The 57,671-nt window shown below is 37.0% G+C and carries 52 protein-coding genes (2 of these 52 cut by a window edge); 32 read left to right on the top strand and 20 right to left on the bottom strand.

Features of this window, described 5'->3' with window-relative positions:
• Positions 1-1,091 carry the 5' portion of an aminotransferase class V-fold PLP-dependent enzyme gene (locus BM141_RS04155; RefSeq protein WP_091540525.1) on the bottom strand. 67 nt of this gene lie to the left of the window's left edge, so only the first 1,091 of its 1,158 coding nucleotides appear in the window; the start codon lies at positions 1,089-1,091; its stop codon lies off the left edge, out of view.
• Between the two features lie 204 nt (positions 1,092-1,295).
• On the opposite strand from BM141_RS04155, the gene BM141_RS04150 reads away from it, so the two are divergent.
• The 6 genes from BM141_RS04150 to BM141_RS04125 all read left to right on the top strand — a co-directional run bounded on the left by BM141_RS04150 (position 1,296) and on the right by BM141_RS04125 (position 5,944).
• Complete coding sequence (locus BM141_RS04150) at positions 1,296-2,672, top strand: sigma-54-dependent transcriptional regulator (protein WP_091540522.1); 1,377 nt, start codon at positions 1,296-1,298, stop codon at positions 2,670-2,672.
• 132 nt (positions 2,673-2,804) lie between these two features.
• The gene (locus BM141_RS04145) at positions 2,805-3,242 is read left to right on the top strand and encodes an energy transducer TonB (RefSeq protein WP_091540519.1); all 438 of its coding nucleotides are present in this window, start codon (positions 2,805-2,807) and stop codon (positions 3,240-3,242) included.
• A 5-nt stretch (positions 3,243-3,247) separates the two neighbouring features.
• Positions 3,248-3,457 carry a hypothetical protein gene (locus BM141_RS04140; protein ID WP_143090794.1) on the top strand — a complete coding sequence of 70 codons (210 nt, stop codon included), beginning with the start codon at positions 3,248-3,250 and terminating at the stop codon, positions 3,455-3,457.
• A 38-nt stretch (positions 3,458-3,495) separates the two neighbouring features.
• The gene (locus BM141_RS04135; RefSeq protein ID WP_091540512.1) at positions 3,496-4,566 is read left to right on the top strand and encodes a hypothetical protein; all 1,071 of its coding nucleotides are present in this window, start codon (positions 3,496-3,498) and stop codon (positions 4,564-4,566) included.
• 160 nt (positions 4,567-4,726) lie between these two features.
• Complete coding sequence (locus tag BM141_RS04130) at positions 4,727-5,116, top strand: YbjN domain-containing protein (RefSeq protein ID WP_091540758.1); 390 nt, start codon at positions 4,727-4,729, stop codon at positions 5,114-5,116.
• A 78-nt stretch (positions 5,117-5,194) separates the two neighbouring features.
• Positions 5,195-5,944 (top strand): PspA/IM30 family protein, encoded by a 750-nt coding sequence (locus tag BM141_RS04125; RefSeq protein ID WP_091540509.1) that lies wholly within the window; start codon positions 5,195-5,197, stop codon positions 5,942-5,944.
• Between the two features lie 58 nt (positions 5,945-6,002).
• Here the strand turns inward: BM141_RS04125 and BM141_RS04120 are convergent, their stop codons facing one another.
• Positions 6,003-6,383, bottom strand: a complete 381-nt coding sequence (locus tag BM141_RS04120) for a co-chaperone GroES (RefSeq protein WP_091540755.1) — start codon at positions 6,381-6,383, stop codon at positions 6,003-6,005.
• A 147-nt stretch (positions 6,384-6,530) separates the two neighbouring features.
• Here BM141_RS04120 and BM141_RS04115 point away from each other — a divergent pair, with 147 nt between their 5' ends.
• Together BM141_RS04115 and BM141_RS04110 are read left to right on the top strand one after the other, a co-directional pair.
• Complete coding sequence (locus BM141_RS04115) at positions 6,531-7,280, top strand: hypothetical protein (protein WP_091540506.1); 750 nt, start codon at positions 6,531-6,533, stop codon at positions 7,278-7,280.
• Positions 7,281-7,354: 74 nt separating this feature from the next.
• Complete coding sequence (locus tag BM141_RS04110; protein ID WP_091540503.1) at positions 7,355-8,839, top strand: C1 family peptidase; 1,485 nt, start codon at positions 7,355-7,357, stop codon at positions 8,837-8,839.
• Between the two features lie 8 nt (positions 8,840-8,847).
• Here the strand turns inward: BM141_RS04110 and BM141_RS04105 are convergent, their stop codons facing one another.
• Positions 8,848-9,057 (bottom strand): hypothetical protein, encoded by a 210-nt coding sequence (locus BM141_RS04105; protein ID WP_091540501.1) that lies wholly within the window; start codon positions 9,055-9,057, stop codon positions 8,848-8,850.
• 84 nt (positions 9,058-9,141) lie between these two features.
• On the opposite strand from BM141_RS04105, the gene BM141_RS23630 reads away from it, so the two are divergent.
• On the top strand, positions 9,142-9,267 hold the full coding sequence (locus BM141_RS23630; protein ID WP_262509447.1) for a hypothetical protein: 126 nt from the start codon (positions 9,142-9,144) through the stop codon (positions 9,265-9,267).
• Here the strand turns inward: BM141_RS23630 and BM141_RS23755 are convergent.
• Positions 9,229-9,471 (bottom strand): IS66 family transposase, encoded by a 243-nt coding sequence (locus BM141_RS23755; protein WP_394331672.1) that lies wholly within the window; start codon positions 9,469-9,471, stop codon positions 9,229-9,231. The genes BM141_RS23630 and BM141_RS23755 overlap by 39 nt on opposite strands.
• Positions 9,472-9,768: 297 nt before the next feature.
• On the opposite strand from BM141_RS23755, the gene elbB reads away from it, so the two are divergent.
• Positions 9,769-10,476, top strand: a complete 708-nt coding sequence (gene elbB, locus BM141_RS04095) for an isoprenoid biosynthesis glyoxalase ElbB (protein WP_091540494.1) — start codon at positions 9,769-9,771, stop codon at positions 10,474-10,476.
• A 46-nt stretch (positions 10,477-10,522) separates the two neighbouring features.
• On the opposite strand, the gene BM141_RS04090 is transcribed toward elbB, so the two are convergent.
• Complete coding sequence (locus BM141_RS04090; protein WP_143090793.1) at positions 10,523-10,957, bottom strand: hypothetical protein; 435 nt, start codon at positions 10,955-10,957, stop codon at positions 10,523-10,525.
• 187 nt (positions 10,958-11,144) lie between these two features.
• Between BM141_RS04090 and mvaD the strand changes: the two genes are divergently transcribed.
• The 3 genes from mvaD to BM141_RS04075 all read left to right on the top strand — a co-directional run bounded on the left by mvaD (position 11,145) and on the right by BM141_RS04075 (position 15,564).
• On the top strand, positions 11,145-12,188 hold the full coding sequence (mvaD, locus tag BM141_RS04085) for a diphosphomevalonate decarboxylase (protein WP_091540488.1): 1,044 nt from the start codon (positions 11,145-11,147) through the stop codon (positions 12,186-12,188).
• Between the two features lie 25 nt (positions 12,189-12,213).
• Positions 12,214-13,173 carry a GHMP family kinase ATP-binding protein gene (locus tag BM141_RS04080; RefSeq protein ID WP_245763972.1) on the top strand — a complete coding sequence of 320 codons (960 nt, stop codon included), beginning with the start codon at positions 12,214-12,216 and terminating at the stop codon, positions 13,171-13,173.
• Positions 13,174-13,272: 99 nt separating this feature from the next.
• Positions 13,273-15,564, top strand: coding sequence for an ATP-dependent helicase (locus tag BM141_RS04075; RefSeq protein ID WP_091540484.1), 2,292 nt, complete (start codon positions 13,273-13,275; stop codon positions 15,562-15,564).
• Positions 15,565-15,582: 18 nt separating this feature from the next.
• Here the strand turns inward: BM141_RS04075 and BM141_RS04070 are convergent, their stop codons facing one another.
• From BM141_RS04070 to BM141_RS04060, 3 genes are all read right to left on the bottom strand, one after another.
• Positions 15,583-16,509 (bottom strand): hypothetical protein, encoded by a 927-nt coding sequence (locus tag BM141_RS04070; RefSeq protein WP_091540479.1) that lies wholly within the window; start codon positions 16,507-16,509, stop codon positions 15,583-15,585.
• Positions 16,510-16,638: 129 nt separating this feature from the next.
• Positions 16,639-17,466 carry a PP2C family serine/threonine-protein phosphatase gene (locus tag BM141_RS04065; protein ID WP_091540476.1) on the bottom strand — a complete coding sequence of 276 codons (828 nt, stop codon included), beginning with the start codon at positions 17,464-17,466 and terminating at the stop codon, positions 16,639-16,641.
• A complete protein-coding gene (locus tag BM141_RS04060; protein ID WP_091540473.1) occupies positions 17,467-18,135 on the bottom strand; it encodes a vWA domain-containing protein in 669 nt (222 codons plus the stop codon).
• Positions 18,136-18,520: 385 nt separating this feature from the next.
• Here BM141_RS04060 and BM141_RS04055 point away from each other — a divergent pair, with 385 nt between their 5' ends.
• A complete protein-coding gene (locus tag BM141_RS04055) occupies positions 18,521-20,791 on the top strand; it encodes an aconitate hydratase (RefSeq protein WP_091540470.1) in 2,271 nt (756 codons plus the stop codon).
• 69 nt (positions 20,792-20,860) lie between these two features.
• Here BM141_RS04055 and BM141_RS04050 read toward each other — a convergent pair whose 3' ends face one another.
• Positions 20,861-22,369 (bottom strand): tetratricopeptide repeat protein, encoded by a 1,509-nt coding sequence (locus BM141_RS04050; protein ID WP_091540468.1) that lies wholly within the window; start codon positions 22,367-22,369, stop codon positions 20,861-20,863.
• 100 nt (positions 22,370-22,469) lie between these two features.
• Entirely contained in the window at positions 22,470-23,288 is an 819-nt protein-coding gene (locus BM141_RS04045; RefSeq protein WP_091540465.1) for a hypothetical protein, read from the bottom strand.
• Between the two features lie 428 nt (positions 23,289-23,716).
• Here BM141_RS04045 and sufC point away from each other — a divergent pair, with 428 nt between their 5' ends.
• Complete coding sequence (sufC, locus tag BM141_RS04040) at positions 23,717-24,475, top strand: Fe-S cluster assembly ATPase SufC (protein WP_091540463.1); 759 nt, start codon at positions 23,717-23,719, stop codon at positions 24,473-24,475.
• 143 nt (positions 24,476-24,618) lie between these two features.
• On the opposite strand, the gene BM141_RS04035 is transcribed toward sufC, so the two are convergent.
• From BM141_RS04035 to BM141_RS04025, 3 genes are all read right to left on the bottom strand, one after another.
• On the bottom strand, positions 24,619-27,252 hold the full coding sequence (locus BM141_RS04035) for a carboxypeptidase-like regulatory domain-containing protein (protein WP_143090792.1): 2,634 nt from the start codon (positions 27,250-27,252) through the stop codon (positions 24,619-24,621).
• Positions 27,245-28,042 (bottom strand): GLPGLI family protein, encoded by a 798-nt coding sequence (locus BM141_RS04030; RefSeq protein WP_091540455.1) that lies wholly within the window; start codon positions 28,040-28,042, stop codon positions 27,245-27,247. Before BM141_RS04030 ends, BM141_RS04035 begins: the two co-directional genes overlap by 8 nt.
• A gap of 84 nt (positions 28,043-28,126) precedes the next feature.
• The gene (locus tag BM141_RS04025; protein WP_091540451.1) at positions 28,127-28,405 is read right to left on the bottom strand and encodes a hypothetical protein; all 279 of its coding nucleotides are present in this window, start codon (positions 28,403-28,405) and stop codon (positions 28,127-28,129) included.
• A gap of 214 nt (positions 28,406-28,619) precedes the next feature.
• Between BM141_RS04025 and BM141_RS22770 the strand changes: the two genes are divergently transcribed.
• From BM141_RS22770 to hisH, 3 genes are all read left to right on the top strand, one after another.
• Complete coding sequence (locus BM141_RS22770) at positions 28,620-28,772, top strand: hypothetical protein (protein ID WP_177217255.1); 153 nt, start codon at positions 28,620-28,622, stop codon at positions 28,770-28,772.
• 164 nt (positions 28,773-28,936) lie between these two features.
• Positions 28,937-30,256: a Fe-S cluster assembly protein SufD gene (gene sufD / locus BM141_RS04020; protein ID WP_091540448.1), complete on the top strand. Its 1,320-nt coding sequence runs from the start codon at positions 28,937-28,939 to the stop codon at positions 30,254-30,256.
• A 104-nt stretch (positions 30,257-30,360) separates the two neighbouring features.
• Positions 30,361-30,960, top strand: coding sequence for an imidazole glycerol phosphate synthase subunit HisH (gene hisH, locus BM141_RS04015; RefSeq protein ID WP_091540446.1), 600 nt, complete (start codon positions 30,361-30,363; stop codon positions 30,958-30,960).
• A gap of 3 nt (positions 30,961-30,963) precedes the next feature.
• On the opposite strand, the gene BM141_RS04010 is transcribed toward hisH, so the two are convergent.
• Entirely contained in the window at positions 30,964-31,875 is a 912-nt protein-coding gene (locus tag BM141_RS04010) for an Rpn family recombination-promoting nuclease/putative transposase (RefSeq protein ID WP_091540444.1), read from the bottom strand.
• Positions 31,876-32,019: 144 nt separating this feature from the next.
• On the opposite strand from BM141_RS04010, the gene BM141_RS04005 reads away from it, so the two are divergent.
• Both BM141_RS04005 and BM141_RS04000 read left to right on the top strand, forming a co-directional pair.
• Positions 32,020-32,385 (top strand): hypothetical protein, encoded by a 366-nt coding sequence (locus BM141_RS04005; protein ID WP_091540441.1) that lies wholly within the window; start codon positions 32,020-32,022, stop codon positions 32,383-32,385.
• Between the two features lie 67 nt (positions 32,386-32,452).
• Entirely contained in the window at positions 32,453-33,595 is a 1,143-nt protein-coding gene (locus tag BM141_RS04000; RefSeq protein WP_091540438.1) for a pyridoxal phosphate-dependent aminotransferase, read from the top strand.
• 477 nt (positions 33,596-34,072) lie between these two features.
• Here BM141_RS04000 and chrA read toward each other — a convergent pair whose 3' ends face one another.
• Positions 34,073-35,347, bottom strand: coding sequence for a chromate efflux transporter (gene chrA, locus BM141_RS03995; RefSeq protein ID WP_091540435.1), 1,275 nt, complete (start codon positions 35,345-35,347; stop codon positions 34,073-34,075).
• A 188-nt stretch (positions 35,348-35,535) separates the two neighbouring features.
• Here chrA and BM141_RS03990 point away from each other — a divergent pair, with 188 nt between their 5' ends.
• A complete protein-coding gene (locus BM141_RS03990; RefSeq protein ID WP_091540431.1) occupies positions 35,536-37,761 on the top strand; it encodes a peptidase domain-containing ABC transporter in 2,226 nt (741 codons plus the stop codon).
• Positions 37,762-37,808: 47 nt separating this feature from the next.
• Here BM141_RS03990 and BM141_RS03985 read toward each other — a convergent pair whose 3' ends face one another.
• The 3 genes from BM141_RS03985 to BM141_RS03975 all read right to left on the bottom strand — a co-directional run bounded on the left by BM141_RS03985 (position 37,809) and on the right by BM141_RS03975 (position 41,516).
• A complete protein-coding gene (locus BM141_RS03985) occupies positions 37,809-38,516 on the bottom strand; it encodes a cell division ATP-binding protein FtsE (RefSeq protein ID WP_091540427.1) in 708 nt (235 codons plus the stop codon).
• Positions 38,517-38,856: 340 nt separating this feature from the next.
• Positions 38,857-40,983 (bottom strand): putative porin, encoded by a 2,127-nt coding sequence (locus tag BM141_RS03980; protein ID WP_091540425.1) that lies wholly within the window; start codon positions 40,981-40,983, stop codon positions 38,857-38,859.
• Positions 40,984-41,105: 122 nt separating this feature from the next.
• Positions 41,106-41,516 (bottom strand): Dabb family protein, encoded by a 411-nt coding sequence (locus BM141_RS03975; RefSeq protein ID WP_091540422.1) that lies wholly within the window; start codon positions 41,514-41,516, stop codon positions 41,106-41,108.
• A gap of 192 nt (positions 41,517-41,708) precedes the next feature.
• Between BM141_RS03975 and BM141_RS03970 the strand changes: the two genes are divergently transcribed.
• The 3 genes from BM141_RS03970 to BM141_RS23720 all read left to right on the top strand — a co-directional run bounded on the left by BM141_RS03970 (position 41,709) and on the right by BM141_RS23720 (position 46,688).
• Positions 41,709-42,080: a hypothetical protein gene (locus BM141_RS03970; protein ID WP_091540418.1), complete on the top strand. Its 372-nt coding sequence runs from the start codon at positions 41,709-41,711 to the stop codon at positions 42,078-42,080.
• 135 nt (positions 42,081-42,215) lie between these two features.
• Positions 42,216-45,296, top strand: a complete 3,081-nt coding sequence (gene secDF, locus BM141_RS03965; protein WP_091540415.1) for a protein translocase subunit SecDF — start codon at positions 42,216-42,218, stop codon at positions 45,294-45,296.
• Positions 45,297-45,404: 108 nt separating this feature from the next.
• Complete coding sequence (locus tag BM141_RS23720) at positions 45,405-46,688, top strand: glycosyltransferase (RefSeq protein ID WP_091540412.1); 1,284 nt, start codon at positions 45,405-45,407, stop codon at positions 46,686-46,688.
• 118 nt (positions 46,689-46,806) lie between these two features.
• On the opposite strand, the gene BM141_RS03955 is transcribed toward BM141_RS23720, so the two are convergent.
• The gene (locus BM141_RS03955; protein ID WP_091540408.1) at positions 46,807-47,784 is read right to left on the bottom strand and encodes a deoxyhypusine synthase family protein; all 978 of its coding nucleotides are present in this window, start codon (positions 47,782-47,784) and stop codon (positions 46,807-46,809) included.
• Positions 47,785-48,198: 414 nt separating this feature from the next.
• Between BM141_RS03955 and infC the strand changes: the two genes are divergently transcribed.
• The 8 genes from infC to BM141_RS03915 all read left to right on the top strand — a co-directional run bounded on the left by infC (position 48,199) and on the right by BM141_RS03915 (position 57,502).
• Positions 48,199-48,825: a translation initiation factor IF-3 gene (gene infC, locus BM141_RS03950; protein WP_091540405.1), complete on the top strand. Its 627-nt coding sequence runs from the start codon at positions 48,199-48,201 to the stop codon at positions 48,823-48,825.
• Between the two features lie 131 nt (positions 48,826-48,956).
• Positions 48,957-49,151 carry a 50S ribosomal protein L35 gene (rpmI, locus tag BM141_RS03945; protein ID WP_091540402.1) on the top strand — a complete coding sequence of 65 codons (195 nt, stop codon included), beginning with the start codon at positions 48,957-48,959 and terminating at the stop codon, positions 49,149-49,151.
• Positions 49,152-49,239: 88 nt separating this feature from the next.
• Positions 49,240-49,584: a 50S ribosomal protein L20 gene (gene rplT / locus BM141_RS03940; protein ID WP_091540398.1), complete on the top strand. Its 345-nt coding sequence runs from the start codon at positions 49,240-49,242 to the stop codon at positions 49,582-49,584.
• Between the two features lie 224 nt (positions 49,585-49,808).
• A complete protein-coding gene (locus BM141_RS03935) occupies positions 49,809-52,937 on the top strand; it encodes a type ISP restriction/modification enzyme (RefSeq protein ID WP_091540395.1) in 3,129 nt (1,042 codons plus the stop codon).
• Between the two features lie 50 nt (positions 52,938-52,987).
• Positions 52,988-54,271 (top strand): DUF1015 domain-containing protein, encoded by a 1,284-nt coding sequence (locus BM141_RS03930; RefSeq protein WP_091540393.1) that lies wholly within the window; start codon positions 52,988-52,990, stop codon positions 54,269-54,271.
• A gap of 106 nt (positions 54,272-54,377) precedes the next feature.
• The gene (locus tag BM141_RS03925) at positions 54,378-55,853 is read left to right on the top strand and encodes a hypothetical protein (protein WP_091540389.1); all 1,476 of its coding nucleotides are present in this window, start codon (positions 54,378-54,380) and stop codon (positions 55,851-55,853) included.
• Positions 55,853-56,380, top strand: coding sequence for an inosine/xanthosine triphosphatase (gene yjjX / locus BM141_RS03920; RefSeq protein WP_091540385.1), 528 nt, complete (start codon positions 55,853-55,855; stop codon positions 56,378-56,380). The genes BM141_RS03925 and yjjX overlap by 1 nt, the downstream gene beginning before the upstream one ends.
• An 18-nt stretch (positions 56,381-56,398) precedes the next feature.
• Positions 56,399-57,502, top strand: coding sequence for a Nif3-like dinuclear metal center hexameric protein (locus tag BM141_RS03915; protein ID WP_091540382.1), 1,104 nt, complete (start codon positions 56,399-56,401; stop codon positions 57,500-57,502).
• Positions 57,503-57,545: 43 nt separating this feature from the next.
• Here the strand turns inward: BM141_RS03915 and BM141_RS03910 are convergent, their stop codons facing one another.
• On the bottom strand, positions 57,546-57,671 hold the final stretch of the coding sequence (locus BM141_RS03910) for a YceI family protein (protein WP_091540379.1). 399 nt of this gene lie beyond the right edge of the window; 126 of the gene's 525 nt are visible here — the last part of the coding sequence; the start codon falls outside the window, past its right edge; it ends in the stop codon at positions 57,546-57,548.

Raw genomic sequence — 57,671 nt, 5'->3', positions numbered from 1 at the left:
GGCGAAATCCTAATAGCTGAGCCTCTGAATGATACAGAAATGCGATGTTTGGAAAAAACTTCTTTTACTTTTTCCATTGCAATATTTTGAGGCAAGCGTATGCCAAACAAGTGTGCTACCCTATAATCCTCTTGCTCAAATATATAGCCTAACTTTTCTAATTCAGTAAAAAGAGGTAAAGTAAGATTTTTGCAATAGGCTTGTATTTCAGTGGGTCGCCAATCAATCACTTGACTTACTCCTGCTATCATCATAGGCACGAGGAAAGGGTTACTTCGTCCTCCCATATCATAGCGAGCTGCAAAACCCTCGTATTCATCTTCGTACTCTACCAATCTGCTGAAGTCTTCACTACCTTTGCGAGCTAACCAGACCTCTTCCAGAGGTTTTTTCCCGTCAAAATACTCTCCATAGTAAGACAAACAAGAGGTATAACCACTCATCAGCCACTTGTACCCAGCACATACCAAAGCATCTGCTTGGATAGCCTGAATATCAAAAGGATAAGCGCCCACGCTTTGTGTGCCGTCTATGACAAGAATTGCACCTACTTCTCTGCTTCTTTGGCGAATAGCTAAGAGGTCAAAACGCGTGCCGTCTGCCCAGTGAACGTTGGGCAAAGCTACCATAACTGTATCTTTATCAATCGCCTCGAGCAGATGCTGATTCCATTCTTTTCCTCTCGTTTTGGATTCATTATTGGGAGCGATAGTCTTGATTTTCAAGCCTTTTTCTTTAGCTAAGGCTCTCCAAGGATAAACATTGCTCGGGAACTGCTCTGCGGCTACCACAATATTTTGCCCTGCTTTACAGTCAAGATTTTTTGCGACGACAGCCATGCCATAGGACACTGCTGGCTGGATAGCGATGCGCTGCGAGTTATCTGCATGGATTAGTTGGGCAAATAACTTTTTTAGTTGATTGCTATGGACAAAAAAATCTTCGGGCTTAATCTCAGTAGGAGTTCTTCTTTTTTGAATCCCTTGAATACCTGCCTCTTCTACACTCTTCAGCAGGGGCGACATATAGGCACAGTTCAAATAGCAAATGTCAGGACTGAGCGTAAATAGATGTTTTTGACAAGAAAGCATGATGTAGATATGATTAGAAACTATAGATTATAAATCAAACCATTCAATTTTGATTCTGATGAAAGTGCAATTTGTGAAAATATCGGACTACAAGCAAGATTTTTTGCCTTTTATATTTTACCATTCCAAAAAATATGTAACTTTAAAATTTGATTCTGAAAAAGTATAAAATAAAAACTTACTGCCTGTAAAAGCCTTATAGATATGAATAAAGAACTTGGTAAAATACTAATCATTGATGATAATGAGGACATCTTGCTCGCTGCAAAACTTTTACTGAAAAAACATGCCCACTTTGTACAAATAGAAAAGAACCCTCAAAAAATTCCTTTTTTGCTTAATCAGGAAAAGTACGACGCTATTCTGTTAGACATGAATTTTACCAAAGATATTACCACAGGCAAAGAGGGTTTTTACTGGTTAGAGCAGATTTTGGAAAGAGACCCTACCGCCGCAGTGATTATGATTACGGCTTATGGCGATGTGGAAATGGCGGTGCGTGCTTTGAAGGAAGGAGCAACTGACTTTGTACTCAAACCATGGCAAAATGAAAAACTACTTGCCACCATAGAAAATGCCGTACAATCTAAGAAAGCAACCAAAAGTGGGCAAACACCTCCCAAAGAAAGTAAAAAAGATACTAAAAATGCAAGCAATCCTTTTGCAGGAATTATAGGGGAGAGTGAATCCATGAGAAATCTTTTTACTATCATTGGCAAGGTCGCCACTACTGACGCTAACATTCTCATTCTTGGGGAAAATGGGACAGGTAAAGAAGTGATAGCCAGAGCGATACACGCCGCTTCGCATCGCAAAGATAAAGTCTTTGTAAGCGTGGACATGGGAGCAGTTACAGAAACGCTTTTTGAAAGTGAACTTTTTGGTCATAAAAAAGGAGCATTTACAGACGCAAAAGAAGACCGTGCTGGTCGCTTTGAAGTAGCTAATGGAGGTACTTTGTTTTTAGATGAAATAGGGAACTTATCCATGTCTTTGCAATCCAAGTTGCTTACTGTACTCCAACGCAGAGAAATCACACGCGTAGGGGCTAATCAGGCTATTCCCATAGATATTCGCTTGATTTGTGCTACTAATATGCCACTTTACGATATGGTAGAGGACGGAGAGTTTCGCCAAGATTTGCTTTATCGTATTAATACTGTGGAACTTAGACTGCCTCCATTGCGAGAAAGAGAAGATGATATTCCTACGCTTGCCAACTACTATATTAATGTGTATTGTGAAAAGTACAAAGTCCCTCAAAAGACACTTTCACCAAGCACCATCAAAAAACTACAAAAGTATCATTGGCCCGGAAATATTCGCGAACTCCAACACGCCATAGAAAGAGCCATCATCATGAGCGATGACACCGTACTCCAACCCGGAGATTTTCTGTTCCTACTACAAAAAGAAGAAAGTGCCGAAATGGACATTCAAGACTTCAACTTGGAAAATGTAGAAAAATTAGTGATTCAAAAAGCTATTAGCAAACACGCAGGTAATATTTCCAAAGCCGCCAAAGAATTAGGACTTACTCGTGCTTCCTTGTACAGAAGATTAGAAAAGCACGGCTTGTAATGAGATGTTATACTCTTACATTTAAAACAGCATCAAGAGAAACTTGCTGGTTTCCCTTAATGTTTTTCTTATTTTTTAGAGAAAATCAAAAGAAAATCCTAATTTTATATTCTATCAAAATTATATATACTTATGATTGCTTATATTTTCTTTGGGGCATTCATTACTCTTATTTTTTTGTTCTTTTTTGCTCGTTATCGCAGAGAAAAGTGGCTTGATAGTCAAGAACAGGAATTAGAAAGAAATCCTGAGGCTATTTTTACTATCGTCAGTAAAAATGCCGAGCCAATAGGTGGTTTGAAAGAGATGTACCAATTTTTTAAAGCTAATCTGCATTATCCTGAGCAAGCCAAAGAGGAGGGCATAGCTGGCAGAGTTTACATCGAGTTTATTGTGGAAAAAGATGGAGTGCTATCTAACTTATACGCTATCAGAACAATAGGAGCGGGCTGTGAAGAAGAAGCTATCAGACTAATCCAAGCCTATGGAAGTTGGACACCTGCCGAAATCAGAGGGAAAATAGTAAGGCAAAGAATGATTATTCCAATTATTTTTAAGTTAAAAAATTGATAGAAATGGAAACTTTAGTAGAAATACCTCAAGCACTTATCTATGAAGTCATAAATGGGAAACCTATTTATGACAAAAACTACAAGAAAGTGCTACATGAAGGGGCTACTCAGGTAAAGCCTTGGCTTACTTACGGTTGGGAAAGTACTATTTCCCTTTTTGATAACTATGAGTTGAATCTTGCTAAATTAATCAAACAAAGTGAATTATTCTAAATACTATTCAAAAATAACCTAAACCATTTTTTAAAACCATGACAAACATAGATGACTTGGACGTAATATATAAGTTGGAGGACTCTCGCTCACCGATGAGCAAGGGCAAGGTGTACCTCATTGCGGCGGGTGTTTTTGCTGTATTGGGCTTTGTATTCTCAGGGCTAATTGCTATGGGCATGTGGGGCTTGGCGTTACTCTCTGTGGGGATTTTCGCTGCCAACTACTTCTCAAGTGATAGCCCTATTACTATTCTGACGAGAGATAAAATCATCAGCAAGACCAAAGCAGGGGAAAAATCGGTTTTCCTTTCTGAAATTATCAAAGCAGAACTGAACTACACCGAAAATGGTAGAATGAAAAAAGTCAATATTTTTGAGGCAGACACCTTCTCGGCAGATGAAAAAAGTATGCTATCTATTGTAGATACAGATAATAAACGCGTAGAAGTAAGGGCAGAGCATTATAATCTGAGTGATTTTATTTCCTTTTTAGATGTTTTTAAGGTGGAAGGTAAGCAAAGTAGATTAGTTACACATCACAGCTACGATTCCCTGATAAGTCAGAATGACAATTACCTCAAACAAGACTACAAACTCAAAGAAGAATTGGACAAAACTCTTATGGAAGCCTACAAAGCCCTTTACAACGAAAGAGGGGAAATGTATGTAAAAAGTAATCCTCAAGCCAAAGTGTTATATGAATACCGTAAAAATCAGAATGACATGGGCATTTATTTCTTGGACAATGATTATAAAGAAGGCTTACAAATAGCTGATATAGAGGGAGGTAAGATTTTAATTCAAAATGCACAAAAAAATATGGAAGTCGTAAATACACGTATTGCTTATTACAAGCAAATTTCTGGTAAACTTCAACAGATGAAATCCGCCTACGAAGCAAGGATGAAAATGAACAAAATTACAGCCAAGTTAGACAACCTTCAAGACCAAAATAACGTTCAAAAAGAGGCAAGTGATGAATATAACTTTCAAGTGGAAACGCTTAAACAATTAGAGGAACTTACTTTGGAAGTGCATAGCTTAGATATGTTGGAAAAAACCACTTTGTTACAGGAAAAAGCGGCGATTTTGGGGGAAAGTAGGTAAGAAAGCAAAAAACTATAAAACTTTTTTCCAAAGATTTGAATTAATTGTTTTTTTTCACTTATTTAAAGTCCTGAATTAATTGGGTAATTTTTCTACCCCTTAGTCAATAATTTATCTTTAAACCTATTTAAAATAGACACACTAAACAACAAGAATGAATATGAGCAATTTTCAAAAAGTAAAGTTTTACCTGCAAGAACTCGGCTACGATATAACTACAGAAGACCAAGCAGATGAAGTTTTTGTAATCAACGCACCAGAAGATGGAGTACAAAACTTAGTCATAGATTGCGAGCCTCCTATTCTTATTATCGAGCAGTTTTTATTTTCTTTGAATAAAGACAATCCAGAAATTTTTAAAAATCTCTTGCAAAAAAATAGAGAAATCGTACATGGTGCTTTTGCTCTTGACGACTCTGGAACGAAAGTGGTATTCAGAGATACGCTCCAACTGGAAAACTTAGACCTCAACGAGTTAGAAGGTTCGCTTAACTCTCTTAAATTACTGGTAGCAGAATATTCAGGTACACTCTTGGAATTTGCAAGATAAACTTTATGTAAAATAAAGTGTTTCCAGTGTTAAGACATAGTAAATCAAAATTATCATTCAACAACACCAAATATACTTATGGGAATCTTTAATCGAATATTCAATATAGGCAAATCAGAAGTACACAGTGCCTTAGATAAGTTGGAAGACCCTATCAAGATGACAGAACAAGGGATTCGCGACTTGAAAACTGACCTGAATAAGAGTTTGCAAGGATTAGCAGAAATCAAAGCCTTAGCGATTCGTGCAAAAAATGATAATGCTAAGTTTTCTAATGATGCCAAACAATACGAGCAGAAAGCTATTATGTTATTGCAAAAAGCACAAGCAGGGCAACTTTCACCTCAGGAGGCTGACCGTTTGGCAGGGGAGATGCTGAAGATGAAAGAGAACGCTGATGCAGAGGCACAACGTACTGCCAAAGAAATGGTGCAGCATGAAAATGCAGTAGCTACTATGGAGCAGAACATCAATAAGTTGAAATCCAAGATTACTACTTATGAAAATGAACTCCGTACACTGAAAGCAAGAGCTAAAGTAAGCGAAGCTACTAAGAAGATAAACAAGCAGTTAGCCCAAGTGGATTCAAGTAGTACTATCTCTATGTTAGAGCGTATGAAAGAAAAAGTAGCCCAAGACGAGGCTTTGGCAGAGTCTTACGGAGCAATTGCTTTGGAAAGTAAAAGTGTAAATGAGGAAGTAGAGGCTGTTCTTGGCTCTACCACTTCTTCAGATGCTTTGTTGGCACTCAAAGCTAAAATGGGATTGCTTGGCTCAGGGGAAACCACGACCACTAATGATGATGTACCACCACCACCTGCTTCTTAATTAATTTTATATCTAAATCCCTAAGAATTTTTGATAATTCTTAGGGATTTTCCATATTTTAATTAAATAAATCTGGGTCTCTTTCCAACATCAAAATTGCCTGCTGAGGAACGATATAGTATTTCTCATCTTTATAGATAACCTCATGTACTGCTTTTTGTAGAAAAATAGCTAAATCTCCTTCTCGGACTTGGAGGGGTATGTATTTTACTTTTTCTTCCTCTGACTTCCAAGGCTCATCAAGGCTATCAGACGGCAAAGCGTATCCCGGACCTACTTTCATGACATAACCGCTCTGTATTTTCTCTTGGTCTTGCACGCTTGGTGGCAAAAAAAGCCCACTCTTAGTAGTTTCTGAAGGTGACTTAGGTTTAATTAATACTCTATCGCCTATAATAATGAGGTTACGTAGCTTATTTTCTTTTGTTTGTTCTATCATGCGCATCAACTTAAAATTTCATACAAACATTATATTTTCTTTGGCAAAATGTTTGCAAATTTAACACCTTTATTTTCTATAAAAAGTGGAATAGCTTTTGAAACTTTTTTCTAAATTTGTTAAACTACTTTCTATCCGTGTATAGCTATGTCAAATAAAAAATTTCTTTTTGCTTTTCTGTGTTTCATTTTATTAACTTGCCATGCGTGCAAAGAAGGGCAACCTACCGCAGTATTAGAAGTGTATGTGCTTGATGTACTTGGTAATAGGGTAGAAAATGCTAAAGTAAATATTTATAAGTTCAAAGAAGATTGGGAAAAAGAACAAAATGCCCTCAAACCAGAAGAAGTTACCACTACCACGGGGCTGGTTCGCTTTGTAAATTTAGAAGAAGGGGCTTATTACATAGATGTACAAAGCAGGACACAAAATAACTGGGAAGGGAAAATAGAAACTACGGTGCAGTCTATTGGTGCCTTTTATGTCAATACAGAGTTTATCATTGTCAAAGAGAGCAGGTCTGGCGATGTAGCCCAAGCCAATGGCAGAAGGTGGAGAGCGATTTCCTTGTTCCAATTGGGTAAAACTACGCCTGTAGAGCAATTAGAACCTGTTTTTAGGTGTACCTACGATAACTTATTAATCTTTTATAAAGGAGGTACTTATGCAATAGAGGGTAGGGGAGTAAAATGTCGAGCAGATGAGCCAGCCATTGTAGAGCGTGGGACTTGGAGATTCAACGAGGCAGGGACAGTGCTGACTTTGAGAAGTAGTAATAGAGAAGTAAACTGGGCTGTATTGGAGTCTTCTCCTAATCGTGTGGTCTTCCAAGAATCCATACTTACTATACTTGGAGTAGTAAATATAGATGTTACTTATGTACTTGCTACAGATTAAAAAGTCTTATTTTTCTTTTTTTCGTAAAAATTATATATTTCTGAAAAATCAAAACAAAATATAATTAGCTTATTATGAAATCATTACAAAAATATTTACTTGTTATTTTTTGTATTTTTTCCTTATTTTCTTGTGGAGGAAATAGCTCTCAAAGCGAAAGTACAGATACCAATACAGAGGTTCAGAAAGCAAGTTTTGCACAAGGTTGCAATTTAGACAAGGCAGAGTTTGACAAAGCAGAAGTCTTTGAGCCTTTGGCATCAAGTCTGCCAGAAAATCAGCAATCAGGTAGAGTAAGCCTTTTGCAATATGCCCCTAAAAGAATGAGTCAGGGTAGGCAAGGCTCTTGTACTGCTTGGGCAAGTGCCTATGCTGCCGCTACTATCTTGCACGCTGCTGCCTCTGGCGAAGACCCCAATAAGATTGCCTTCAGTCCTTCTTTCGTCTATAACCAAATTACCAGAGGAAACTGTACGGGTACGCATATAGGGCAGACCTTAGACAAGTTAAGCAAAGAAGGTACTCTTACTTTGGCAGAGTTTCCTTATACAGATAGGTCTTGCAGTACTACGCCGGATAGACAACAAATGCAAAGAGCCGTAAACTACAAGCTACGGGGTTACAATCGTCTGACACTCAAACATGATGATTATAAGGTAGATATTAATGCCATCAAACAGAATATTGCCCAAGGCGCACCTGTAGTAGTGGGCATGGCAGTAGGGGGAACTTTTTATGATGTGGTAGGCACAGATACTTGGATTCCTACACAAAGAGACCGCGCCGCCTTGAAGCGTAGCTTAGACGGAAGCATAGTAGATGACGGCGGAAGCGATAGTTTTGGCGGTCATGCGATGTGTATAGTGGGTTATGATGACAATTACCAAGGGGGAGCTTTTCAAATTATGAACTCTTGGGGTGAGAACTGGGGAGATAAAGGTGTCTTTTGGATGAAATATGCAGATTTTGAGTATTTTACCAATGCTTTCTATGGAGAGGCTTACGGAATGTATCCACTGCCAAAGAAAAATAAAGAGTTTGATTTTGAGTGTGCGATTGGTTTATTAGAAAATCAAACCCAGACCTATTTCCCTTTCAAGTCTAAAGGTGGCAATGTTTTTGAAACTACCAAAGTTATTCCACAAAGCACCAAATTCAAGATTGCAGTCAAAAATGGGGTAGAGTGTTATACCTATGTATTTGGACAAGAAACCAATGGCACAAGTTATGTGCTTTTTCCCTATACAGAAAAACACTCTGCTTTCATGGGCATAGTAGGAGCGAGGCTATTTCCCAAAGACTATTCTTTGCAACTGGACAATGTAGGGACAAAAGATGTAATGGCAGTAATTTTTACAAAAGAAAAGATAGATTACCAAGCACTAAATCAGAAAATTAGCCAGAGTAAAGCTAGCACCTACCAAGCTAAAATAGCAGATGCTTTAGGTAATACAGCCGTACAAAACGTTAGGTTCAATGGTGGCGATAAAATCTATTTTAGTGCTAAAAGTGAAGGCAAAAATGCAGTAGCAGTTGTTTTTGAAATCAATAAAAAGTAAGCAACTATTTAGGTAGTACTTAATTGTACATTGATTTTGGCATTGATATTAAGCAAAGCTTGAAATAGGTTTAGCCTTTGTTTTCTGAGCGTAGTCATCACCCCTTGCAAGCCAGCAGATACTTCTGCCCCGTGCAGGGTTTTTAAACACATCGCCCCTTTTGCTTGATTTTGAACAGCCTGCTCAGCCATATTGTTGGTAAAGGAGGCTTCTTTCACACAAGCAAAAGCAAAGTACTTTCGTTTGGTAAGTTTGCAAACAGTTCAAAAGACTTCTATCTTTGCTGTCTTTGGGTTTGCCCCTTGCTCTTTTTTCAGCAGACGGTTCTTCTCGGTCTGCTTGCTGACAAATCCCCTCATATTGCTGTTTTCAAGCCTGAAAATCCTCTACTACTCCCTTTCCCTGCTGGCTTGGAAGAGGCTTGGTAAAAAATCGCTCATCTTCTTCGTCCACTGGCTTCCTTGTTCGCTGACTGCTTTTAACTCCCGTAGCAGATGTGCATTACAAAGAGCGTGTTGACAAGTATCAAAGCTAAAATAGCTTGACCAGCAATGACGAACCACATAGCCCCCCAAGAAAGGTAATAAAGACACTTCACTTGCTAATGTCTTTTTCCCTCTTTTTTGATGCACAAAAATACAACACCCTAACTCATTGTAAACCGTATGGAACCACTTGTGGCTTGCCTACTTGTTTGGGTAAGACGGCAGTTATTTTCTTTTTCTTATAGTCATCACTGCTCAAGCATTTATCTTGTTTTATTTGTGTATGGTTTTAAGTGACAAAGTTCAGCCTTTTGTTTTATCTAAAAAAACTTCAGGTAGAGTATATAATTAATTTTTTTATTTATGTATTTTTCAAAAGCAAATTTTTAACTTAGCAACGATAAGTTTTTTATTTGCTTTAAAACCTTATTTTTTTAGTAAAATATGAAAGTAGGCGTATTACTATCAGGGTGTGGAGTGTATGATGGCACAGAAATCCACGAAGCAGTACTTACCTTGCTTGCTTTGGAAAAAGCAGGGGCAGAAACTATTTGTATAGCTCCTGATATAGACCAATATCACGTAGTCAATCACTTGACGGGAGAAGAAATGCCTGAGAAAAGAAACGTATTGGTAGAATCGGCTCGGATTGCGAGAGGGAAAATTACTCCTTTAGACCAAGTTAATATAGAGGAGTTAGATGCTTTAGCTATGCCCGGTGGATTTGGAACGGCTAAAAACTTTACAAATTGGGCGTTTAAGGGGGCAGAAAGCCAGATTCATGAAGGCGTAAAGCAACTTATCAGAGAAATGATACATGAAAATAAGCCCATTGCGGCGGTTTGTATGTCGCCCACTACGCTGGCAAAGGCATTGGAAGGTACAGGTATCAAGGCTGTTCTTACCGTAGGGAATACAGATAAGGCTTCCCATTATGATATAGCAGGTATCTCTAAAGCTATGGAATCCATAGGAGCAAAAGTCTTGATGTGTGATAATGAAGATGTAATAGAAGATGATATTAACAATATCGTTACTTCGCCTTGTTACATGATGGACGTTTCTATTGTAGAAGTGTATAAAGGAATCCAGAAAACAGTGAGCAAACTTGTGGAAATGGTCGTTTTGCAAAATGAAAGTGATGGGGAATAATCAATAAAAAAGAGAGAAATATTGATTTCTCTCCATTTTACTAAAGCTATTTTCTACCTTCGCCTCTGCGTCCTTTTTTGTCTTTTCTTCTTTCTTTCATTTTCTCCCTGAATTGTTCTCTCTTATCATCGCGCATTTCGTCAAACTTAGTGTACTGCTCGGGGGTAAGAATTGCCTTCATGTCTTTGTCAAACTCCTCGGTGATTCCCTTTGCTTTTTCTATGTTTTCTTTGCGTTCACTTTGCTTTTCTGCTCTGAGTTTGTCCATCTGTTCTTTTCTTTTTTTGTTTGCTTCTTGGATTTTGGCTACCTGCTCCTCAGAGAGATTCAGTTCAGTTTTCCATTTTTGAATTTGAGCCTCTTTAATTTCGCCTCGCTCTCTCTTACCTTTCATGTCGGTATCTTGTGCAAATGACCCTAAACTTATGAATAAAAATAAGGCACAACCAATAAGATTTTTTACTAACATTGATTTTTTCATAGTATTTAATGATTTTAAATTTGTTTTTACTATTTAATTTTGCCTATTTGACTACATCAAAAATCAAAAGTTTAAAGCACAAGGTGTTAAATTCTTTTAAAAACTCCTAACATTTTTTTTATATCAGAGTTGTATAAGTTATTTGAATGACCAAATTCAACTTTTTAAACTAAAAATTACCTAATTTGTGAAAAAAGTAGCTTGGCGTAGCCCTTCCAATATAGCCTTAATCAAATACTGGGGCAAGCATGGAGTTCAACTTCCTCAAAATCCTTCTTTGAGTTTTACCTTGCAGTCCTCTTTTACCGAAACGCAAATTGCTTTTGCCGAAGCCAAAGGTTTGCAAATAGATTTTCATTTTGAAGGAAAGGAAAACGAAAAATTTAAACAAAAAATAGTCAATTTTATAAAATCTCTTGAAAATCAAGATAGTAACAAGTATGAGTTTCTCAAAAATATTTACTTAAAAATAGATTCTACTAATTCTTTCCCTCACTCAGTAGGTATTGCCTCCTCTGCCTCAAGCATGAGTGCTTTAGCTTTGTGCTTGTGTAGTATTGAGCAGGAAATCAAAGGATTAACCTTTGACTCTGCTTCTTTTTTTCGACAAGCCTCCTTTTTGGCTCGTTTGGCTTCGGGAAGCGCGTGCAGGTCGGTTTATGGCGGGGTAACAGTATGGGGAGAAACGCCTATTTTAACCGATGCTTCTGATGAGTATGCCATACCGTTTCCCTTTGACTTGCACCCTGTTTTTCAAGATTTTAGAGATAGCATTTTGATAGTAAGTTCTTCTGAAAAAAGCGTATCGAGCAGAGCAGGACACGCACTCATGAACCATCACCCCTTTGCAGAGGTGCGCTATCAGCAAGCAAATACCAACCTTGCCGCTTTGATTGATGCTTTGAAAGTAGGCGATATGGAAAACTTTATCAAAATTGTAGAAAATGAGGCTTTGACTTTGCATGGCTTAATGATGAACTCAGAGCCTTCTTTTATCTTAATGCACCCTAATACCCTGAAAATCATAGAGAAAATCAGAGAGTTTAGACAAATTACGGGTTTATCCGTTTGCTTTACCTTAGATGCAGGACCCAACGTGCATCTGCTCTACCCTCAAAAAGAAGAATGGCGAATAAGGCAGTGGATTGAATACGAACTTTCTGCTTTTTGCGAAAATCGTTATTATATCCACGACCAAGTAGGCAAAGGGGCGGAACAAATAAAAGTATAACTAACTTAGAAAGAAATTTTAAACCATGATAGAATCACCTTTTTTTTACTCAAAAATCCTACTTTTTGGCGAATACAGCATCATTCTCCATTCTATGGGCTTAGCAGTGCCTTATCATCTTTTTGGTGGTCGTTTGGTGCTGAAGCACATCACCGATAGCTCCCGACGTATCCAACAGTCTAACAGAGAGTTAAAAGCATTTTGTGAATATATAGAGTATAAGACCCAACAAAATCAAATAGATGTAGATTTTGATTTTACCTCTTTGGAATTTGATATTGCACAAGGGCTTTATTTTCAGTCCAATATCCCGCAAGGCTTTGGGGTAGGGAGTTCTGGTGCATTGACCGCTGCACTTTACGAACGCTATGTATATGATAAAATAGATAGAAGCGGTATCCTGACCAACGAAGATATTTTAAAACTAAAACTCATTTTTGGGCAAATGGAATCGCATTTTCATGGCTCAAGCTCAGGAGTCGACCCTTTGATTTGTTACTTGAATCAGCCCTTGCTCATCAAGTCTAAAACGAGCATAGAAGCAGTAAAAATCCCTGAGTTTAATGGAGTAAAATACGAAAAAGAAATGGGAGCTATCTTTTTACTCAATACAAATCGCCCGCGTAAAACGGAGCCTTTGGTCAATCTTTTTTTAGAAAAATGCAAGCAAGAAGATTTTAAAAATCTCTGCAAGAATGAGTTAATGGTATATAACAATAACTGTATCCATTATTTTCTTTCAGGTGATTTTAAAAATTTGCTTATCGAGCTTAAAAAAGTGTCCAAATTCCAATTTGAGCATTTCCAACCTATGATTCCGCCTCTATACCGCCAAATTTGGCAATATGGCTTAGAAAGTGATAAATACTACCTCAAACTTTGTGGAGCAGGTGGTGGTGGCTTTATTTTGGGTTTTACTCCTCATTTTAACTCTATCCGTACTGCCTTAGCTGACTATCAGTTGAGAGTAGTGTATAAGCTATAAGTTAGTGAAGTACTCTTATTTGTTGAAACTTACCTAAAACTTTCCTACCTTTGTATCAAATAAGTTTTATTATCTCCATTACCATATTCGCTGACAAAGTTGGATTACTTAGACTCACTCAATGAGCCTCAAAGAGAGGCAGTTACTTATACTGAAGGTCCCCTGATGATTATTGCAGGAGCAGGCTCGGGCAAGACACGCGTGCTTACTTACCGCATTGCTTACCTTATGCAATTAGGGGTAGAGCCATTTCATATCTTGGCACTCACTTTTACCAATAAAGCGGCTCGAGAAATGAGGCAAAGAATAGAAAAGGTAGTGGGCAATGAGGCGCGTAACCTTTGGATGGGTACATTTCACTCTGTTTTTTCTAAGATTTTGCGAATAGAAGCAGAAAAATTGGGCTATACCAGCAATTTTACGATTTATGATACCGATGACTCCAAGTCCTTGATTAAGCAGATTTTAAAGGAGTTGAATCTCGATGACAAAATTTACAAGCCTTCCGTAGTGCTAAATCGAATCTCTGGAGCAAAAAATAGACTTATTTCTTGGCAAGCATACCTAAACAATCCCATTTTTTATGCAGAAGATGCCGCAGAAATGAAGCCTGAAATGGGTAGGATTTACAAAACTTATTGCGAAAGATGTTTTCAGGCAAATGCCATGGATTTTGATGATTTGCTGTTCAATACCAATGTGCTTTTTCGCGACCATATAGACGTACTGCACAAGTATCAGCACAAGTTTCGCTATGTACTCATAGATGAGTTTCAGGATACAAACCTTTCTCAGTACCTTATTACCAAGAAGTTAGCGGCAGTCAATCAAAATATTTGTGTGGTAGGTGATGATGCTCAAAGTATTTACGCCTTTCGTGGGGCAGATATTCAAAATATCTTGAACTTTGCCAAAGATTATCCTGACCTCAAAACAGTAAAGTTAGAACAAAACTATCGCTCTACTAAGACCATAGTTCATGTAGCTAATAAGGTCATTGAAAATAATAAAGACCAACTGAAAAAATTAGTTTGGACTGATAATGAGCAAGGCACGCATATAGTAGTACTAAAAGCGGCAACCGATAATGACGAAGGACAGCAAGTGGCTTATTCTCTTTTTGAGGAAAAAATGCAAAACCACTACCACAATAAGGACTTTGCAATTCTTTACCGAACCAACTACCAATCAAGGGCTTTCGAGGAGGCTTTGCGAAGGCAAGGTATCAAGTATAAGGTCTATGGTGGCTTGTCTTTTTACCAAAGAAAAGAAATCAAAGACCTCTTGGCGTACCTCCGTTTTGTGATTAATCCCAAAGATGAGGAGGCTTTTCGCAGGATTATTAACTTACCTAAAAGAGGAATAGGAGATACGACAGTACAAAAAATTGTGATAGCGGCACATGAGAATAATCTTTCACTTTGGGAAGTAGTCAGCGAGGCAAGCAAATATTTGGGTAAGGGGCGTAGCATCAGTCCGATAGAAGACTTTGCTTTGATGATTAAAGAATTTCAGATAGTTGTAGAGAAAAAAGATGCTTTCGAGGCAACCTCGCACATTGCCAAAGGCTCAGGATTGTTAAGGGAACTCTTTGAGGATAAGACAGTTGAGGGACGAGCAAGGTATGAAAACGTGCAAGAGTTGCTCAATGCTGTCAAGGAATTTGTCGATAATCCTGAAAAAGAAGATAAGAGTTTAATAGCTTTCTTGCAAGAAGTTGCCCTGATTACTACGGCAGATGAGAACGAAAGCAAAGACGGAGATGACGATTATGTTTCTTTGATGACCATTCATTCTGCCAAAGGCTTAGAGTTTAAGGTGGTCTATATCGTTGGTTTAGAGGAAGATTTGTTTCCTTCTCAAATGATGCTCTCGAGCCGAGCCGATTTGGAAGAGGAGAGAAGGTTATTTTATGTAGCTATTACGAGAGCAGAAAAAAAGTTATTTATTTCCTATGCCCTCCAACGCTACCGTTTTGGCAACTTGCGAATGTGTGAACCCAGTCGCTTTATAGATGAAATAGATGTGCAATATCTTACTACTAAAAATAATCGTTTTTCTACACTCAAAGGAGAAGATACGCTTACCAATTTTGGTAAACCTTTGGTACGAAAAGCAGATGATTTTAGCCCAAGTAAGCCAAGTATAAAGACCTATCCCCTCCAAAATCAAAAAAATCCTCAGAGAGAACATACCCCTTCTGCGAATTTTGTGGCTTCTAACCCTGCTAAGCTCCGAGAAGGCATGAAGGTAGAGCATCAAAAATTTGGCTTTGGTCGAGTATTGAAAATAGATAATCAAGGTACTGACAAGCGCGCCACTATCCTTTTTGACAATGCAGGAGAAAAAACGCTATTGCTGAGTTTTGCTAAGTTGATGATAATAGAATAGGAGAAAAGTCAAGAAAACTTATTTATCTATTATGCCTGAGGGATAGCCATTTCTTTCTAAAAAATAGCGATAGGTTTGCTTGTAGGCTTCCGAGTTGAAGGATAAACTAATTGCCTGCTCGAAGGCGTACATGGCGTCTAAGGGCAATCTTTTGTCTTCAAAAAAACGGGCTTCTGCCAGCTTGCTAAAAGCTGTATCTCTACTTCTATCTTTAAAAATTTGCTCTAATTCTTCAGTAATAAGTTTTGCCTTTTGTGTGTCTAATCTGCCCACCTTATAGATTTGTGATTTATAGCCTTTTGTTAGGTCATTGCCTTTACTATCTACTGGCACAACATGGATATACAATACAGGGTGATTGATAAATTTTTGGCTGGCAAGCTCTAATGATGCGTAGTTTTTTTTAGTGTTGATGTAATAAAGCATGTTTTCTTTTGCATCATTGATGAAAACATTATACTCAACAATGTCTTTTTTGGTAGGGAGTTGGTCAAGTACAAACCACCTGAAAAACAATCTATTACCGTATATTTTTTCTTCCTCTATGGGCAGTAACGCTATTACAGGAGAAACAGGTCGCCTTTCAGGATTCTTAATAAAAGTTTTTTCTTGGGAAAGTTCTTTGAGAGCATAATAAAAAAAATCGCTTTCCCAGCCTTTTAAAGCATTTAACTGCTTTGCTAAGTCTTGTCCTTGGTACACGCCTTTTTTGCTAAGTTCTAATACTTCTTTTTTGCCTGCATAGTACAGGGCGATATAACTACTATCGTGATGTAGTATAATATTCTGAGTGGATTTAACTTCACTGCCTATGGTCAGCGTTTGGTCATCTACAGTAATCTTGCCTTGAATTGCCAATACTTTAAAAATATAATTCTGCTGGGCTAAGGAATGAGTGAAGTAAAATAAAAGGATTAACTTATAGAGTAATACTTTGGCTATCATATTATTAGGTCTTAATTTGGTTTGCTTGCTGTAGTTGTCTTAATGGACATTTTACACAAATATAACATTTGTTCTTTAAAACTTAACATTATGAAAAGATACTTTAAGGAAAATCGAGTAAGAGAAATCTTACTTTCTTACCCCTAAAATCAAAGTTTTGTCATCAGGTTCGTGTTGGAGTTGGGGATTACCATTCTGTAGGAAGTTTTGCCAGAGTTGGTTCATCTCATTTTGGCTTTTTTGTTGTTTTTCTAAGCCTTTTAATGCTAAAATATTGGGATTAAAAAACTTAGGAAATGGTCGATTGGGGTCGTAGTAAATATTTTTTTCCTTATCGTATAGATTGCACTCAAAGGCAGCTTTCTCACAGCCATCAGAAAGCAGGCAAAAGGCTTGGATTTCTTCTTTAATTAACTTAATACCAATATTTTCTGCAAACTCTGAAGTGATAAAAATGGTTTGATTGGCTTCCTCACCTCTAAAAGGAGTCATTAAGCTGTGCCATTCTGCTTTGGTATTGAAATAGCCTGCCCTACCATCGCCGATGTGCGTAAGTAATAAGCCCAATGGACTGTAAACCAACACAATAAGTGTACAAGAAAGGCTCTCGAGAGTAATAGCGTTTTGTTGGGCAAAGATTTGTAAATCTTGTTTGACCAATAAAAGCTGCTCCGAAGCCAATTTTTTCCACTCTGTTTCATAAGGCAAAAAGTTTTTTTCTATCCACTCTTTTTGGTGAATTAAATTAGCAAAATGCTGAATCGCCAACTGTACACATTGCTCTGCTCCTTTATGAGAGTTTTCGCAAGAGCCTGCCCCGTCAGCCAAAGTAGCAATACCCCAACCTTTGCCTAAGTTTTTCACTAAGCAGGCATCTTGGCAAGGCAAGTTTTCTTTTGCGTGTAATCCACCTATGGCAGAAGCCCATACTACTATCCAGTCTATTTCTTCGCTCATTTACAGTTCCATTTGCGTCCAACCACTAACGGGTGGCATACTAATTTTTTCACCTTCTTTAGACTTGGTAATTACCCCGATGCTATTACTCAACCACTTAAAGAAAGCAGAGAACTGCAATCTGTCTAAGGGCATAGGGGGAGTGGCTGGGTGGCAGATTTGCGCTAATTTGGCATGGTTGTAATTTTGCACCCCGATAGCATAAAACAAGAATTTTTTGTTCTGTACCCCGTGATAAATTTCCATTGCCAAACCTTTTACGTCTTGGTCGTTGTCTGGTTCTCCGTCGGTCATCAGGATTATCATAGGACGATAGTAGTTCTGCCCTGTGGCTTTGTACCACTGCTTGCGGTCTTCTATCTGCTTGATAGCTAAGCGAACAGCATCTACTAACTTGGTAGAACCTCTTGTAGTAAGTTGGGGCATATCAAAAGTACTTACTAAAGCAGGAGGTTGAATCGCCCAAACTTCGCTCCCAAAAATAATGATGCTGACTTCTAAGCGATTAGATGCGGTGTAATCTTTAATGACCTCATACTGAAAATCTATCAAACCTTGATTCAGACTGGCAATAGGTGCGCCTTGCATAGAAGCAGAAACATCTAAAACTAAAACGCACAGGCATTTTTGCTCATAATTTTCTGGGGATTCGCCTCCAAATGGATTCATAGAAAAGATAGAAGTTAAGTAATGTATAAATACAAATATAAAATTGTATTTGTGTGATTCTAATTGTTTGAAAAGTAATTATTCATATAAGTACAAATTTACATTTATTTTTATTGAATTGCTTATGCCTACTTTTATTTTTTGCTAATCTACTTTAGTTATTGGTAGTCAATGGCTTAACTGATGACCTGTATTTTTCTGATTGACTGAAATTTGTCTTATTTGAAATTGTAAATGGCTCTTAAACAAAATAAATGCCTTATATTGTGAAAATATTGCATTTTAAGCGTATTTTTACTTCTCCAATTGATTTATTAAATGCTAATAAGCACATTATCAATTTTTTGTATTATCATTCATAACTTATAACTCATCACTAAAAAATATGGCTTTTGATATTGACATGATTAAGGCTGTCTATGCCAGAATGGGGGATAGGATAGCCCAAGCTAGGAAGGTCTTAGGCAGACCAATGACCTTGGCAGAGAAGATATTATACTCACATTTATACGATGCTATGCCTTCTACGCCTTTCACGAGGGGTGAGTCTTACGTGGACTTTGCGCCTGACCGAGTAGCCATGCAAGATGCAACAGCTCAAATGGCACTGCTGCAATTCATGCAAGCAGGAAAAGCAAAAGTAGCTGTACCCAGCACCGTTCACTGCGACCACTTGATTTTGGCGAAAGAAGGAGCAAAAAAAGATTTGGAAGTCGCTGTCAATACTAACAAGGAAGTATATGATTTTCTTGCCTCAGTATCAAATAAATACGGAATTGGCTTTTGGAGAGCGGGGGCGGGAATTATTCACCAAGTCGTCTTGGAAAACTATGCTTTCCCTGGTGGAATGATGATAGGTACGGACTCTCATACGCCTAATGCAGGTGGCTTAGGTATGGTAGCTATTGGCGTTGGTGGGGCTGATGCGGTGGACGTAATGGCGGGCATGGCTTGGGAGTTGAAATTCCCTAAACTAATAGGAGTACATTTGAAAGGCAAGTTGAGCGGTTGGGCTTCTGCTAAAGACGTAATCTTGAAAGTGGCTGGTATTCTGACGGTTTCTGGCGGTACTGATGCGATTGTAGAATACTTCGGACCTGGTGCAGATAACATCTCTGCCACAGGCAAAGGTACTATCTGCAATATGGGTGCAGAAATTGGGGCTACTACTTCGCTTTTTGGCTATGATGAAAAAATGCGAGAGTATTTGATTTCTACAAATCGTCCTGACGTTGCCGAGTTGGCAGAGCAATACAAAGAGCATTTGAGAGCTGACGACGATGTATATGCCAACCCAGCCAAGTATTTTGACCATCTCATAGAGATTGATTTAGATGAATTAGAGCCATATATCAACGGACCTTTTACGCCTGACCGCGCTTGGAAACTTTCTGAGTTTGCAGAGGCAGTAAAGAAAAATAACTTCCCTGCAAAACTCGAGGTAGGTTTGATAGGTTCTTGTACCAACTCCTCTTACGAAGACTTAACTCGTTCTGCTTCTTTGGCAAAACAGGCAATAGATAAAAAATTGAAAGCCAAAGCACAATTTACCATTACACCCGGCTCAGAAACAGTGCGTTACACTGCGGAAAGAGATGGCATTTTGGAAATTTTTGACAAAATGGGTGGAGTAGTATTAGCAAACGCTTGCGGTCCTTGCATAGGGCAATGGTCAAGACACATAGACGACCCTAATAGAGCCAATTCTATCATTACCTCTTTCAATAGAAACTTTGCTAAAAGAAATGACGGCTTGGCTGCAACCCATGCCTTTGTAGCTTCTCCTGAAATCGTAACTGCTTTTGCTATTGCAGGGGATTTGACTTTCAACCCAATGAAAGACAAATTAGTCAATGAAGATGGTGTGGAAGTGATGCTTGATGAGCCTACAGGTTTGCAGGCTCCTCCTAAAGGTTATGGCGTAGAAGACCCCGGCTACCAAGAACCCGCTAAAGACGGTAGCAAAGTGCAGGTAATTATAGACCCTAAGTCCGACCGCTTGCAACTCTTGGAGGAATTCAAACCTTGGGAAGGCACTGACTTGTTGGGTTTAAAGTTGCTCATTAAAGCCTTTGGTAAGTGTACCACTGACCATATTTCTATGGCGGGACCTTGGCTGAAGTATCGCGGACACTTAGATAATATTTCCAACAACATGCTCATAGGAGCTGTAAATGCCTTCAATAAAGCAACTAATAAGGTAAAAAATCAGCTCACAGGCGAGTATAACGAAGTGCCTTTCACCCAACGCGCTTATAAGGCGGCGGGTATTGGCTCAATCGTAGTGGGTGATGAAAACTACGGAGAGGGTTCATCAAGAGAACACGCTGCTATGGAGCCTCGCTTCTTGGGGGTGAGGGCAATTTTGGTAAAATCTTTTGCCCGTATCCATGAAACTAACTTGAAAAAACAAGGCATGTTAGCTTTGCGTTTTGTGGATAAAGCAGACTATGACAAAATCCAAGAAGACGATACCATAGACATCTTAGGTCTGACAGAGTTTGCACCTAACAAAAATCTGACGATTCGTCTTACTCATAAAGATGGAAGTGTGGAAACATTTGAAGTAAAACACACTTATAACGAAGCGCAGATTGAGTGGTTCAAAGCAGGTTCTGCTCTGAACTTGATTAAGATGAAAGAAAAAGGAAACTAAAAGTTTCACTGATAAAAAAAGAGGTTTCTCTACATAGGGAAACCTCTTTTAATTTTATGAGTTATATAATTAATTTTTCTTATTCAACTTTTCTATTTTCTTTTCTATCGCATCAGCTTTTGCGTTTTCTTTGATAGAATAGTACAAGTAAGAAAGATTTTCCCATAGACTTACTTCGGTAGCCAATGTATTTGCCGCCTTCTCGATATACGGGATAGCTTCTTTGAATTTTTTAGCATTTTTGAAAGCGTTGAATAAACCGTCCAAAAGTTCTACATTTAGCTCATCTTCTTTTACTGCTGCTTCGTAATAAGGTAGTGCTGCCTCTGGCTTACCCATTTTGTAGTAGACAGTGGCTAAATGTTGTAAAAACTCTGCATTTTTAGGCTCCGCCTTTACTGCACTTTCAATGTAAGGAAGGGCAGTGGCATAACTTTCAGTTCCATTCGCTGCACTCATCAATGCACCAATAGCATTAGGGTCAGTAGGCTTCATTTTTACGGCTTTCTCAAAATAAGGGAGAGATTGTTTGTAATAACTTTTCATTTCTTCCATCATTTTTCCTAAAGAGCCGTCTTTTTCCTTAGCTTTCTGTTCCTCTAAACTCAAGTTATTGATTTGCTTGCCGATAGAACCTCCTTTGTTATAATAGGCAGCTCCTAATTCATAAACTACATCAAAGTTTTCTGGGTCTAATTCCAGCGATTTTTTGTAGGCTTCAATTGCTTTATCTGTGTTATTTAGTTTTTGTTGGAAAAAGCCCATAACATAGTGCAGATAAGCATTTTTAGAATCTTTCTCGAGAGCCTGCTCCAAACTTGCTACTGCTTCAGAGATTTTATTGAGTTTTTGATAAAAATCCACTTGTAAAAGCATCAAATCTTTGTTTTGTGGATACAAAGCGGCTCCTTTTTTAGCAATCTCTAAGGCTTCTTCCGTATTTCCCTCTACTCTATTGGCAATATCAGCCAACATGTAGTAAGCCATGCTCTTATCCTTAAAGTTAGGAGAAGCAATGATACGATTACAGATTTCTTTGTATTTCTTATTATCTCTGTCTTTGATACCCATGCCTACCAAGAAAGCATTATTCAAGGCAGAGGAGTCTCTTGATATTATCAAGTCTGTTTTCTCAAAGTAGTGCATTGCCATAGGAGCATTTTCTGCATTATAAGCGTTCACCCCTCTATTAAAAAAAGTACCCCATATGACATTCAGTTGTGGTTGTATATACAAAACATCATACTTATTGTCTAAACTTTTTGCTTTGTCATATGAAGACATCATTTCTGCAAGTAAACTCTCAATTTCACTCATGTTAGTCGAGTCTGCCGCTAAGGTCAATCCTTGGTAGATTTGCCCTCTTGTAAGCCAAGTTTTAGGGTCTGCACTTACTTTTTGCGACTTGAGTGCATTTTCTATTTCGGTTTTTGCTGTATTAAAGTCATTTTTTTTCAATGCCTTTTCTGCGTTTTTGAATGCTTCTTTGGCTTGCTTAGTTACTTCTTTGTCCTCGTCTTGAGCGAAAATGGCTGTAGCAAAGAAACATATAAGAAGTGATAATAATAGTTTTTTCATACTTATAAACTTTTATTGGTGAACAACTTGATAAATGCGATAAAAATTACCTGCAAAATTAGTAGGTTCGTAGAAATTATTGCTTTAAAAGCATACTTTTTTAGAGTAAATCTACAACCACTCCGTAAGAATGTGATTTGTGTAGTTGGATAGATACTCCCATAGTTTTGTAGTCACTTAACAAAGCTTTTCTATTTGACAAAGAGGTATCTTCGCTATCTATGAGTAACTGCAATACGATTTTTAATCCTGAATAAGCATCTTCTCCATAGTAACAGCACTCTGCGGCGTACCCTTTCTCACAAGCTTTAACTCTTTCATGTCCTGTATATCCTGTTTTTCCAGATTCTACGGCATGGCATTGAGCGATTTCCCACATCTTCCGACTTGGTTTAATGACAGGTAATGGCTGGGTATTCCGAAGTTCATTGTACAGAGAGCGACTATTGGGATTGTCATTCGTAGGGGATTCTTGCATAAAGCGTTCTAAGAAAGTTTCAGCAAAAAGGCTGGGATTCATGCGTGCCAGATTGAGATAATAAAAAACGTTTTTCTCCTCTCTGCTCAGATAGTCTTCTTTTTCAGCAGTTTTGGCGACTTGGTACTTAGGGTCATTCCAAAGGCTTTCTTTTTGTTGTAAGTTATTTTTTACTTTCTCATCCACCCGCTGTTGGAGAGATTCCATATCCGTTTTTAATTTCTTAATCTCATCTTTCAAGACCTGATTTTCTGACTTCATAAAACTAACGCTGTTTTCTTGTTCAGAAACACTTTTTCTAAGTCTTTGATTTTCTGCGGATAGCTTCTGGTTTTTATCTGCTTCTTGTGCTAACTTTGCTTTGAGTGCCTTATAATCTTTGGTACTTACGCAAGCACTACAACTCCATGCAATTATTACGATAGCTATAAGTCTATTCATTGTTTATATTAACAGGTGAAGGGTTCAAAAATATAGAGTAAGTATATTTTAATTAGTTACAGTTTGTTTATCCTAATAAGGATTAGGATTTGAAACACGGTATTAGATTCAAAGTTTTTGGCAATATTATAACAATCTAAAAAATAATGCCAAAATTGTTAATAAAAAGATGTTAAATGAAAGAGAGGGAAAATTTATGATTTGTTAGGAGATTTTCTAAAATAAAGTTTTGCAAACGAAAACATTATTTATTTTTTCCTGTTTTAAAATATCAAAATATTTAGAATAAGTCTAAACTATTTCCGAAATTTGCATAATTTTTTGAAAATAAAAAGGAGAAGAATAATTGGTAATACGCAAAAATATTTGAATAACAATTGCTTACCAACTCATAATTCATAACTTATAATTCATCATTTTAATTAGTCATGTTAAGCATCAGAAATTTAGAAGTAGCCATAGGCGAGAAAAAAATATTGAACGGTATCAATCTGGAAGTCAAAGCAGGAGAAGTTCATGCGATTATGGGACCCAATGGCTCAGGCAAGAGTACCTTAGCCTCTGTATTGGCAGGACGCGAGGACTACGAAGTATTAGGTGGAGAGGTAGAACTTTTTGGTAAAAATCTGCTCGAGCTTTCGCCCGAAGAAAGAGCGGGAGAAGGTTTGTTTTTGGCTTTCCAATATCCTGTGGAAATTCCTGGGGTGAGCAATACCAACTTTTTGAAAGCGGCGGTCAATGCTATTCGCAAGTACAGAGGACAAGCCCCTCTCGATGCAGTGAATTTCTTGAAGCAAATGAAGGAAAAAATCAAATTAGTGAATATAGACCAAGCTTTGCTCAGTCGCTCCCTCAACGAAGGCTTCTCTGGTGGGGAGAAAAAGCGCAATGAAATTTTCCAAATGGCAATGCTCGAACCCAAGCTGGCGATTTTGGACGAAACCGACTCAGGTTTGGACATAGATGCCTTACGAATAGTCGCTAATGGGGTGAATACTTTGAGAAATAAAGACAATGCGACCATAGTAGTTACGCACTATCAGCGTTTGCTCGATTACATCGTTCCAGACTATGTTCACGTACTTTATAAAGGAAGAATAGTAAAATCAGGAGGCAAAGAACTTGCCTTAGAATTGGAAGAGAAGGGTTATGATTGGATAAAAGCGGAGAATGAGGTGTTGGCTTGACTATGCACGCAATAAAAATTGCCAATATACGCCAAGATAATACAGGCATACTCCAATAAAACTGCCTACAGAAACACTAAAATAATTAGCGACAAAATCAAATGCTGATACAACACCTAATTCTTTCTTAGGTGTTGTATTGGTTAGAAGTTGAATTTGACACTTGCTAAAAACTGACGAGGGCGAATATGGAAAGCACTTTGATAGAAATAAAAGTTGGTGAAAGAAGATGAAATATATTTGTTTTCGTTCAGCAAATTAGTACAAACTAATTCCAAGTCTATTTTTTTTGTAGAAAAAGTATATCTATAAAGCAAATCTGTATAGAGATTATGCCTTTTTTCTGATAAAAAGTCGTTGTAATAATGCTCAAAAATAAAGCCGATGTATTGGTTTGGGCTGGGATAAATGCTTATTTTTAGATTTTCAGTGAACATAAAAACACTTTGGCGACTCGAATTTGTCGTTCTATTTTGATTAAAATTTGTTTCAAGTTGATAATCTATACTGAGATTGTCAGTAAGACGTGTGCTAACTTTTAAATTTGGTTTTATATTTTGATTTATTGTTTTTAATAACACATTGTTTACAAGCTGATTGCCTTGTTGATAGCTAAGTTCTAAACCCAGTGTAAGTGTAGTTTTGAGGCTACGAAAATATTTGCTAATTTTTGAGTTTGAGCTATGGAAATTTAGCCTATTAGTTATGTCTTTAAAGGATAAAACCTGTGTACCATTAGCTTGGATTTCATTTTGAGGCAGAAATGGATTTTGTATCTTAGAAAAAAGATATGATGAATTAAAGAATATGGCTTCTACGGGGTCTGCATAATTGATATTGGTAGAAAAGGTATAGTTATTATTTTGTGCTACGGGGTAATTGGTGCGTTGTAGATTTCTGTAATTATTTAGCAAATACCCACTTAGAATTTGCTCTGTATTTTGAAAACTATTGTTATAGCCCAAACCTGCCCCAACTTTCCAAGAAGGATTTATCTCGTACCTCACACGAAAATTCGGATTGATAGTAATAGCATCATTACGTTGGTCTTGATTAAAAATTTTATCTGAAATTGTGATTGTATGATAAACTATCGGGAATTGCAGACTGACTAACCAAGCCTCTTTCTTATAACTAAGATGAGGCTGAAAATAAAGTTTTGCGCTGTTATTTTCTTGTCTATTTTCAAATATCCCTGTTTTAATCGTATCATTTACAGTGATTTGACTTTCTTTATTTAAGTGCTGAATACTAAAACCTATCTTGGAAGTGAGGGTAAAGCTTTTTAGCCCTCTAGTAAACTCTATGTAGTTGTTAGTTTGAAATATTTCTCTATTGATACTTTGCTTTGTTATTTGGTAGCCCTGCCCGCTATTTAGCACCTCAGCAAACTGTCCGGGTGTTACTGTGAGGCTTTGAGGGGACTGGTTGTAATTAAGGAAAGAATAAATAGTAAAAACTTGCTTGCCAATGGTTTTAACAAGTTTGAGTTGGTTGGTAAGCAAGTAATAAGGATTTGCTAAGTTTTGTTCTATATTTTCAAAATTGTTACCAATGTTCCCTTGTTGCCTATCCCAATTAATTTGGGTTTTAAAACTGTTTTTTAGATAGGTTTCCTTAGTATTTTTCTCAATAGTAAGATTTGTTTGTAGGTCGTTTGTGTAGGTTCGGTTACTTATTTTTTCATTTAGCAAAACATTTTCAGTGGTTAAAAAATATTCGGTCGTATTTTCTCCTTGCTGTCTTTGGTAATCGTTTAGATAAGATACATTTAGACGTATATCTATGTCTTTTTTGAGTCTGGTCAAAAAGTTAGCAGAAAGCATATTTACTCGATTATCTAAATATCGATTACTCGCAATATTCGGTAATCTTAGCGGAATAATGCTTAATAAATCCGTTTTTTGCGTAGGGTTGTCCAACTGCTCAAAAAGGTTCTCAATAGTAAGCGTTTTTATTTCCTGACTTACATCATGTCCGACATTGTTGGTCTGGTAAGAAAATATAAGCTGTCGTTTTTTATTAAAAACCATAGGCGTAGTATTAACTTCCCAAAGCAAGGGCGAAAGTCCTGCCCCTAACTTGGCTATGCCTGTGGTAGTGATGTCTTTTTTTAGTTTTATATTCAGTGAAGCCTTTTCCGTTTTTACCAAACTATCTAATAGCTTGATAGGCTGGTGATTTTCTAAGATTTGCACAGAAGCGACAGCGTTATGAGGAAGGTTATTATTGGCTAAATTGTATTTGCCTTCAAGCAAATCTAAGCCCTCTATGTAGTATTTTTGTATGGCATTGCCCTGATAAAATACAGTCCCATCTGCTTTTACCTCTATTCCCGGCATTTTTGCCAATACATCTGCAATACTACGGTCTGTAGGGTCAGCAAAAGCCTCTACATTGTAGCTGAGGGTATCGCCTCTTTTGCGGATAGGGCTGGCAACTACCGTTACTTCTTTGAGTTCTGTAACTTGGGGATTGAGTGTGAAGTTGATTTGCTGGGTTTTGTTCGCAATTTCTTCCGAAACAAAAGCATAATCTATTTTTTTGACATTAATTTTTAAAGTAGCTAATTCACTCACTATTTTGATGCTGTATTTGCCCTTTGCATCTGTGATTGCATAGTTTAGGATACGGAGCGTGGTGGTATCTGTAATGGTTACACTTGCTCCACTAATGGGCATACCATCTTTGTTATTTACTTCCCCTGAAATTATTACTTGCGAAAGTGCATTCAGAGGAAATAAAAACAAAAGAAAAAAGAAATAACGTTTATTCACTACTCAGTTCTATGCGGTTATTATTTTCTTTTTGTTGTTTTTTGAGTTTTTCCTTTAGTTTTTCCTTGTCTTGTCCTTGCATAATCACACCCTTACTTTCCATATCAGTTAGTAAGGTAGCTTGGTAATTATCAAATACTTGTAAATATTCTTTCCTTGTAATTTTTCTTGATTTTTTTAGGTAAGCTACTTTATAAATTCTTGGCACTTTCAGTTTCCTAAAAGACTCCATAGTATAGGCTATATGGTCTTTGTCATCAGCAATACTAACTATTAGCCCTGGCAAGCCCGAGAACTTATAGGGACCATCACTAAAGGGAATTTCGGTAGTGTACCACGCCGTATAGTTTCTGCCTCTGAAGGCTAAGGTAGCCTTGTTACACCTGTACCCTTTGATGGTCATGGTATCGCTTGATAGTTTCCAACTATTTATTAGCTTATCTTCATAGCTGTATTGGTCTAACCCTATTCTTTCATTTATCAATAAGGAAGTCCTTGTTTTTAGTATTTTATTATCAAAATAACCATAGGGCAAGGTAGTAATATATTGGATACTTGTTCGGTCTGCATTATTTATTACAGAATCAGTAACAAATTCATACTCACTGATAAAAATAGACACACTGTCATTGATATAAAGTAAATACTTTTCTAAAGTTCGTTTTGAGGCAGGATTCAAGGAATCGGGTTGCCAACTTACAACATACTTTATCTCGTAATCAAAAGAAATGGGCTGGCTAAAAGTCAAAGAAGTACAAAAAATGAATAAAACAAATAGTAGTTTTTTCATGTTAGATTTTGGGTTATTCGATTTAGTGAAGTAGGATTGAGAGAAACCAATCCTACTAAATAAAATTAAAAAATTGTGTTATTATTAACCTCTGCCACGACAGTTGAGTCTTTCCAAAGCCATTATTAAACCAGCTATCTCACCTGGCTGTAGAGTTGGATCACAAACAGTTACTACAACACCACATGATAAAGTAACGTTAAAACATCTTTTGGGCTTACTTTTTTCAGCTTTAGGTGTTTCTGCTGTTTTATTAGATTTGGCTAATAAATCTATTTTTGAATTTTCTACATTTGTACCAGCAAATGAGAAATTGGCTATTAAGACAAGGCAAATTACGACTAAAAAAGATTTAATTTTCATTGATTTAAGACTTTTTCATTTTTAAGATTGAAAATTCTAAACTACAAATTTAACTTAGCTAAGTACCAAAGTACCCTACAATACTATGTAAGTAATTTTATACAAACAAACTTTTTAACAATAAAATTATGAATTATGAATTATGAATTATGATATTGATTATTAAATATTTGTGTTTTTTATGTTTAGATGAGTTTTCATATTTTGTAAATGTATGTTATTTGATTTTTTGCCTTGTTTTTATGCCAACTTTACCTATAGGCAAAGTGATACTAAAATCAAAAACATACCTCTTACCCACCAATACACAAAGTTAGTAAAAGAAAAAGTAGAAGAAAACACAGAAGTTTGTGAGAAATTAGAATAAATGAGCGAAATTTGCGACTAAGTTGACCACTTAGACTACCGCCAAATGCCAAAACAAATGTATAATAATTTGGTTCTTTAGCTTGAAGGAACACAAAGACAAGTACATCAATAAAAAGATGGCGGTTTTTATAAAGATAATTGAATTATTGTTAATTGAAAAACATGGATTTCAAAGAAAATATACTTTCTCATTTTGAGGCACTGAAGAGCGAAGGCAAGGTTTCTACGGCGATTGATGAAATCAAAACTTCTGCCATACATCAATTTACTCATTTAGATGTGCCTACTACTAAGCACGAAGAATGGAAATACACCAATCTAAAAAACTTGGTCAATAAAACCTATCAGTTCCCACAGTCAAGTATCTCAGATACAAGCAAATATATTCCTTTTATCAATCAGTACGATGAAAAGGAAGCCAATATATTGGTTTTTGTTAATGGGGTGTATGTCCAAGCTCTTTCTCATATTATTTCTCCTGAAAGTGAGCTGAAGATCAGTAATTTGGCGACTGTTTATAGAGAAAAATCAGGAGAAACAAGTGTAGAGCAACATTTTGCTAAGTACGCTTCTTTTGAAAAGGAAGTTTTTGTGGCACTCAATACCGCACTTTCACAGGACGGTGTTTTTATCCAAGTTCCCAATAACAAAGAGGTGAATGTTCCTATTATTTTGCACTTTATTGCCGATGCCAATGCTGACGATGTGATTTGCCACCCGCGCAATCTCATCGTTGTAGGTAAAAATAGCAGTGCCACAGTGATAGAACACTTCAGCAGTACGCTTACACCTTTCTCAACCTTAACCAATGCAGTAACAGAGGTTTATGTAGCTCAGAATGCTTACTGCGAACACTATAAAATCCAAACAGAGGAAAGCAATGCTTCTCATATAGGGGCTACGTATGCTTACGTAGAAAGAGATGGGAGATTCAACAATACTACGGTTACGCTGACAGGGAAAATAGTCCGCAATAATTTGAATATCAAGATAAATGGCGAAAACTGTGAAGCGTATATGAATGGCTTATATGCTGTTACAGGAAATACTCATGTGGACAATCATACGGCTGTCGACCACGCCATGCCCCATTCGCAGAGCAATCAGCTATACAAAGGCTTGTTAGATGAAAAATCTTCAGGAGTTTTTAATGGAAAAATCTTTGTTAGGCAGGACGCACAGCAAACCAACGCTTACCAATCCAATAAAAATATTCTCCTTGCGCCTACTGCCAATGTGGATACCAAGCCCCAATTAGAAATTTGGGCAAATGATGTCAAATGTTCTCATGGCTGTACAGTAGGGGCTTTGGACGAGGAGCCTTTGTTCTATTTGCGTTCAAGAGGCATTTCCCACGAACAGGCAAGGGCAATGCTTATTTTTGCCTTTGCTGATGATATTTTAGAAAGAATTAAATACCAGCCTGTACGAGAGTTTACGGAAAAAATCATTGCAGATAGGTTTGGCATGGAACTGATATAAAATAGCATAAAAGGAAATTAGACTATGGCGTTGCAGGTAAAAAGCCTGCAACGATATTTTTTTTAGCAAGATTTGTTACTTTATCAAAACAACCCAACTAAAAAATGTCCAACATCGTCATTATCAAGTATAATGCAGGCAATACTCAATCTGTTGCTTATGCTTTAGAAAGATTAGGAGTTACCCCACTTATAACAGATATTCCAGAGGAAATTATCAAAGCAGACAAAGTCATTTTCCCCGGTGTGGGGGAGGCAAGTACAGCTATGAACTACCTCAAAGAGAGAAGACTCGACGAGGTAATAAAAAATCTAAAGCAACCTGTACTGGGTATTTGTGTTGGAATGCAATTATTATGCAAATACTCTGAGGAGAATGATACTCCGTGCATGGGTATTTTTGATTTGGAAGTAAAGCGTTTCGTTCCCCAAGGTCAAGCTAATCATCTCAAAGTTCCACAAATAGGCTGGAATCAACTCCATGAGATGCAAGGTGTACTTTTTAGAGGTTTACCCTCAGAAAGCTATGTTTATTTTGTTCATAGTTATTATGCAGAACTAAGCCCTTATACTATCGCCAAAGCCAACTACATACACGATTTTAGTGCTGCACTGCACAAAGATAATTTTTATGCTTTACAATTCCATACAGAGAAAAGTGGACAGGTAGGGGCTAAAATTTTAGAGAATTTTCTCTCGCAATGATAGCTAATAGCCTAATTCTTTCAAAATTTGGGCAACTTCTTTCTCTGAAAGCTGAGTGAGTTTGGCTAAAACAGGGATAGGAAGCCCATTTTCATACCCATTTTTTATAACGTCTCTTTTTTCTTCTATTTTCCCTTCTGCTTTCCCTTCTGCAAAACTTGTGTCTAAGGAGTTTTTCAAATCTCTGTAATACTTCAAACTGTCATTGTAAGCACTGCGCTCCTCGGGGGTAAACTTTGCTATTTCTGCCAACTTGAATGTCTTTTCAAATACTTTTTCTTGTAACTTGGCAGGTCTTTGGGTGAGTTTATGAAGATTTTTAAGCAAATAAAGCCACTTATCTTCCATGCTTATCAACTCTTCTTCCTTTTTATTAAAATTGGGCATTTGTAAATACAAAAAAGTTAGTTTCTCATAAAAAACAGTTTTTTTCTCGGTTTCCATGAGTTTAACCATTACTTTTACATCTTTGGCATGTTCGTCTTCAAAGCAAAAATCTAAGATGGCTACTGTATAAACAGCTTTGAGTTCGTAATCCCAATCGCCTTGTTGCCCTTGCTCTTGGATAGGGAAAGTAGAGTAAAATAGACTTCTGTCTTTAAAGAAAGTTTGTTTTGCTTTTTGCAACTCTACTATGAATTTTTCGCCTCGGTTGTTCTCGCAATATAAGTCATAAATCACTTTTCTGTCTAAGTCGCCTGCTCCTAAGTGTTCTGTTTTTTTGTAGGTAAGCGTTGCTATTTTCTGGTCGGGTAAAATTTCATTCAAAAAGCTAATTAAGAGGTCTTTACTCATTTCAGAGCCAAATAGTTTTTTGAATCCAAAGTCAGTAAATGGATTGACGTAACGCTCTTGAGTGAGCGCAAATTCTTGCACCAGAGAAGTATTTTTATTTGCTTTTCCTTTCTTTTTCATCAATCAAAAATACTTCATTTTGCATAAAATTACAAATACAGTTTTCACTTTATTAGTAAAAAATAGTATTATCTGCATTTTACCAAGTAACTTTGTAGTAGCCTAATAATAGGTTTTACTAAACCCAGTATCCTTTATCTATTTATGAAATTTTTTTACATTCTTGCTTGCTTATTGTTAATTTCATGCAATCAAAGTGAGATAGATACACAAGGCTTTGATTTGCTAACATGGAAAAGTGATAAAAAAGGTTGCGAAGGCAAACGCGCCAATCTATTAGCCGATTTTGAGCAGAAAGTCAAACCAAAATTGGAAGGATTGCGCGAAATACAGGTGGCTAATTTGCTTGGGAAAGCAGATTTTGCTATCTTAGCAGAACGCAACCAAAAGTTTTATCGCTATTATATAGAAGAAGGCGAACAATGTGGAAAAAATAAAAAAGCGCGCTACGTTCAGATTCGTTTTAGTGCTTTAAACATTGTCAATGAAGTAACAGTTGTTTATTATTAGAATATATTGCCAACCTGAATTTAGCTTACTCTGACTGATTTATTTATTACTTAAATTGCTGATTATCATGGAAAAAGTTACAAGGAAAAACTTTTTAAAACAGTTTGCAGTATTTGCAGCGGGCATCACCGCCGCACCAGAGATTTTTGCTACGCCTACGGGCTTTGCCAGCAACCAACGCCCTGAATTACTCGACGTTACCAATCGCCCCATTTGGCTGAATGCCAATGAGAATCCTTACGGTATCCCTCCCAAAGCACAAAAAGCAATTACAGAGGCAATGATGAATGGCAACCGCTATGGCTTTAGCACAGGGGAAAGAGATAAGCTAAAACAAAAATTAGCCGAGATAGAAGGTTTGAGCAAGGAGCATATTTTGCTGACTGCAGGCTCCAGCGAAGTTTTGGGGATTTTGGGGTGCTATTATGGTCAAGACAAAGGCAACATGATTTTTGCTTTCCCAACCTTTTGGCTTTTAGGAGAATATGCTAAAAACTTGGGCGTAGAAATCGTAAATGTCCCCCTTACCAAAGACAAAAAACACGACCTCAATGCCATGCTCGGCAAAATCAATCGCAAGACGAAATTAGTACAAGTTTGCAACCCTAACAATCCTACAGGAACGATAGTTAGTGCAGAGGAAATCAAAAATTTTTGCATAGAAGCAAGTAAAAAAACGGCGGTATTCATAGACGAGGCATACATAGATTTTCTTCCTGACCGTCCTACCATGGCGAGCTTAGTAGCTTCTAATCAAAATATTATCATTGGACGCACCTTCTCCAAAGTCTATGGCATGGCAGGTTTGCGCTTTGGCTATGCAATCGCACACCCGCAGACTATCAAGAAATTAGATGATATGCAACAAGGTGGAAGTATTACGACTAGCATGACTACCATAGCCGCTGCTACTGCCGCCTTAGACGACCAAGAGTTTATCAAGACGGTATTGGAGAAAAACAAAGCAGCAAGAGAGTTTACTGCCTCCCAATTAGAAGCCTTAAACATTCCTTATATCCCGTCGCATACCAATTTCTTATATTTTTCTTTGGCAAAGTATCCTTCTGATTTTGTGAAAGATATGGCAAAAAATAACGTCATGGTCAGAATGTTTGCAGAAAACGAAGAGAAGTGGGGAAGGGTAAGCATAGGTACAATGGAAGAGATGCAAGTCTTTGCAGAAGTGCTAAAAAAGGTTTGGCAGTCATAATATTAGGACTTCTTAACCTCTTGTTATTAAGACAGATAGAGGTATCTTATAAAAAAGCTAAACAGCCCGCGTAGATACTACGGGGGCTGTCCCATCTCTACATTTACGAGCCGCTGTACTCTCCTAAATGCTTCTACCTAAAAACTTTATATTATTATGCTGATACAAAGGTCAGCATATTTTGCCAATTATAAAAACTGTTTTAGTCAATAATGCTACATAAGTAACTTAGAAAAAATCAAAATAGAGAAATTGTAATTTTTTAATTTGATAAATAGCGGTTTTTATCTAATAAAATATTGTTTATCATATTTTTATACTTATATAAGTGTTTTTCATCTTTTTACAATTTTAAGAAAACTTAGGCTTAGATACCATAAAATATCCTTTCAAAATTAACTAATTGTTTTTTTTTCTTTACAAAAAGTGATTTTACTTACATTAATCATACATTTTAGGTAAAGAGAATATACATTTTTATAAAAGCGAAAAGCCTATTCCACAAGCAATACCAATTAAAATAATGATAGGAGGGGCTAATTTGGTAAACATAAGAGCAGAGAAAGTAAGTACAACAATAGCAATATTAGTCAGATTGGGAGTAATATTTTCCGAAATAGTAAATATAGCGGCGATGACCATGCCTGCACTTACCGCATTAATTCCTTCTAAGGAGGCTCTGACAGGACGATAAAGTTTAAGTTGCTCCCAAAACTTAAGAACGAAAAATAAAATAAAAGCTCCCGGCAAATAAATTCCAGCAGAAGCCACAAAGCTGCCTATCAAGATGCCCCAAGTTCCAAAATTTCGCATGGAAAGCCCTCCTATGTAGCCGCTAAATGCAAATACAGGACCGGGTACAGCTTGGGCTAAGGCGTAGCCTGATAAGAACTCATCAGAACTCAAATATTTTTTAAATTCCACAAACTCATTGTAGAGAGCGGGAACGAGTACCTGCCCTCCACCAAAAATCAAACTGCCATTTCTGTAAAAATTTTCAAATAGACGTATTGGCAAAGAAATCGCTTCGGAGTTTGGCATGGACTTGGTAATCAGACCTAAAGAAGCAACAATGATAAAAACGCCTCCATAGACGATGAAATATCGCCAACTTATGACAAACTTTTTCTTTTCCATCTTCTCTTGTTTTTCATATTTTAGGGCAGTTACCATACCACCAATAACCACTACTACTGGGAAAGCCCATGGACTACGCAAGAAATAGGTGGCTAAGGCAGAGAAAATAAGAAGGGCAAACCCTGTTTTGGTATTTACTAACTTTTGAGTAATTTTGATTGCTCCATATCCAACGAAACCTACTGCCATAGGCTGAACAAATTGAGCAATCTGCAAGGTTTTGCTCATTTCAGGTAGGTTTTTGAGTTGGGTAATGAATAGGGCAATGACAGTCATAATGGTAAAAGCAGGGAACATCCAGATGAGCAAAGTAAGCATGGCTAACTTGAAACCACCTCTTTTATAAGCAATCGCAAGCAGGGTTTGAGTAGAAGAAGGACCGGGAAGCATTTGACAAAGTGCTATGAGTTCGGTTAGTTCTTCCTCATTTAGATACTTTCTTTTATTGACTAAATATTCAAAAAAAAGAACAAGATGTGCCTGAGGACCTCCAAAAGCACTAATAGTTATCAAGAAAACATCTTTTAAAAAAGTTTTATCAGAATAGCTCACGAAAAATTTTTGGGAAAACAAGTTGAGTACAAAAAATAATAGTTGCCAACTACACAGAGCCATTGTTTTTGCAAATTAGTAAATAGTTTTACATATTATTCAAAAATCATTAAATTATAGTAGCAATCTTAGTACAATGGATTCCTTAAAACAACTTTTGATAAGACAAAATTACTTGTAATAATTTTTTGTATCATTGTGGCTAAAGTTTTGTCTTGGATTCCAAGATATACACAGAAAAATGCAGCAAAATGTTTTTTAAGAAAAAGAAACTACCTTATTTCCAACAGTTAGACCAAATGGACTGCGGTCCTACTTGCCTGAAAATGGTTGCTCAGTATTTTGGAAAGACCTTTCCTATACAATACTTGCGGGATAATTGTTACATTGACCGTCAGGGGGTTTCTATTCGTGGACTAAGCGATGCGGCAGAAAAAATAGGTATGAGGACAATGGCAGTCAAAGCGTCTTATGAATTGCTTAGAGATGAAGCACCACTACCTTGCATTGCGTATTGGCAACAAAAACACTTTGTTGTAATTTATGACATTATCAAAGGAAAAGGAAATAAATCTGACCAAGTTATCGTAGGCGACCCAGCTACAAGTTTGATTAATTATACTGATAAAGAGTTTGTCAAATTTTGGCTCAAAGGACTGCAAACTGATGAGCAAGAAGGTTTTGTTTTGCTCTTAGAACCTACCCCTGATTTTTACAAGGAAGATATACAAACTGTTGAAAATAAGGCTAATTATAAGTTCTTTTTCAAATATTTAATTCCTTTTCGCCGTTACATCATTCAGTTGTTTATTGGTTTATTTACAGGTAGTATTCTTACTTTGATTATTCCCTTCTTGACGCAGGCATTGGTCGACTTTGGGATAAATCATCAAGACTTGGGCTTTGTTTATACTATCTTGATAGCTCAGTTAATGCTTTTTGTGGGCAAAACTTCCTTAGAGATTTTGCGGAGTTGGATTCTCATGCACGTTACTTCGAGAGTAAATATTTACATTGTGTCTGATTTTTTGATGAAACTCATGAAGTTACCTATTTCATTTTTCGATGCACGCAACATGGGGGACATTCTTCAGCGCATTCGTGACCATGAAAAGATAAAAAACTTCCTGACCTCTTCCTCTTTGGACATTGCTTTTTCTCTTTTTAATCTTATTATTTTTGCGGCTATCTTGCTGTTTTACAGTGCTACTATCTTTGTAGTTTTTCTTGTTTCCAGTATCATTTACGTCATCTGGATTCTCAATTTCTTGGAAAAGCGTAAAAACCTCAACTACAAGCGTTTTAACCAACTTTCTTCCAACCAAAGCAATGAAGTTCAACTCATTACAGGTATGCAAGAAATCAAACTCAACAATTCTGAAAAGCAGAAGCGTTGGGAATGGGAAAAAATACAAATTCAGCTATTTAAAATAGATACACAAGGACTAAAACTACGTCATTATCAGAACGTTGGGGCTGCATTTATCAATGAGTTAAAAAATATCATTATTTCATTTATTGCCGCCAGAGAGGTCATTTATGGCTCTATGACTTTGGGTATGATGATGTCTGTAACCTTTATTTTAGGACAGTTAAATAGTGTATTGGCACTTTTTATCAACTTTGCAGATGAAGCCCAAGATGCCAAAATTAGCTTAGAACGCTCAGGGGAAATCCACAACAAAGAAGAAGAGGCAGAAGGAGATTTGAGTGGTACGGCTTTTATACTTCCAGAAAATAAGGATATTGTATTTAAAAATTTGCATTTTCGCTATGGCAATCCGCACTCTGATTATATCCTGAACAAAATAGATTTGACCATTCCTTATGGCAAGACTACAGCGATTGTAGGGGCAAGCGGAAGCGGAAAAACGACCTTGCTTAAAATGCTTTTGAAGTTTTACCAACCAGAAATAGGGGAGATTCGCTTGGGTAGTATGCCCTTAGACCAAATCAATACGCATCTTTGGCGAAGTAAGTGCGGGGTAGTGATGCAAGATGGTTTTATTTTTTCAGATACTGTAGCTCGCAATATTGCTTTTTCTGATGAAAATATAGACAAAACTAAGCTATTTTTTGCTGCGGAAATAGCTAATATCAAAGGCTTCATAGAAAGTTTACCTTTGAATTACAACACCAAAATAGGCAACGAGGGTTTAGGGTTAAGCCAAGGGCAAAAGCAAAGAATTCTCATTGCCAGAGCAGTGTATAAAAACCCTGACTTTATTTTCTTAGATGAAGCAACAAGTGCCTTAGATGCCAATAACGAGAAGGAAATTACTGAAAAATTGGACAGGTATTGCGAAGGAAGAACGGTAGTGGTTATTGCTCACCGCCTCAGTACGGTGCGAAATGCCCACCAAATCGTAGTGCTAAACAAAGGTGAAATCGCTGAGATAGGCACACATGAAGAACTTACTTATAAAAGAGGACTATATTACCAATTGGTAAAGAATCAGTTGGAATTGGGAAGTTAAAATTTGCTTACCACAAGGACACAAAATGACACAAGTTTTACAATTTCTTACGGTTCTGTCATCTTCATTTTTACTTCTTCTTTGCTAATGTCTTTGACCTGCCCATTTTCGCACCAAAGCACTCTTGCAGGGTATTTTTTTAGAAAGAAGTGATTATGAGTAGCCATAATAATTGCGGTTCCTCCTTGATTAATCCTAATGAACAATTCAACAATTTCATTGGCTATGGCAGGGTCTAAGTTACCGGTAGGCTCGTCGGCAAGTAGTAGAATAGGGTCATTGAGCAAAGCCCTTGCGATAGAAACCCTTTGCTGCTCGCCACCGGAAAGTTGATGAGGCATTTTTTTCTCTACATCAAACAAGCCTACCTGAGCCAATACCTGCCCAATGCGTAGTTTAATTTTATTCCGATTATCCCAACCTGTGGCTTTAAGCACAAAGGACAAATTTTCTTCTATGTTTCTATCTGTCAAAAGTTGGAAGTCTTGAAAAACGATGCCCATTTTTCTTCTGAGAAAAGGCGTTTCTTTTCTGTCTAATTTACTGAGCTCATAACCAAGTAGTTGTATATTCCCTTTTTGTAAAGGAAGTTCAGCGTATAGAGTCTTCAGCAAAGAAGTTTTCCCACTTCCTGTTTTGCCAATAAGATAGACAAACTCTGCCTTCTCCATAGAAAAATGTATATGCTGAACCACGCTTTGCGTGCCGTGTGAAATACTTACCTCTTTGGCTATCAGAATTTTCTCATTTTCCATTTTTAGTTCGTTTGTGGTTCAAATTTTAGAGCAAAAATATCAAAATTCCTTAAAATATACATCACAGGAAGGCATTTGCAAAGGGTGTGGTTGATGGTTGTTATTTTTTTCTACAAAGATTACAGCCCTGATGGACTTTTGCTACAATGGTATCCGTTTTTTCTACAAAGATTTTATTTTCAAAGCCGTAGGTTTGGTATCTTTGTAGCAAAATTAGCCCCCAAATAGAAAAAACGCCGTAGGCGTGAAATATTTGCTAAAACAACAATACCAAAAAACTTCCATTGTTATAAAATATTAGCCAACAAAAATAACGGCTATAAATACTTACATTTTGTATTTAATCAAAAAACAACCAATTAATGCCAATCTCAAAAGAACGAGGCTGAGCCAAATATATAGGTGTATTGAAGTAGCCCGGACGGGTTACATCTTGTAAAAGATTGACCACTTTGATGAATAGCATGGCTCTGCTTACTTTGAAATTAAAAAAGAAATCAGCTACAATATAGTTATCGGTAGTAAAGCGATTTTGGAGATGAAACTGCTGAAGTGGTGCAGAGTATCCATTGGCATAAAAGGCTGATTTATAGTGAATATCAGTCCCGATTTGCCCAAATAAAGCACCTCTAAAAAACATTTTTTCATAATAGAGTTGCAAATTGACAAAATATTCAGGCATACGGATAAAGTCTGCCCCTAAGTTTTTACTATACAACAAGTTAGTATTCATTCTCCAATTTTTCCATGAGGCTGTTGCGTTTAGCCCTATTTGGAGAATACTAATATTTTCTGTGGTTTGTCTTGCGGTAACAGTAGAGTCGATATACACGTAATTACTGAGATTAGTAAAGTTGGCAGTGGGTTGTAAAAGGAGATGCGGCAACCTAATATTTAGATTTCCATAAGTTCTCACGGAAAATGTATTGAGAAAATCATTATTCCACCTAAAAAATGTGCCGTACATTCGTTTCTGCAATAGGGTAGGGGAGTAAAGCACCTGCTCATGCCCCACCGTCCAGAATTTATTAGTAAATTCTGCTTTCAAGCGAAAATCTTTGGCTAACAAATATTCTGCCTCTACATCTAAATAGGCAGAATCAGAAAACTGGTAATGTAAGCTACCTCCCACAAAGTATTGATTTCTCAGGGTATCTCTTTCATAAGTTGGGAGATTAATCTTGCTTGTTTGTCCTGTTTCGGGATTGATGTACTGTGAAGTAGCGATGAAGTCATGTTGTAACTGATAAGTTCTTACTCTAAAATAAGCCCTATAATCAAATTGATTAGCCTTGCCTTTGATGCCAAAATGATTGTCCAATTGGGTAAAGGTAGTTTTATAAAAAGGGTCTTTGACAACATTGACATTTGCATCGCTGACAGCAGGAGGATTGAAAAGGGCAAGAGTATCAAAATAAAACTGCTTAGGATAGACCCCACTCCAAATAGAACGATTGCCGATAGTGTATCGCAAATTATCTCGGAATCTGCTGTCTATATAGTTGTTTTTTTGACGTGTCCATTCTCCTATATGAAAAACTTGGAGGTAGTCTTGTTGAGTAGAATCAAACAAAGCGTATTGATGATAAATTCGGAAAAGCGTTCTTCCTTGAGTGGCTTGAATAGGCTCGCCTGTGGTATTGATTCGGTATCTCCATTGGGCAATGTTCAGGTCAAGCAGTTCTTTGAGGTCATTTCTAATAGTATCTTCTTGAAGGGCTTGGACTTGCGAAGCATACCCTCCATTTTCATTGACATTATGGTTATACACTGAAAAGTGTGCCATCATCTTATAACGCTGATTGATGCTATAATACTTGCTATAAGCTCCGTAGGTTTCGTTGGTAACATAGGCATCATTACGTCTGCTATTTCTGCCAAAGACTTTATTGGCATCTATTCGCCTGTACGTCAGCCCCATACTCCAATTGAAGCGAATATTCCTTGCCAAAGTTACATTGACATAAGAGCGTCCTATACCGCCTAATAGTACATTGAGTTCTGTATAAGGAGAAAAAGAACTGTAATATTTGACCTTGTTAGGTTGCCACAGGTATTCATCATATACGTTATAACCTAAACGCGTGCCTATTTCCTTGGGAGCGACATAAAAAATAGACTGTGCAGCAGTACCATACACGCCCAAGTCTTGAAAAGTATTGTTATTCTTTTGAATAGCATTGTAACGATGAATATTGGTGATGAAGGTGTCAGCATAATGCAGTGCCTTCATTTTGAGTGTAGTATCTTTTAAAATCTTCGGATTTATCTTATCGCGGTTATAGTAGAGTTCCCATTCATAGAGGTAACTCACCGTATTAGGTCCGTATCGGATAGAATCCTTTTTACTTTTGGCAGTATCCGCAGGTGAGCCTTGTGGGGGCAGATTGGGATTTTGAGCCTGTGTAATATAGATATTAGAAAAAAATAAGATAAAAGTAAATACGTATATGAAGCTATGCCGCACTTTTAATAAAATTGATTGACTAATTTTGACTTTTAATGAAAGGCAAAATTAGTGGGTATTTTAGAAATCTGATATTTTTTTTACTTTATTAACGTATGCGAATAGTGTAAGCAAGGCAAAGTTTACATCGTATCTGCATCATAGACAACTACCTTTGTCCAATACTGTTTATTTTCTTCTACAAATTTGAGGTGAATAGGGTCTATTTGATAAGCGTCATGTCCCTTAACATCATCAAAAAATAGCATAAGTGTATAAGCAAAAGAGTTATCTACTACATCTCTTGCCTCAGTAGTAGAGGGTTTGCCTACGTATCCTTGTTTGATACTTTTAATCTTTAATAAACTGCGAAGCCCTGCTTCAAATTTTTCTTTGTCAGCAGCAGAAAGATTAGGATTTGTCCAGAAGTAAACAATGTGTGCTGTCATTTGCTTTTTTTTATGTTGAGTTTTAAAATTATAACCTACACTAATACTGACACCTACTAAAAATAAGAGGCTAAAAAATATCCATCTGAATTTTAATTTTCTCATGAATTTGATAGTTTAGTAAAACAGTCTGACTAAGCAATTCGATGTGAAATAAGTATAAATTTACGCAAGTTGCAAACGTATAGCTTATTTTTTTTGATAGATACTTTGACAAAAAATTTGAGGAAGTATTGAGCATAATTAAAATTTCTTTTTACTTTTGCACTTCCAAAAGTAGGGAACAGTCAAACCGAAATGATTACGAAGACTACGATATTCAAGATTTATAGCTTTTTATTTCTATTCTTAACAGTTTTTTCTCTGTTAGGCAATGTAGCACATTCCTATACGAAGAAAGAGCAAATTAAGAAGAAAGAAATTGTTAATCAGACGGATAACTCAGGAGAAGAAGGAAGTAATGAAACAGAAAAATTCATTGAAAAACCTTTTCATGCCGTAGTCAATGCTGGTTTGCAGTGGGACTTTACCAAAGTTTGGTACTGCTTACCTACTTGGATTGAATTTTTCGTTCCAGAGAAAATCAATCTCATTTATCACCAAGAAATCACTCCTTTGGCGTATTTCGTTACGCTTTTTTATACTTCTATTTGTGTCCATGCACCTTAGAGGAATTAGTAACGAGCAATTGCAAGTTATTAATAGTAAGCAATATGTGTTATTAAAATATCAAAATTTATCTAAATCTATCTAATCAATCACAAAAAATTAACTTATCATTTACACTCATAACTCACTAAGTTTATGATGAACAAAAGTTTTATCACAGCCGTAACTATCATAGTTACTTTGCTTTGCTTGTATTATTTATCTTTTTCTTTGGTATCTTCAAGCGTGCAAAGTGATGCCACTGAGTATGCTACAGATGCCAAAGGAAATGTGGATTTTTATAAAAAGCAAAAATATATAGATTCTGTATGGAATCTTCCTGTCTATGACTTGGGTTTTGCCCAATATACCTACAAAGAAGTAAAAGACCATGAGTTGCACTTGGGTCTTGACTTGCAGGGGGGGATGCACGTAATATTAGAGGTTTCTCCTTCGGAAATCATTACGGCAATGTCGAATAATAGCCAAGATGAAAACTTCAGAAAAGCCCTCAAAGCGGCAAGAGATGCCAAAGGTAGCCAAGAAAGTTTTACTTCTATCTTTTTCAACGAATACGAAAAATTAGCGGGGCAGGGTCAGTTAGGGAAAATCTTTGCCAATTCTGCCAATCAAGGCGTAATAGACCCAACTACTGGCGATGCAGAAATTAAACGCATCATTACCAATGAGGTAGAGGGAGCAATAGACCGTTCCTATCAAATTATCAAAACTCGTATTGACAAGTTTGGTGTTACACAACCTAATGTACAGCGTATTCCGGGTACAGGACGTATCCAAGTAGAACTTCCGGGAGTGGACAATCCTGAAAGAGTAAGAAAACTTTTGCAAGGGGTAGCAAAGTTAGAATTTTGGGAAGTATGGGAAAGAGATGAATACAATCAGTACTTGATTGCAATAAATGAGTACATGGCAAAGAAGGAAAAGGCATCAGGAGTAAAAGTCAGCAATAATCAAACAGATAGCACTACCAAAGCCAATGACCTTTCTGCTTTGGTCGCTTCTAACGATACTTTGAAATCGGCAGACAGCGACAGTGCAAAAACAGCAAATAATGCGGTTACTCCTGCTAACGACTCAGCCAACTTAGCAAAGAAAGATTCAACGCCTACTCAGCCTGAGGGGGTTTCATTATTCTTGTCTAAAATGGTCATGGTGCCTGGTATTCCTGATTTGGTTTACGAAGCGGCAGATACCGTAATGGTAAACCGTACCTTGAACGATGATGGAGTAAAGGCTTTACTTCCTGCCAATATGAAGTTTATGTGGGACGTGAAGCCTATTCAAGCAGATAAAAATGACAAAAGCGGAAAGCAATATTATCAGCTGTATGCCATTAAAAAAGGCAAGAATGCGAAAGCTCCTCTTGGTGGTGAGGTAATTACCAATGCTCGTCAAGGTTTTGATGACAGAGGCAGACCTGATATTTCTATGAGCATGAACGCAGAGGGTGCAAGAGCTTGGAAAAAACTCACAGGAGCAAATGTGAACCGTCGTATCGCGATTGTTTTGGATAATTTTGTGTATTCTGCTCCCGTAGTACAAGATGAAATTGCAGGTGGGCAGTCCTCTATTACTGGCAATTTTACTATTGAGGAAGCTAAAGACTTGGCTAATATCTTGAAAGCAGGCAAGTTACCTGCACCAACAAGGATAGTGGAAGAAGCAGTAGTAGGACCTTCTTTGGGTAAGGAATCTATCCAACAAGGATTGACTTCTACTTTGGTAGGCTTCTTATTGGTAGTACTTTTCATGGGAGTTTACTACGCAGTAAGTGGTTGGGTCGCCAATGCTTCTTTGATGGTAAACGTATTTTTCATCATTGGTATCTTGGCTCAGTTCAATGCTTCACTCACCTTGCCTGGTATTGCAGGTATCGTATTGACTATTGGTATGGCGGTAGATGCAAACGTATTGATTTTTGAACGTATCAAAGAAGAAATGCGTAGCGGTAGAAGTTTATTAGAAGCAATAAAATTAGGTTTTGATAGGGCTTTCTGGACTATCTTTGACTCCAACGTTACTACTTTATTGACTGCCTTTTTCTTATTCTCTTTCGGTACAGGACCTATCAAAGGTTTTGCTACTACTTTGATGATAGGTATTTTCTGTTCATTCTTCACTGCTGTATTTGTTACAAGGGTTTTGATAGAGTGGATAGTAGCGAAAAAAGGCAATGACACTAAACTTTCTTTTGCAACACCGTTCACTAAAAATTTGTTTACCAATGTAAGCTATGACTACGTAGGAAAGAGAAAAATTGCTTATATCCTTTCTGGTAGCATTATCGTCATTGGCTTGGCGTTAGCTTTCATACAAGGTTTGAACTTTGGCGTAGATTTCAAAGGAGGTCGTACTTTCGTGGTAGAGTTTAACGAGAAAGTAGTTGCTTCCGATATTCGTACTGCTTTGATTGATGATTTTGAAAACAAGGGTACAGAGGTAAAAACTTATAGCTCTACTAACAAAGTAAAAGTTACTACAGCATACTTGATTGACGACGATTCTGATGAAGCCGATGCAAAAGTTTTAGCTGCTTTGGAAAATGGCTTGAAAGATTTTGCAAAATTAAATCCACAAGTACTGAGTTCTTCTAAAGTGGGAGCGACTGTAGCTTCTGACATCAGGGATTCTGCTTTTTGGGCAGTTTTAACTTCTTTATTAGCTATTTTTGCTTATATTGTGCTGCGTTTCCGCAAGTGGCAGTTTGGCTTGGGAGCAGTAGTAGCCCTATTCCATGACGTATTGATTACGATTGCTATGACAGCGATCGTGAGAAACTTAGGACTTTCCTATGAGGTCGACCAAGTATTCGTAGCGGCGATTTTAACTATCATTGGTTACTCTATCAATGATACAGTGGTAGTATTTGACCGCGTAAGAGAATACTTGAATAATCGTACTGAAAAAGCGACTATTGCCGAAACACTGAACGAAGCGGTAGGAAGTACCCTAAGCCGTACCTTTATGACTGCTTTCACTACCTTCATTGTAGTATTTATCCTGTTTATCTCAGGTGGCGAGGTACTCAGAGGCTTCTCTTTTGCTATGATTGTAGGTTTGATATTTGGTACTTACTCTTCTATCTTCATTGCTACGGCAACTTTGGCAGAAACAATTAGCGAAGCAGAATACAAGAAAATGGAAGAGGAAAAAGCAGTAAAACCTGCGGTAACAGCTAAAACAACTACTTCTAAAGGCAAAGTAGCAAAGGCATAATCAAATTTTGAAATTTTATCCGTTAAAACCTTGTGTAGTACTATTGTCTATGCAAGGTTTTTTATATTTTTAGAAAAATTGGCTCGTAAAAATATAAATAATTAAGACTTGAAAGGTAAAGTTATTCATATCAGTACTTTAGATGTAGGTGGAGCCGCGAGTGCCGCCATACGCCTTCATAAAGCCCTACTTAGCTTAGGTATAGATTCCCATTTTCTTACTTTAGGAAAAAGCAACCGCAATATTCCCAACAAGCATATTTACGAACCTTTGGTAGAGCCTATTTCTTTACTTAGAGTACTAAAAAAAAGCATCAAAGTAAAATTAGGCTTAGAAAGTCCACATGATATTTATCATCAGCAGCAAAGCATGCTCGGAGGAGAAGAAAAAGGCATGGGTTTTAGCTTTCCTAATACCTTAGATGATATTACCCAAAGTCCAATATATCAAGAAGCAGACCTTATTCATCTGCACTGGGTAGCAGGCTGGCTTGACTATCCTTCTTTCTTTTCTAAAAATCATTCCCTATTTGGCGATAAGCCTATTGTATGGACTTTGCATGACCTCAATCCTTTCAGTGGTGGCTTGCACTATGCGTGGGGAACTTCTATCTCTGAAGTACAAATGGGTCAGCAAATTCCCCATCCTTCTGATTCGCTACAAAAAACACACAACCGTAATCTGCAAATCAAGCTACAGAGCCTCCACCAAATAGAGCGCTTAAAAATTGTTAGCCCATCCCATTGGTTACAAAAACAGTCAGCAGAGAGTTTATTATTTTCCAAATATGAAAACTACTGTATTCATAACGGCTTAGATGTGCAGGTTTTTAAACCATATCCCTCAGAGTGGGCGAGAGGTATATTAGGCTTGGAGAATAAAAAAACTTTACTGTTTGTTGCAGATGGTATAGACAATGTTTACAAAGGCTTTCACATTTTATTTGAGGCATTAAAGTTAATCGAGGCGAAAACAGATTATCAATATCTCGTTTTAGGGAGAGATGAGAAAAATATACTAACTCACTTTCAAAAAGTCAAATACTTAGGATTTGTTCAGGACGAACTCCTCATGGCTTTGGCTTACAGCGCAGCAGATGTCTTTGTTTTGCCAAGTCTGACAGACAATTTCCCCAATACAATGATTGAAGCTATCTGTTGCGGTACTCCTGTCATTGCTTTCCCAACGGGGGGGATTCCTGAAGCTATCCAACATACAAAAAATGGAATTATTTGTGAAAAGTCAGATTATCAATTACTTGCTAATGAATTGATAAAATTTTATGAGGGAGAATATAGGTTTGATAGGGAAAAAATAGCACAAGAAAGTGCTAAAAAATTTAATGCAATAGCACAAGCTAAGCAATACCTGGATATTTATGATTCATTGTAAACAAGCAAAAACCCTAAGAATTTTCAACATTCTTAGGGTTTTGTTTAGCATTGAAAGTAAACTTATTACAAAAGTGCTTCTTTAAAAATGACTATTATACCCCCCTTCATTAAATCATTTACTGTCCCAGCACATAAGCAAAAATCAAAGGAGCCACAATAGTAGCATCTGACTCTATCACAAAAGAAGGAGAGGTCTTGTGTAGCTTGCCCCATGAAATTTTTTCATTGGGTACAGCACCAGAGTAAGAACCGTAGCTGGTGGTAGAGTCCGAAATTTGGCAGAAATATGCCCAAAAACTTACCTCTTCCATTTCTAAATCTTGTTTGAGCATAGGTACTACACAAATGGGGAAATCGCCCGCAATACCTCCGCCTATCTGGAAAAAGCCAATACCACTGGTATTTTTGTAAGTATCTAAGTACCATTGGGCTAAGTAGGTCATGTACTCTATTCCTGACTTCATCGTAGAAGGTTTCAAATCGCCAGTAAAGCAATAAGAAGCAAAAATATTTCCTAAAGTAGAATCTTCCCAGCCCGGAACGATGATAGGTAGATTTTTCTCACAAGCGGCAAGCAGCCAGCTATTTTCTGGAGGAATTTGATAGTATTGCTTTAAAACTCCACTATTCAAAAGTTGATAAAAGAACTCGTGAGGAAGGTATCTTTCTCCTTTAGCATCAGCTTCTTTCCAAATCTCCAAAATATGTTTTTCTATGCGTCTGATTGCCTCTCCCTCGGGGATACAGGTATCAGTTACTCTATTAAAGCCATTCTCCAACAAGTCCCACTCATCGTCAGGCGTTAAATCCCTGTAGCGAGGAATGCGTTTGTAGAAATCATGAGCTACTAAGTTAAAAACGTCTTCCTCTAAGTTAGCACCCGTACAACAGATAGCGTGAACTTTCCCTTGGCGAATCATCTCTGCCAAAGAAATACCCAACTCTGCCGTACTCATTGCCCCTGCTAAGGTCATGAACATCTTGCCTCCATTCTCGAGGTGAGTTTCGTATGCTTTTGCTGCATCAACCAAAGCTGCAGCATTGAAATGTAAATAATTTTTTTCTATAAATTGAGAAATTGCACCCTTTGCCATGATGTGATAAAAATTTATATTGTATGCAAAATGAATTTGGGCGCAAAATTAGATATAAAACAAACATTCGGGGAATAAATGTAAGTTTATTACTCGATAATTTTTATTATTTACTGACTTAGATTTTGGTATTAAATAAATTTTATAGATAACTTTCTATTTTTCAAAAATATTCCTAATTTTGCAAGCTAAATCAAGGAAGGTAAGTATTTGACTTTATAAAATATACTTGCTTTTTTATTGCAGACCAAGTTTTACTAAAAAAACAGTAAAGTTCTAATAGCTTTGAGTACAATCAGTTACTGGTTTATTCAGCATAGGGAATATTAGAGTTTTTCAAAATCAATCTTGTTTTAGTTCAAACAAAATTTTCAATAAAAATATAATATTTTATTAATCAAACTCGATTTGTGAATGCCAAATCCAGACTTTAAAGGAGGCAACAATAAAGGGGGCGGAGATAAGCCACCATTTAACAAGGATTTCAACAAAAATAAGTTTAGAAATCCAAATCAGGAAGATGACTCTCACCGCATTAACGAGCAAATTCGTGGTGTGCAGGAAGTTAGGTTAGTCGGAGAAAACATAGAAACAGGAATTTATCCTTTTAAGAAAGCATTAGAGTTAGCAAAAGAACAAGGATTGGACTTAGTAGAGATATCAGCCAAAGCCAATCCCCCTGTTTGCAAGATTATTGACTACTCGAAGTTTAAGTACGAGCAGAAAAAAAAGCAGAAAGAACTCAAAGCGAAAACACATCAAACAGTAGTTAAAGAAATTCGTTTCGGTCCTAACATAGATGAACACGATTTCGAGTTCAAGCTAAAACATGCTGAAAACTTTTTGAAAGAGGGCAACAAAGTAAAAGCCTATGTACAGTTTGTGGGGCGTACTATTGTTTTCAAAGAAAGAGGTGAGCTGATTTTGCTTAAGTTTGCTCAGGAATTAGAGGAAGTAGGTAAGGTCGACCAACTTCCTAAGTTAGAAGGAAAACGCATGATATTAATGCTTTCGCCTAAGTCGGCAGCTCCAAAGAAATAGCCTTCATTGCGGTTAGAAAATAACAGATGTTACACTCACAACTGATAGAGTGTAATGCTTTTAGCTGATAGCCCAATGAGTTATTTATATATTTCAAACATCAAAATTTATAGTTTTTAAAAATTATTACAATGCCTAAGTTAAAAACTAAATCAAGTGCAAAAAAACGTTTCCAACTGACTGCTTCAGGCAAAGTGAAAAGAAAGCACGCTTTCAAAAATCACATTTTGACTAAAAAGCACAAGGACAGAAAACGTCGTTTGGTTCACTCTACACTTGTTTCTGAGGTAGATACACCAAGAATCAAAGAAATGTTAGTCGCCTAAGCTACATTTCATCAAACAACCAAGGAATTGGCTTTTAAAGTACCTCAGGGAGAGGTCGCCATCACTAAAAAATTAAAAATTAAAAATTATGCCACGTTCGGTTAATTCAGTAGCATCAAGAGCAAGAAGAAAGAAAATCTTAAAATTGACAAAGGGCAACTTCTTAGCCAGAAGAAATGTATGGACAGTTGCCAAAAACACCCTTGAAAAAGGTCTATTACACGCTTATGTAGGGCGTAAGTTGAAAAAGAGAGAGTTCCGCGCCCTGTGGATTCAACGTATCAATGCCGCAGTTAGACAGCACGGCATGTCCTATTCTAAGTTTATGGGCAAAGTCATCAAGTCTGGTATCGGTTTGAATCGCAAGGTATTGGCTGACTTAGCCATGAACCACCCAGAAGCGTTCAAAGCAGTAGTAGATGCTGTAAAGTAAAATAGTACTAATTCATACTCCAAAGGCTAATTTCATTCAAAAGAAATTAGCCTTTTTTATTTTTCTCTTTAAATTTGTTTTCTTGATGATAGGCAAAGATAGTAGCTGACAGTACCACAGTGGTTTGAAAAGTCAGACCTATACTAATAAGGGATATTCAAAAGAAAAATAATTAAACTTTTTAAAACACCTGACGGGTATTTATATTTATTATATATTTATTAATGACTGATTTTGAAAAATATTTTGAGGCACTGCAAGCGCATCGAATTGATGAAATTACAGAACATTCTCATCGCACTCATCTCCAGCAGTTGTTGGAAGGCATAGCAGGAGAAAACATCAAAATCTTACACGAACCGAAGCGAGAAGGCAAGTTTGGTGCTCCAGATTTCAAAATTACGCACACAGAAAGCATCATTGGCTATGTAGAAAATAAAAAAATAGAGGAAAATTTAGATAAAATCCTTAAAACCGAACAGATAAAAAAATACCAATCGCTTTCAGATAATATTCTCATTACTAACTATATAGATTGGATTTGGTTAAAAGAGGGAAAAATACAAGCAAGAGAAACGCTCTGTTTCCTGACCGAAGTAACAGATAAACGCAAAAGACTTGACCCTATCAAAGTGAGTGCGGTAAGAGGGCTTATCAGTTCTTTTTTTTCGCAAGCCCCCAAAGAAATCAGCGATGCAAAAAAATTGGCGGAGGCTTTGGCGATACGTGCAAGAATACTGAAAGACTTTCTGCATGACGAGCTACAAAGGCAGGAAAACGAACGCATAGACGGCAGACTTTATCAACTCTACGAAACTTTCAAAGACTACATTTTCCAAGAACTTTCCATAGAGGAATTTGCGGATACTTTTGCTCAAAATTTGGCTTATGGCTTGTTCCTTGCCAAACTAAATGCTGATACTCAGGCAGTAAATCTATATAATGCAAAAAAATTTATTCCTACCTCTTTTGAACTGATTAGGGAACTTGTCAATTTCCTTGATGAGTTGGACAATGAAGAATACCGCCAAACGAAGTGGATTGTGGAGGAGGTCTTGACCATGATGAATCGCCTTGACCTGCGTGCTATCCAAGAAACGTTGTCTTTTACACAAAAAAGAAAAGATGCGGATAACATCACTATCAAAGACCCATACATTTATTTTTATGAGGACTTCTTAGCTGCTTACGACAAAAAACTGCGCGAAGCAAAAGGTGTATATTACACTCCTTCTCCTGTGGTGAATTTTATTGTTCGAGCCATTGACGATGTACTTGTCAATACTTTTCAAATACAGGAAGGTTTGGCAGACCGCAAGCAAGTTACCGTTTTGGATTTTGCCACAGGCACAGGTACATTTTTAATAGAAATATTGCAACAAATTTTTGAGAAGTTGCCCAAAGATTCGGGTAAAAAGGAACTGCTTATCAAAGAACATATCCTAAAAAATATTTTTGGCTTCGAGTACCTCATTGCTCCTTATACTATTGCTCACTTAAAACTTTCGCAATTCTTGAAAGACAATGGCTACGAACTGAAAAGCAAGGAAAGACTGCAAGTATATCTGACCAATACGCTTGAGCCTATCTCGAGCCAAATTAGAATCCCCTTTCTTCCTGCCCTGACAGAAGAAAGCCGAGAAGCACAACAAATCAAAGAAAAACCCATTTTAGTTATTACAGGGAATCCGCCGTATGCTTATCACTCCAAGAACAAGGGAAAATGGATTCTGCAAAAAATGCAAACGTATTATTTTGTTGATGGAGAAAAAATTAAGGAAAGAAATCCCAAAGGCTTACAAGATGATTATGTGAAGTTTATCCGTTTTGCACAAGATAAGATAGATGCAGTGGAGGAGGGAATAGTGGGGATAATTACTAACCATACTTTTTTGTTTAATCCAACTTTTTTGGGTATGAGGCAAAGCCTGATGAATACATTTAATCAGATGTATTTCATCAACTTACATGGGAATGCTAAGATGAAGGAAAAAACGCCTGAGGGAGGACGAGATGAAAACATTTTTGACATAGAACAAGGGGTAGCGATTTCTCTCTTTATCAAGAAAAAAGGTTTGCCTACCAAGTTTTTTTATACTGACTTTTATGGAACGCGAAAGGCAAAGTATGCACAATGTTTGAAAGAAAATATCAATGCTATACAGTGGCAAGAGTTTGTACCCGAATCACCACTCTATTTATTTCAAGAAATTAGTCCTACTCTAAAGAATGCTTACAATAAGTTTTGGAGCATAAATGATATTTTTCAAATAAAATCATCTGGCATAACCACACACAGAGATCATTTTGTGTATGCTTTTGACAAAACAGAACTAAAAAAGAGAATAGCTGATTTGAAAAATGCAGGTATCTCTAATGAAAAAATAGTGGAGAAATATCAATTAGAAAATTCTCCCACTTTCTCCCTGAACAAAAAAAGAGAAGATTTGAGGAAGTTGAAAGAGGAGGATATGTTTTATCAAGTCTGCCAATACAGACCTTTTGACAATAGGATTTTATTTTTTCACGAAATTCTGATTGATAGACCAAGAAAAGAAATCATGCTGAATATCCAAGACAGCAACATTGCACTTGTTTCTGGAAGGGCAGGGCGGGTAGTTGGTGGGAATGAGTGGAATTTAAGTTTTGTTACAGATAAGATTTCTGATACAAATTTGTTTTATCGAGGCGGAGCTGTGGTTTTCCCCCTATATATCTTGCGAAATGGCATTGAGAAAATATTTTTTGGAAATCAAGTGAGCGAGCCGCAGATAGAATACAGTGGAAAAAATGGTAATTATAGGAAAGAGGAGAATTTCACTGCCAATTTTAGAAAATACATAGACGAATATTATCAATGCTATTTTTCCCCCCAAGAAATTTTTGGCTACCTCTATGCAGTACTTTACAGCCCTTCGTATCGTCAGAGATATGCCGAATTGTTGAAAATAGACTTCCCCAAGATACCATTTACAGAAGATAAGCATATTTTCAAGCAACTTTCTGACTTAGGGAAACAGTTGATAGACTGTCATTTGCTCAAAAAGAAGCAACTTGGCTCACTTGGTGATTTTATAGGGCAGGGCAACAACATAGTGGAAAAAATAGATTATGTAGTGGAAAATCAAGTAGGGAGAATATACATCAATGAAAATCAGTATTTTAATAACGTTTCAGAGGAAGTTTTTAATTTTATCATTGGTGGCTACCCCGTTTTGAAAAAGTTACTCAAAGAGCGAAAGGATAGAAACATTCTCTTGGAAGTAGAGCAAATAGAACAGATTATCAAGGCTTTAGCTCATTCCATAGAACTAATGAAAGAAATAGACGGACTGACAAGCAGTTGGATATAAGCGGAAATTCATAAGTAATTTATTTTTAGTATTTTATACTCTTTTAAAGTATGGCAGATATTCGCCCTTTTCGCGCATGGCGATACAATGATTTTTTAATTCCTAACATCAACCAGCTAACAGCACCACTTTTTGATGTGGTTTCTGAAGCCCAAAGGCAAAAATTGTATCATCAACCTTACAACAGTATTCATCTTTCTGTCCCTTTGCTACAGAATGGAAAAAGTGCAGGTGAAGTAGCTTTGACAACATTAGAAAAATGGAAAAAAGAGGGTATCATTATACAAGATGAAAAGCCTGCTATCTATGTATATTACCAGTATTTTTCGTTGCCAGAGCATACAGAAACTCTTTGTCGCAAAGGTTTCATTTGTATGATACGAGTTTATGAATGGGAAGATAACATACTGCTCAGGCACGAGAATACTATTCCTCATGCTGTGAATGACCGTGTAGAACTTTTAGAAAGAACCCAACTGCATACCAGCCCGACTCATGGCATCTATACTGACCAACAGCATCTCTTAGAAAAATACATGGACAAGGCTATGGAAAATCCAATTTGTCAAACTGAAGATTATCAAGGAGTTAGAGATGTATTAGCCAGAATAGAAAATGAACAGACTATTCAAATCTTTATGAATCATTTGAAAAACAAACAAATTATTTTGGCAGACGGTCATCACCGATACGAAAGTTCCCTACTGCTTAAGCACAAGCAAATGAAAAAAAATTCTTTAGCTACAGGCGAAGAGGGTTATCATTTTCACTTAATTTTCCTTACCAATAGCGAGTCCGATGATTTGAAAGTTTTGCCTACCCACCGACTGCTTAAAAATTTTGCTAATTTTGACAAAAGCACGTTCTTAGAAAACTTAGCTAAATATTTTACCGTTAAATCTGTCGACAGGGTATTTGATTTGAACGAGATAATTAGTGGGAAAAGATGGACTTTTGGAGTAATATTCAAAGACAGTGCTTTTAAAATTACTTTACATGAGAGCAGTTTGAAAGAAATTTCATGGGATTTTCCAGAGATTATCAAAGAGTTAGACCTTACAGTGCTTCATTATTTCATTTTTCAAAAAGCCTTAGGTATTGAAGGAAAAATGCAAAGAAGTAGCCCTTATATCTATTATGAACGCAATTTTACAGAGTGTGTAACAGAAGTATTGCAGGGCAAAGCACAGGCTGCCTTCATCGTCAATCCTGTTAGCATTACTCAAATCAAACAAGTTTGCCAAAGTGGTTATACTCTGCCTCAAAAATCAACGTATTTTTACCCTAAAGTCATCAGTGGTTTTGTTTTTGGAAGCATCGAAGGAATGATATAAAAGTTTTGGCTTTAAAACATGAAGTTTGAACTTAATTTAACTAAGTTTAAATTTTAGAAATAAATTTTGTATATTAGCACATAAATTTTTTGAGAAAGCTACTAACATGAAACGCACTCAGTATTTACTTTTATGTCTTGCTTTGATATGGTCTTGTATTCCTATTGTGGACAAAATTGCGCCTACTATTCAGGATGTAAATAACCTGCGTCTTGTTTACCACATACAAGATACTATTCAGATATTCTTAACTTATCGGGACAATAGTCGCTTAGACTCTGTTACTGTCAGCATCAATCGGCAAGTACCTCCCGCAAATAACCCATGGAGATACTTTAGCCGCCGTTCTATCAAAGGTAGGCGTTATGAAGATACCTTGAAAATTCCTATTCCTAAAGATGCTCCTTTAGGAATTTACAACCTATCTGTGAGATTACAAGACTTTTCAAAATTACAATCTGTCCCCAAAGATACTATTTTTGAACTACTTGGTGATAATCGTCCTCCAAGAATCAATAACTTATTAGTTATAAGCACAGGGGTAGGGGTAGCTCCAGAAAGAGATATTACTGGTAATTTTATTACTTGTCGTTCGTCTATTATCCAATTAGCAGGTCTGATTACTGACAATATCCGTATTAGGGAAGTCAGAGTTTCTTTGAACGATGGAGCGGCTAATTTGCTCAATACAGCAAGAGTAGTCAATAGCGACACGGTAAGACTTGTAGGACTTTTCGACCGCGACATACGAATCCCAAGTAACATTCCAGATGGAAGAATACTGAGGCTGACCGTTACTGCCTTAGACGGAGAGGGGAACTCTGCCTCCCAAAGTTTCAATTTCATTATTAACTGTGATGACCAAGCCCCTTCGCTGAATATTACCAGAACCAGTCCTCAAATTAATGCCAACCGAGAAGTAAACCTAATAGAAGGAAGTAATTTTAGAATTTTAGAAGGCACGGCTACTGACAACAGAGGGTTAGGAACACTGACAGTTACTTTTAATGAAGTAAATCAACCCCGAAGAGTAGTTTTTGAAAGAAATCTCAATGGTGCAACGAATGTAAACTTGGCAGAACTCTTCGCAAGTGCCAATCCAAATCTTTTCCAACCACCAGCTAATGCTCCAGCAGGGTCTATTTACGAGTTAATTATCTCAGTGAGAGATATTGCAGGCAACCTTGCTACTCCTATCCGCATACTAATTACCGTCATCAGAGATGAGCCTCCTGTAATCTTTATTGCTAACGTATATGTAGATGGTAAAGAACTTGTGCTTAGTCCTACATCAGCTAATATAGTGGGGAGAGGGCAGACGGTGCAGATAGAAGGAAAAATAGAAGATGATAGTGGGTTGGAGTATATCCAAATTCTCTGGGGACCGCCGGGGCAGGAAGCTACTATAGTCAATCTCAAAGGAGAAGATATTACTTTGCCTTTTGACTTTGCTAATCCTAATAGTGTCAATCGTTTTAGGGTACCTGATAGCCGAGTAGTAGATACTCATAATCTCATCATTAAAGTAAAAGATTTGAAAAACCCAGAAGTAGTACGTCAGATTACATTCTTGATAAGATAATGAAAAAGATAGTGGTAGCCTCTCAAAATCCAGCGAAAATCAGAGCAGTAAGGGAAGGATTTGAACAGATGAAAATAGATGATGTATTTGAAATTATTGGGATAAACGTTCCTTCTATGGTGAGCGACCAGCCTTTTTCAGATATAGAAACTTACCAAGGGGCATTGAACAGAGTGAAAAATGCACAAAAAAAAGTGGAAAACTCCGATTTTTGGGTAGGTATTGAAGGAGGAATAGAGAAAAAAGATAATGAAATGTATGCTTTTGCTTGGATAATTATTCTTTCTAAAGATAAAAAAGGAGAATCTCGCACAGCCTCCTTCCAACTTCCCCACCAAGTAGTCACCCTTGTCCAACAAGGCAAAGAACTTGGCGAAGCAGATGATATTGTTTTTGGTAAAGTCAATTCTAAGCATCACTTAGGTTCAGTAGGGATTCTGACTCACGGTGAAATAGACCGCGCTGGATTATATGCTCCTGCGGTCTGCTTTGCTTTAATTCCTTTCGTTAATCCCTTATTGTATTAGTAAAACTTAATAGCATTAATGACAATCAGAGAAATCGTACAGTATTTAGAACAGACAGCTCCCGTGTCCTATCAAGAAAGCTATGATAACTCAGGACTAATCATAGGGAATCTAAGCCAAGAAATTACAGGCGTATTATTGACTTTGGATTGTATAAAAAGTATTGTAGATGAAGCCATCTCTAAAAAATGCAATTTTATCATAGCCCATCACCCTATTATTTTTAGTGGCTTAAAAAAATTGATAGGTAAAAATTATGTAGAACGCACAGTGATTGAGGCAATTAAAAATGATATTGCTATTTATGCCATTCATACCAATTTAGACAATGTGCTAAACGGAGTAAATGCCAAAATAGCTCAGAAAATAGGATTAACTCACACCAAAGTTCTTCTTCCTAAAAAAAACTTGCTTAAAAAACTGACTACCTTTGTTCCTGTAAATGATGCAGACAAAGTGTTAAATGCGCTTTCTGCTGCTGGAGCAGGTAATATAGGTAATTACTCAAATTGCAGTTTTACCGTTGTGGGCGAGGGTACATTCCAACCTAATGAAAAAGCCTCGCCCCACATAGGCGAAGCTGGTAAACTTGAAAAAGTGCAAGAAATGAGAATAGAAGTTATCTTACCCGCTCATCTGGAAAGTCAAGTATTAAATGCTATGCGAAAGGCACACCCTTACGAAGAAGTAGCTTATTATCTTCACCTTTTGGAAAATGAAAATCAGGAAGTGGGTAGTGGAATGATAGGCAATCTGCCAGAATCTATGAGTGAGCAAGAATTTTTGAAGTACTTGAAAGAAAAAATGCAGCTCACTTGCATCAGACACACCCAACTTTTAGGCAAAAAAGTAAAAAAAATAGCAGTCTGTGGAGGTGCAGGAGGTTTTTTGCTTCGCAATGCCATTGCCTCTGGGGCAGATTTTTTTATTACTTCTGATTACAAATACCACGAATTTTTTGATGCAGACGGGCAAATCGTTATTGCAGACATAGGGCATTATGAAAGTGAACAGTTTACCAAAGAACTTTTAGCTGAACTATTGGCTAAGAAGTTTGAGAATCTAACTTTGTATGTTTCAGAAACCAATACCAATCCAATAACCTACTTTACAGAAACTTAGACCTATAAGATTTGTAAAACCTCATAGGTCTGGACAGAGAGAATTAATTTTGCTTTACAAACTGTATGTTAAGCAAAATCTTTACCTCATCACTTACTACTACTCCACCTGCTTCGGTAACTGCTGACCACATCAAACCAAACTCTTTGCGATTGATTTTTCCTACTGC

The sequence above is a fragment of the Thermoflexibacter ruber genome (assembly GCF_900113045.1).
GTDB classification, from domain to species: domain Bacteria; phylum Bacteroidota; class Bacteroidia; order Cytophagales; family Thermoflexibacteraceae; genus Thermoflexibacter; species Thermoflexibacter ruber.
This window is presented reverse-complemented; position numbering and strand designations above follow the sequence as displayed.

Excerpts from the sequence above, each read along its gene's own strand:
- BM141_RS04025 (WP_091540451.1), bottom strand. The coding sequence starts at position 28,405 with ATGAAAATTAAATCTTTTTTAGTCGTAATTTGCCTTGTCTTAATAGCC.
- yjjX (WP_091540385.1), top strand. The coding sequence starts at position 55,853 with ATGAAAAAGATAGTGGTAGCCTCTCAAAATCCAGCGAAAATCAGAGCA.
- BM141_RS03975 (WP_091540422.1), bottom strand. The coding sequence starts at position 41,516 with ATGAGAAAATTAAAATTCAGATGGATATTTTTTAGCCTCTTATTTTTA.
- BM141_RS04080 (WP_245763972.1), top strand. The coding sequence starts at position 12,214 with ATGATAGAATCACCTTTTTTTTACTCAAAAATCCTACTTTTTGGCGAA.
- chrA (WP_091540435.1), bottom strand. The coding sequence starts at position 35,347 with ATGGCTCTGTGTAGTTGGCAACTATTATTTTTTGTACTCAACTTGTTT.
- BM141_RS04150 (WP_091540522.1), top strand. The coding sequence starts at position 1,296 with ATGAATAAAGAACTTGGTAAAATACTAATCATTGATGATAATGAGGAC.
- BM141_RS04110 (WP_091540503.1), top strand. The coding sequence starts at position 7,355 with ATGAAATCATTACAAAAATATTTACTTGTTATTTTTTGTATTTTTTCC.
- BM141_RS04045 (WP_091540465.1), bottom strand. The coding sequence starts at position 23,288 with ATGAATAGACTTATAGCTATCGTAATAATTGCATGGAGTTGTAGTGCT.
- BM141_RS03990 (WP_091540431.1), top strand. The coding sequence starts at position 35,536 with ATGTTTTTTAAGAAAAAGAAACTACCTTATTTCCAACAGTTAGACCAA.
- BM141_RS04130 (WP_091540758.1), top strand. The coding sequence starts at position 4,727 with ATGAGCAATTTTCAAAAAGTAAAGTTTTACCTGCAAGAACTCGGCTAC.
- BM141_RS03930 (WP_091540393.1), top strand. The coding sequence starts at position 52,988 with ATGGCAGATATTCGCCCTTTTCGCGCATGGCGATACAATGATTTTTTA.
- BM141_RS04115 (WP_091540506.1), top strand. The coding sequence starts at position 6,531 with ATGTCAAATAAAAAATTTCTTTTTGCTTTTCTGTGTTTCATTTTATTA.
- rplT (WP_091540398.1), top strand. The coding sequence starts at position 49,240 with ATGCCACGTTCGGTTAATTCAGTAGCATCAAGAGCAAGAAGAAAGAAA.
- sufC (WP_091540463.1), top strand. The coding sequence starts at position 23,717 with ATGTTAAGCATCAGAAATTTAGAAGTAGCCATAGGCGAGAAAAAAATA.
- BM141_RS04030 (WP_091540455.1), bottom strand. The coding sequence starts at position 28,042 with ATGAAAAAACTACTATTTGTTTTATTCATTTTTTGTACTTCTTTGACT.
- BM141_RS22770 (WP_177217255.1), top strand. The coding sequence starts at position 28,620 with ATGTTATTTGATTTTTTGCCTTGTTTTTATGCCAACTTTACCTATAGG.
- elbB (WP_091540494.1), top strand. The coding sequence starts at position 9,769 with ATGAAAGTAGGCGTATTACTATCAGGGTGTGGAGTGTATGATGGCACA.
- BM141_RS04050 (WP_091540468.1), bottom strand. The coding sequence starts at position 22,369 with ATGAAAAAACTATTATTATCACTTCTTATATGTTTCTTTGCTACAGCC.
- secDF (WP_091540415.1), top strand. The coding sequence starts at position 42,216 with ATGATGAACAAAAGTTTTATCACAGCCGTAACTATCATAGTTACTTTG.
- BM141_RS04000 (WP_091540438.1), top strand. The coding sequence starts at position 32,453 with ATGGAAAAAGTTACAAGGAAAAACTTTTTAAAACAGTTTGCAGTATTT.
- infC (WP_091540405.1), top strand. The coding sequence starts at position 48,199 with ATGCCAAATCCAGACTTTAAAGGAGGCAACAATAAAGGGGGCGGAGAT.
- BM141_RS03925 (WP_091540389.1), top strand. The coding sequence starts at position 54,378 with ATGAAACGCACTCAGTATTTACTTTTATGTCTTGCTTTGATATGGTCT.
- BM141_RS04140 (WP_143090794.1), top strand. The coding sequence starts at position 3,248 with ATGGAAACTTTAGTAGAAATACCTCAAGCACTTATCTATGAAGTCATA.
- BM141_RS04145 (WP_091540519.1), top strand. The coding sequence starts at position 2,805 with ATGATTGCTTATATTTTCTTTGGGGCATTCATTACTCTTATTTTTTTG.
- sufD (WP_091540448.1), top strand. The coding sequence starts at position 28,937 with ATGGATTTCAAAGAAAATATACTTTCTCATTTTGAGGCACTGAAGAGC.
- BM141_RS04135 (WP_091540512.1), top strand. The coding sequence starts at position 3,496 with ATGACAAACATAGATGACTTGGACGTAATATATAAGTTGGAGGACTCT.
- BM141_RS03955 (WP_091540408.1), bottom strand. The coding sequence starts at position 47,784 with ATGGCAAAGGGTGCAATTTCTCAATTTATAGAAAAAAATTATTTACAT.
- rpmI (WP_091540402.1), top strand. The coding sequence starts at position 48,957 with ATGCCTAAGTTAAAAACTAAATCAAGTGCAAAAAAACGTTTCCAACTG.
- BM141_RS04070 (WP_091540479.1), bottom strand. The coding sequence starts at position 16,509 with ATGATAGCCAAAGTATTACTCTATAAGTTAATCCTTTTATTTTACTTC.
- BM141_RS03915 (WP_091540382.1), top strand. The coding sequence starts at position 56,399 with ATGACAATCAGAGAAATCGTACAGTATTTAGAACAGACAGCTCCCGTG.
- BM141_RS04060 (WP_091540473.1), bottom strand. The coding sequence starts at position 18,135 with ATGAATCCATTTGGAGGCGAATCCCCAGAAAATTATGAGCAAAAATGC.
- BM141_RS04065 (WP_091540476.1), bottom strand. The coding sequence starts at position 17,466 with ATGAGCGAAGAAATAGACTGGATAGTAGTATGGGCTTCTGCCATAGGT.
- BM141_RS03970 (WP_091540418.1), top strand. The coding sequence starts at position 41,709 with ATGATTACGAAGACTACGATATTCAAGATTTATAGCTTTTTATTTCTA.
- BM141_RS04125 (WP_091540509.1), top strand. The coding sequence starts at position 5,195 with ATGGGAATCTTTAATCGAATATTCAATATAGGCAAATCAGAAGTACAC.
- BM141_RS04055 (WP_091540470.1), top strand. The coding sequence starts at position 18,521 with ATGGCTTTTGATATTGACATGATTAAGGCTGTCTATGCCAGAATGGGG.
- BM141_RS04010 (WP_091540444.1), bottom strand. The coding sequence starts at position 31,875 with ATGAAAAAGAAAGGAAAAGCAAATAAAAATACTTCTCTGGTGCAAGAA.
- BM141_RS04120 (WP_091540755.1), bottom strand. The coding sequence starts at position 6,383 with ATGATAGAACAAACAAAAGAAAATAAGCTACGTAACCTCATTATTATA.
- BM141_RS04005 (WP_091540441.1), top strand. The coding sequence starts at position 32,020 with ATGAAATTTTTTTACATTCTTGCTTGCTTATTGTTAATTTCATGCAAT.
- BM141_RS03985 (WP_091540427.1), bottom strand. The coding sequence starts at position 38,516 with ATGGAAAATGAGAAAATTCTGATAGCCAAAGAGGTAAGTATTTCACAC.
- BM141_RS04090 (WP_143090793.1), bottom strand. The coding sequence starts at position 10,957 with ATGAAAAAATCAATGTTAGTAAAAAATCTTATTGGTTGTGCCTTATTT.
- BM141_RS03935 (WP_091540395.1), top strand. The coding sequence starts at position 49,809 with ATGACTGATTTTGAAAAATATTTTGAGGCACTGCAAGCGCATCGAATT.
- hisH (WP_091540446.1), top strand. The coding sequence starts at position 30,361 with ATGTCCAACATCGTCATTATCAAGTATAATGCAGGCAATACTCAATCT.